At 45.3% G+C, this 49,514-nt stretch carries 53 protein-coding genes; 28 read left to right on the plus strand and 25 right to left on the minus strand.

What is annotated here, in order from left to right; genetic code table 11:
* Positions 1 to 315: tetratricopeptide repeat protein (locus tag QUA43_RS23690; protein WP_333376949.1), on the plus strand; the 315-nt coding region annotated here is incomplete at its 5' end.
* A 141-nt stretch (positions 316 to 456) separates the two neighbouring features.
* Here the strand turns inward: QUA43_RS23690 and QUA43_RS23695 are convergent.
* Together QUA43_RS23695 and QUA43_RS23700 are read right to left on the minus strand one after the other, a co-directional pair.
* Positions 457 to 804, minus strand: coding sequence for a DUF5615 family PIN-like protein (locus QUA43_RS23695; RefSeq protein WP_333376950.1), 348 nt, complete (start codon positions 802 to 804; stop codon positions 457 to 459).
* Positions 801 to 1,118, minus strand: a complete 318-nt coding sequence (locus tag QUA43_RS23700) for a DUF433 domain-containing protein (RefSeq protein WP_333376952.1) — start codon at positions 1,116 to 1,118, stop codon at positions 801 to 803. Before QUA43_RS23700 ends, QUA43_RS23695 begins: the two co-directional genes overlap by 4 nt.
* Before the next feature lie 393 nt (positions 1,119 to 1,511).
* Between QUA43_RS23700 and QUA43_RS23705 the strand changes: the two genes are divergently transcribed.
* The 5 genes from QUA43_RS23705 to QUA43_RS23725 all read left to right on the plus strand — a co-directional run bounded on the left by QUA43_RS23705 (position 1,512) and on the right by QUA43_RS23725 (position 6,840).
* Positions 1,512 to 2,816: a metallopeptidase TldD-related protein gene (locus QUA43_RS23705; protein ID WP_333376954.1), complete on the plus strand. Its 1,305-nt coding sequence runs from the start codon at positions 1,512 to 1,514 to the stop codon at positions 2,814 to 2,816.
* A 224-nt stretch (positions 2,817 to 3,040) separates the two neighbouring features.
* Entirely contained in the window at positions 3,041 to 3,865 is an 825-nt protein-coding gene (locus QUA43_RS23710) for a DUF3153 domain-containing protein (protein ID WP_333376956.1), read from the plus strand.
* 201 nt (positions 3,866 to 4,066) lie between these two features.
* Positions 4,067 to 4,456, plus strand: a complete 390-nt coding sequence (locus QUA43_RS23715) for a lipopolysaccharide assembly protein LapA domain-containing protein (RefSeq protein ID WP_333376958.1) — start codon at positions 4,067 to 4,069, stop codon at positions 4,454 to 4,456.
* 87 nt (positions 4,457 to 4,543) lie between these two features.
* Positions 4,544 to 5,362: a ScpA family protein gene (locus QUA43_RS23720; RefSeq protein WP_333376960.1), complete on the plus strand. Its 819-nt coding sequence runs from the start codon at positions 4,544 to 4,546 to the stop codon at positions 5,360 to 5,362.
* Positions 5,363 to 5,676: 314 nt separating this feature from the next.
* Positions 5,677 to 6,840, plus strand: coding sequence for an NDP-sugar synthase (locus QUA43_RS23725; protein WP_333376961.1), 1,164 nt, complete (start codon positions 5,677 to 5,679; stop codon positions 6,838 to 6,840).
* A 115-nt stretch (positions 6,841 to 6,955) separates the two neighbouring features.
* Here QUA43_RS23725 and speA read toward each other — a convergent pair whose 3' ends face one another.
* Complete coding sequence (gene speA / locus QUA43_RS23730; RefSeq protein WP_333376963.1) at positions 6,956 to 8,965, minus strand: biosynthetic arginine decarboxylase; 2,010 nt, start codon at positions 8,963 to 8,965, stop codon at positions 6,956 to 6,958.
* A 309-nt stretch (positions 8,966 to 9,274) separates the two neighbouring features.
* On the minus strand, positions 9,275 to 10,423 hold the full coding sequence (locus QUA43_RS23735) for a helix-turn-helix domain-containing protein (RefSeq protein WP_333376965.1): 1,149 nt from the start codon (positions 10,421 to 10,423) through the stop codon (positions 9,275 to 9,277).
* Positions 10,424 to 10,489: 66 nt separating this feature from the next.
* Between QUA43_RS23735 and QUA43_RS23740 the strand changes: the two genes are divergently transcribed.
* Positions 10,490 to 10,630 carry a hypothetical protein gene (locus QUA43_RS23740; RefSeq protein ID WP_333376967.1) on the plus strand — a complete coding sequence of 47 codons (141 nt, stop codon included), beginning with the start codon at positions 10,490 to 10,492 and terminating at the stop codon, positions 10,628 to 10,630.
* A gap of 142 nt (positions 10,631 to 10,772) precedes the next feature.
* Here the strand turns inward: QUA43_RS23740 and QUA43_RS23745 are convergent, their stop codons facing one another.
* Positions 10,773 to 11,363 carry a DUF3611 family protein gene (locus tag QUA43_RS23745; RefSeq protein ID WP_333156527.1) on the minus strand — a complete coding sequence of 197 codons (591 nt, stop codon included), beginning with the start codon at positions 11,361 to 11,363 and terminating at the stop codon, positions 10,773 to 10,775.
* Positions 11,364 to 11,530: 167 nt separating this feature from the next.
* Between QUA43_RS23745 and QUA43_RS23750 the strand changes: the two genes are divergently transcribed.
* From QUA43_RS23750 to QUA43_RS23765, 5 genes are all read left to right on the plus strand, one after another.
* On the plus strand, positions 11,531 to 11,701 hold the full coding sequence (locus tag QUA43_RS23750) for a hypothetical protein (protein WP_172186391.1): 171 nt from the start codon (positions 11,531 to 11,533) through the stop codon (positions 11,699 to 11,701).
* A gap of 354 nt (positions 11,702 to 12,055) precedes the next feature.
* Positions 12,056 to 12,349: a hypothetical protein gene (locus tag QUA43_RS23755; protein WP_190663686.1), complete on the plus strand. Its 294-nt coding sequence runs from the start codon at positions 12,056 to 12,058 to the stop codon at positions 12,347 to 12,349.
* A 103-nt stretch (positions 12,350 to 12,452) separates the two neighbouring features.
* Complete coding sequence (locus QUA43_RS23760; RefSeq protein WP_333376969.1) at positions 12,453 to 12,881, plus strand: heavy metal-responsive transcriptional regulator; 429 nt, start codon at positions 12,453 to 12,455, stop codon at positions 12,879 to 12,881.
* Between the two features lie 517 nt (positions 12,882 to 13,398).
* Positions 13,399 to 13,665 carry a DUF6972 family protein gene (locus QUA43_RS30955; protein ID WP_445301998.1) on the plus strand — a complete coding sequence of 89 codons (267 nt, stop codon included), beginning with the start codon at positions 13,399 to 13,401 and terminating at the stop codon, positions 13,663 to 13,665.
* The gene (locus QUA43_RS23765) at positions 13,613 to 13,882 is read left to right on the plus strand and encodes a hypothetical protein (protein WP_333376971.1); all 270 of its coding nucleotides are present in this window, start codon (positions 13,613 to 13,615) and stop codon (positions 13,880 to 13,882) included. Before QUA43_RS30955 ends, QUA43_RS23765 begins: the two co-directional genes overlap by 53 nt.
* A gap of 156 nt (positions 13,883 to 14,038) precedes the next feature.
* Here QUA43_RS23765 and QUA43_RS23770 read toward each other — a convergent pair whose 3' ends face one another.
* The 4 genes from QUA43_RS23770 to QUA43_RS23785 form a co-directional block, all read right to left on the minus strand.
* A complete protein-coding gene (locus tag QUA43_RS23770; protein WP_015174173.1) occupies positions 14,039 to 14,266 on the minus strand; it encodes a type II toxin-antitoxin system HicA family toxin in 228 nt (75 codons plus the stop codon).
* On the minus strand, positions 14,259 to 14,471 hold the full coding sequence (locus QUA43_RS23775) for a type II toxin-antitoxin system HicB family antitoxin (RefSeq protein WP_333376973.1): 213 nt from the start codon (positions 14,469 to 14,471) through the stop codon (positions 14,259 to 14,261). The genes QUA43_RS23770 and QUA43_RS23775 overlap by 8 nt, the downstream gene beginning before the upstream one ends.
* Before the next feature lie 231 nt (positions 14,472 to 14,702).
* Positions 14,703 to 15,314: a hypothetical protein gene (locus tag QUA43_RS23780; protein ID WP_333376975.1), complete on the minus strand. Its 612-nt coding sequence runs from the start codon at positions 15,312 to 15,314 to the stop codon at positions 14,703 to 14,705.
* A gap of 192 nt (positions 15,315 to 15,506) precedes the next feature.
* The gene (locus QUA43_RS23785; RefSeq protein WP_333376976.1) at positions 15,507 to 16,052 is read right to left on the minus strand and encodes a hypothetical protein; all 546 of its coding nucleotides are present in this window, start codon (positions 16,050 to 16,052) and stop codon (positions 15,507 to 15,509) included.
* 193 nt (positions 16,053 to 16,245) lie between these two features.
* On the opposite strand from QUA43_RS23785, the gene QUA43_RS23790 reads away from it, so the two are divergent.
* From QUA43_RS23790 to QUA43_RS23800, 3 genes are all read left to right on the plus strand, one after another.
* Entirely contained in the window at positions 16,246 to 17,649 is a 1,404-nt protein-coding gene (locus QUA43_RS23790; RefSeq protein WP_333376978.1) for an NB-ARC domain-containing protein, read from the plus strand.
* A complete protein-coding gene (gene xth / locus QUA43_RS23795; RefSeq protein WP_333376980.1) occupies positions 17,646 to 18,431 on the plus strand; it encodes an exodeoxyribonuclease III in 786 nt (261 codons plus the stop codon). Before QUA43_RS23790 ends, xth begins: the two co-directional genes overlap by 4 nt.
* Positions 18,432 to 18,602: 171 nt before the next feature.
* Complete coding sequence (locus QUA43_RS23800) at positions 18,603 to 19,478, plus strand: SDR family oxidoreductase (protein ID WP_333376982.1); 876 nt, start codon at positions 18,603 to 18,605, stop codon at positions 19,476 to 19,478.
* 165 nt (positions 19,479 to 19,643) lie between these two features.
* Here the strand turns inward: QUA43_RS23800 and QUA43_RS23805 are convergent, their stop codons facing one another.
* Positions 19,644 to 20,765: an EAL domain-containing protein gene (locus tag QUA43_RS23805; protein ID WP_333376984.1), complete on the minus strand. Its 1,122-nt coding sequence runs from the start codon at positions 20,763 to 20,765 to the stop codon at positions 19,644 to 19,646.
* Between the two features lie 897 nt (positions 20,766 to 21,662).
* On the opposite strand from QUA43_RS23805, the gene QUA43_RS23810 reads away from it, so the two are divergent.
* Entirely contained in the window at positions 21,663 to 21,815 is a 153-nt protein-coding gene (locus QUA43_RS23810) for a hypothetical protein (RefSeq protein ID WP_333376986.1), read from the plus strand.
* Between the two features lie 386 nt (positions 21,816 to 22,201).
* Here QUA43_RS23810 and QUA43_RS23815 read toward each other — a convergent pair whose 3' ends face one another.
* A complete protein-coding gene (locus QUA43_RS23815) occupies positions 22,202 to 22,372 on the minus strand; it encodes a hypothetical protein (RefSeq protein WP_333376988.1) in 171 nt (56 codons plus the stop codon).
* A gap of 4 nt (positions 22,373 to 22,376) precedes the next feature.
* Here QUA43_RS23815 and QUA43_RS23820 point away from each other — a divergent pair, with 4 nt between their 5' ends.
* On the plus strand, positions 22,377 to 24,164 hold the full coding sequence (locus QUA43_RS23820; protein ID WP_333376990.1) for a cellulose-binding protein: 1,788 nt from the start codon (positions 22,377 to 22,379) through the stop codon (positions 24,162 to 24,164).
* A gap of 17 nt (positions 24,165 to 24,181) precedes the next feature.
* Here QUA43_RS23820 and QUA43_RS23825 read toward each other — a convergent pair whose 3' ends face one another.
* The 4 genes from QUA43_RS23825 to msrA form a co-directional block, all read right to left on the minus strand.
* Entirely contained in the window at positions 24,182 to 24,763 is a 582-nt protein-coding gene (locus QUA43_RS23825; protein WP_333376992.1) for a DUF948 domain-containing protein, read from the minus strand.
* Between the two features lie 37 nt (positions 24,764 to 24,800).
* Positions 24,801 to 25,142, minus strand: coding sequence for a YtxH domain-containing protein (locus QUA43_RS23830; protein ID WP_333376993.1), 342 nt, complete (start codon positions 25,140 to 25,142; stop codon positions 24,801 to 24,803).
* Between the two features lie 121 nt (positions 25,143 to 25,263).
* Positions 25,264 to 25,569 (minus strand): hypothetical protein, encoded by a 306-nt coding sequence (locus tag QUA43_RS23835; RefSeq protein ID WP_333376995.1) that lies wholly within the window; start codon positions 25,567 to 25,569, stop codon positions 25,264 to 25,266.
* 391 nt (positions 25,570 to 25,960) lie between these two features.
* Entirely contained in the window at positions 25,961 to 26,614 is a 654-nt protein-coding gene (gene msrA / locus QUA43_RS23840; protein WP_333376997.1) for a peptide-methionine (S)-S-oxide reductase MsrA, read from the minus strand.
* 318 nt (positions 26,615 to 26,932) lie between these two features.
* Here msrA and QUA43_RS23845 point away from each other — a divergent pair, with 318 nt between their 5' ends.
* Positions 26,933 to 27,070, plus strand: coding sequence for a hypothetical protein (locus QUA43_RS23845; RefSeq protein ID WP_333376998.1), 138 nt, complete (start codon positions 26,933 to 26,935; stop codon positions 27,068 to 27,070).
* Between the two features lie 122 nt (positions 27,071 to 27,192).
* Here the strand turns inward: QUA43_RS23845 and QUA43_RS23850 are convergent, their stop codons facing one another.
* Both QUA43_RS23850 and QUA43_RS23855 read right to left on the minus strand, forming a co-directional pair.
* The gene (locus QUA43_RS23850; protein ID WP_333376999.1) at positions 27,193 to 28,119 is read right to left on the minus strand and encodes a DUF6999 family protein; all 927 of its coding nucleotides are present in this window, start codon (positions 28,117 to 28,119) and stop codon (positions 27,193 to 27,195) included.
* A complete protein-coding gene (locus QUA43_RS23855) occupies positions 28,119 to 29,987 on the minus strand; it encodes a 3-oxoacyl-[acyl-carrier-protein] synthase III C-terminal domain-containing protein (protein ID WP_333377001.1) in 1,869 nt (622 codons plus the stop codon). Before QUA43_RS23855 ends, QUA43_RS23850 begins: the two co-directional genes overlap by 1 nt.
* Before the next feature lie 246 nt (positions 29,988 to 30,233).
* Here QUA43_RS23855 and QUA43_RS23860 point away from each other — a divergent pair, with 246 nt between their 5' ends.
* On the plus strand, positions 30,234 to 31,250 hold the full coding sequence (locus QUA43_RS23860) for a hypothetical protein (RefSeq protein WP_333377003.1): 1,017 nt from the start codon (positions 30,234 to 30,236) through the stop codon (positions 31,248 to 31,250).
* A 199-nt stretch (positions 31,251 to 31,449) separates the two neighbouring features.
* Here the strand turns inward: QUA43_RS23860 and serS are convergent, their stop codons facing one another.
* The 5 genes from serS to QUA43_RS23885 all read right to left on the minus strand — a co-directional run bounded on the left by serS (position 31,450) and on the right by QUA43_RS23885 (position 38,637).
* Positions 31,450 to 32,730 carry a serine--tRNA ligase gene (gene serS, locus QUA43_RS23865; protein ID WP_333377005.1) on the minus strand — a complete coding sequence of 427 codons (1,281 nt, stop codon included), beginning with the start codon at positions 32,728 to 32,730 and terminating at the stop codon, positions 31,450 to 31,452.
* 369 nt (positions 32,731 to 33,099) lie between these two features.
* Entirely contained in the window at positions 33,100 to 34,731 is a 1,632-nt protein-coding gene (locus QUA43_RS23870; protein WP_333377007.1) for an iron uptake porin, read from the minus strand.
* A 48-nt stretch (positions 34,732 to 34,779) separates the two neighbouring features.
* Complete coding sequence (locus QUA43_RS23875) at positions 34,780 to 35,784, minus strand: ABC transporter permease subunit (protein ID WP_333377009.1); 1,005 nt, start codon at positions 35,782 to 35,784, stop codon at positions 34,780 to 34,782.
* On the minus strand, positions 35,781 to 37,403 hold the full coding sequence (locus tag QUA43_RS23880; protein ID WP_333377010.1) for a sugar ABC transporter ATP-binding protein: 1,623 nt from the start codon (positions 37,401 to 37,403) through the stop codon (positions 35,781 to 35,783). Before QUA43_RS23880 ends, QUA43_RS23875 begins: the two co-directional genes overlap by 4 nt.
* 187 nt (positions 37,404 to 37,590) lie before the next feature.
* Positions 37,591 to 38,637 (minus strand): ABC transporter substrate-binding protein, encoded by a 1,047-nt coding sequence (locus tag QUA43_RS23885; RefSeq protein ID WP_333377011.1) that lies wholly within the window; start codon positions 38,635 to 38,637, stop codon positions 37,591 to 37,593.
* A gap of 601 nt (positions 38,638 to 39,238) precedes the next feature.
* Here QUA43_RS23885 and QUA43_RS23890 point away from each other — a divergent pair.
* Positions 39,239 to 40,393, plus strand: a complete 1,155-nt coding sequence (locus QUA43_RS23890) for a glycosyltransferase family 4 protein (RefSeq protein ID WP_333377013.1) — start codon at positions 39,239 to 39,241, stop codon at positions 40,391 to 40,393.
* A gap of 118 nt (positions 40,394 to 40,511) precedes the next feature.
* Positions 40,512 to 40,892, plus strand: coding sequence for a hypothetical protein (locus QUA43_RS23895; RefSeq protein WP_333377015.1), 381 nt, complete (start codon positions 40,512 to 40,514; stop codon positions 40,890 to 40,892).
* Positions 40,893 to 41,020: 128 nt separating this feature from the next.
* Here the strand turns inward: QUA43_RS23895 and QUA43_RS23900 are convergent, their stop codons facing one another.
* A complete protein-coding gene (locus QUA43_RS23900) occupies positions 41,021 to 41,269 on the minus strand; it encodes a chlororespiratory reduction protein 7 (RefSeq protein WP_333377017.1) in 249 nt (82 codons plus the stop codon).
* A gap of 298 nt (positions 41,270 to 41,567) precedes the next feature.
* Between QUA43_RS23900 and sir the strand changes: the two genes are divergently transcribed.
* The 4 genes from sir (at position 41,568) to QUA43_RS23920 (ending at position 45,847) form a co-directional block, all read left to right on the plus strand.
* Positions 41,568 to 43,559: a sulfite reductase, ferredoxin dependent gene (gene sir, locus QUA43_RS23905; RefSeq protein ID WP_333377019.1), complete on the plus strand. Its 1,992-nt coding sequence runs from the start codon at positions 41,568 to 41,570 to the stop codon at positions 43,557 to 43,559.
* A 241-nt stretch (positions 43,560 to 43,800) separates the two neighbouring features.
* Positions 43,801 to 44,577 (plus strand): 16S rRNA (uracil(1498)-N(3))-methyltransferase, encoded by a 777-nt coding sequence (locus QUA43_RS23910; protein WP_333377021.1) that lies wholly within the window; start codon positions 43,801 to 43,803, stop codon positions 44,575 to 44,577.
* Between the two features lie 47 nt (positions 44,578 to 44,624).
* Positions 44,625 to 45,041, plus strand: coding sequence for a lysozyme inhibitor LprI family protein (locus QUA43_RS23915; RefSeq protein WP_333377023.1), 417 nt, complete (start codon positions 44,625 to 44,627; stop codon positions 45,039 to 45,041).
* 53 nt (positions 45,042 to 45,094) lie between these two features.
* Positions 45,095 to 45,847: a PPC domain-containing protein gene (locus QUA43_RS23920; RefSeq protein ID WP_333377025.1), complete on the plus strand. Its 753-nt coding sequence runs from the start codon at positions 45,095 to 45,097 to the stop codon at positions 45,845 to 45,847.
* Positions 45,848 to 45,865: 18 nt separating this feature from the next.
* Here the strand turns inward: QUA43_RS23920 and QUA43_RS23925 are convergent, their stop codons facing one another.
* On the minus strand, positions 45,866 to 46,084 hold the full coding sequence (locus QUA43_RS23925) for a YgiT-type zinc finger protein (protein WP_333377027.1): 219 nt from the start codon (positions 46,082 to 46,084) through the stop codon (positions 45,866 to 45,868).
* 95 nt (positions 46,085 to 46,179) lie between these two features.
* Between QUA43_RS23925 and QUA43_RS23930 the strand changes: the two genes are divergently transcribed.
* Positions 46,180 to 47,337 (plus strand): tetratricopeptide repeat protein, encoded by a 1,158-nt coding sequence (locus QUA43_RS23930; protein WP_333377029.1) that lies wholly within the window; start codon positions 46,180 to 46,182, stop codon positions 47,335 to 47,337.
* Positions 47,338 to 47,441: 104 nt separating this feature from the next.
* Here the strand turns inward: QUA43_RS23930 and QUA43_RS23935 are convergent, their stop codons facing one another.
* Entirely contained in the window at positions 47,442 to 47,894 is a 453-nt protein-coding gene (locus tag QUA43_RS23935) for a hypothetical protein (RefSeq protein WP_333377030.1), read from the minus strand.
* A 317-nt stretch (positions 47,895 to 48,211) separates the two neighbouring features.
* Between QUA43_RS23935 and QUA43_RS23940 the strand changes: the two genes are divergently transcribed.
* Both QUA43_RS23940 and QUA43_RS23945 read left to right on the plus strand, forming a co-directional pair.
* Positions 48,212 to 48,829, plus strand: coding sequence for an alpha/beta fold hydrolase (locus QUA43_RS23940; protein WP_333377032.1), 618 nt, complete (start codon positions 48,212 to 48,214; stop codon positions 48,827 to 48,829).
* Between the two features lie 2 nt (positions 48,830 to 48,831).
* Positions 48,832 to 49,443, plus strand: coding sequence for an alpha/beta fold hydrolase (locus QUA43_RS23945; protein ID WP_333377034.1), 612 nt, complete (start codon positions 48,832 to 48,834; stop codon positions 49,441 to 49,443).
* Positions 49,444 to 49,514 lie beyond the last annotated feature (71 nt).

The raw sequence follows: 49,514 nt of genomic DNA on the forward strand, positions 1-49,514 counted from the left end.
GAAAAAATTGGCGATGTTCAAGGGAAAGCTGCTACTTTGCACCAACTAGCAATAATCTATGCAAATCAAGGGGATGTAGAAAAGGCGATCGCATTTTATCAACAATCTCTCGAACTTGAGGAAAAAATTGGCGATGTTCAAGGGAAAGCTGCTACTTTCGCAATGCTAGGACAGTTGTTAGCAGCGCAGGGAGATTTTGACCAAGCTTTGAATTATTTACAGCAATCTTTGGAGATTTTACAGCATTTGCGATCGCCCGACGCGGAGACAGTGAGAGAAATTATTGCTACGGTTCAGCAGATGGCTGGGGATTGATGGAGGCACTTCGACTAAAGAAACCGGGTTTTTCGCAGTTTTTGGGTGGTGTATCGATGTTTTTGGAAAAAACCCGGTTTCTGGCCTGGAAATTACAAATAGTAGCGACGCACCTTACCATTTTCTATTGGTCAGGATTCACTACAAAGGTAGATACTGGACGCAGTTAACTAAATCTTCAGGTTCGTTAACCTTAGCAATAATTTCCAAGTCACGAATGCAATCACCCACAGTTACTTTTTGTTGATGGGCATAGATGACGCCAGCAAAATTGACTTCCTCCTGCTGGCGGTGGTTGGCTATGGCCAGAAAATCCTCGTCTTGTGTAAAAACAACGCGCTGAAGATCCATTGCGCGATCGAGTATAACCGTGTCTGGCACACCTTTTCTACCGTCGTCTTGAACTGTCAAAACATCTACGTCCCGAAACTGCAATCCCACCGTAATTGCCAAGTGGATATGTTCGTCCATATATAGCGCTATGCTCATTTAATTAGTCCTTGGGCGCGGAGTTTTTTAGCCGCTTGAGATTCGCCCGCTTCTAATCGCAACTTTTCAGCATACTCGAATCGGCGCTGCATATCGGCATCAAGCTCTTGTTTGTGATCCCAATAATAAGCGAAAGCAGAATGAATTTGGCTCATTGTCAAATAACGATGATTTAGGTGCAACTCGGCGGGACTCCACCCGTAAGCGATATGAGCTTGTACTAATTCAATCACTTTCATTGTGGTTCCGGCGATGATAGGCACATTCTTCTCATCTAATTCCACATATTTATATTCGGTTGCAGTTAGTGGCATAGTTTACCTCGTTCATGGATCTAGTTTAATTATATCGATCGCCTTCTACAGTTGACAGTTGACAGTTGACAGTTGACAGTTGACAGTTGACAGTTGACAGTTGACAGTTGACAGTTGACAGTTGACAGTTAACAGTTGACAGAGGTCGCGCGAGGTTTTACCCAGTTTCTGGCCACACCCAAAATCAAAGAAACCGGGTTTTTCGCAGTTTTTCCTTGGTGTATCGATGTTTTTGGAAAAAACCCGGTTTCTTGCCACGCATACAACCGAAGAAACCGGGTTTTTCGCAGCTTTTCGGTGGTGTATCGATATTCTGGGAAAAAACCCGGTTTCTGGCCACACCCTAAATCGCTAAAATAAAAAAAAGACCCAACCTGAAAGGCTATTATTATTGTGAGCGATTCAACCGTAGAGCAGATTTTGAAATTGGCCTCTCAGCGCGCCGATGCGGCTGAAGTATACTACCTGTCGAGTCAAGACACGCCGATCGAATTTGAAAACAATCGTCTCAAATCCCTACAAACCAAAGCACTGCAAGGCGTAGCACTCCGGCTGATTTACCAAGGCAAAATCGGTTTTGCTAGTTCCACAGACTTAACGCGGATAGACGATTTAGTAGATGCAGCGATTCAAACAGCCGAAATCGGCGACCCCGCAGAATTTGAACTCGCCTCCAGCTTCCACCTAAAAGGCCCGGAAACCACCTACACTCCGCCCACAACTCAAGAATTAGTCGAAAACGGCAAAAACCTGATCGAGCAAGTTCACGCCTACAATCCCGATATTATGGTAGATGTCGGCTTCCACGTCCGCAGCGGCCGCGTGAAAATTGCCACCACGCGAGATGTATATGCCGAAAGAAGCAGCCAAATAGTCAGCGGGACGATCGCGGGAAATTTGGTAAAGGGAGAAGACTTTATGCAAGCATACAGTTACGACGTGGCGCGCGATCGTCCCCTCGACACCAACAGCATCCTCCAATCACTCCTCGAAAAATACCGCCTCGCAGAACATTCAGCCACCATCACCAGCGGTTCCTACCCAGTATTATTTACCCCCAGAGCCGCCGCTAGCACCCTCGGTGGCTTGTTTGATACCATCCTTTCAGGCCAAGCAGTAGTTCAAAAAGCCTCTCCCCTAGCCGACAAAATCGGCGAAACTTTATTTGACGAACGCTTTACCTTTTTTGAAGACCCCGCTTTAGGCCCTTCTGCTTGTCCCTTTGACGACGAAGGTACGCCCACCACCCGCAAAGTCTTGATAGACAAAGGTACTGTCACGGGATTTTATTGGGATCGCAGGTGGGCCGCTCGCGCCGGTGTACAATCAACCGGCAACGGTTTTCGTGGCGGATTGTCTCGCCCAGGCCCTGATTTGACTAACTTTTGCATTTCCCCAGGAAATACCGCCACTCAAGACTTGATTGCTAGCATGGATGAAGGTCTAATAGTAGAGCAGGTTTTAGGTGCCGGTCAGTCCAATCAGTTAGCTGGCGAATTTTCTGTCAATTTGGACTTAGGCTATAAAGTAGAAAAAGGCAAAATTGTGGGTCGCGTCAAGAATACAATGGTGGCAGGCAGCATTTTTGAAGCGTTTAAAAATTTGGCAGATTTGAGTAGCGAAGCCGAATGGGTAGGCGGTGCAGCCTATTTGCCGAGTATGCTGTTTCAACATTTGGGTGTAGCTTCCAGGGAATAAGTTCAGTGCGGTTAATTTACTCGTTACCAGGCTCTGCCTGGTAATACAAATCATGAGGCTCTGCCTCGAATTTGGATGAAAGCTTGCGAGGCAAAGCCTCTGGACATGGGTTCCCAGGCAGAGCCTAGGAACCAGTTAACGTGCAAAACAAACATAGAAACAGTGTCGGCAATTCAACGCTTTGCTAATTCATGCAAATAGGTAAAAACAGGGAAAAATTTATAATGAAAGAGCAAAATGTCAAGGATGGAACTGGGAAGAAGAAAAAGAATTTTTTCTTTCTTTTACCTTTGGTTTTTTGCCTTTTAACTCTAGTGACTGGATGCGTTCAGTACGATGTCGGGGTTAACTTTGAGAGTCAAACTCGTGGCGAAATCGTGCAGCACATTAAACTGGGGGAAAGGTTGACGAGCTTCAGCAGCGAAACTGTTGCAGAATGGTTGAAAAGCGTAGAACGCCGGGTGAAGTTGCTGGACGGAAAAACTAAACGGGTTTCCCCCACAGAAGTTCTAGTGAGGATTCCTTTCAATAATGGAGCCGAGTTGCAAGACAAGTTCAACCAATTTTACAATCCGATCGCACCAACCACAAAATATCGGGTCGCAAGTCCGCTAGAAACAGATTTGCCGAAGTTTGAATCTCACCTTAGTGTCAAGCAGAATAATTTATTATTGGTGCTGCGAAATCGGTTGAGTTTGGAATTGGATTTGCGCTCTCTTTCACTGCTTTCTTCTAATGGCAGTCTGCTGCTGAGCCCAGGGGGACTTTTGGAGCTAGACTTTAGCTTGAACACGCCTTGGGGCGCCGAAAGTATTGAAACTGTCGCCGGTGCACTGGTTCCCGAAAGCTATCAGCAAGGAAAACAGTTAGTTTGGAAGCTGAAACCCGGAGAAGTTAACTATTTGGAGGCGATATTCTGGATTCCCAGTCCCGTAGGAATTGGGGCGCTGATTATTGCCTTATTTGTAGCCGCGGGCATTGCTTTGAAATATCAAATATTGCCCGCACTGGGAATCGGCAAGAAACCACAAAACATCGGGCAAACCTAAACAGGATATGTCCTGGAGGGGCGGGTTAACCAATATCTTCAATCAACTCTCAGAACTCCAATAAACCCGCCTCTCCCCGGATATTATGGTTAATTGACCCGATTTAATCTTATCAAAAAAAACTGAGAATATCTGTCAAAAAACAGTTGACAAATAGGAAATAATTTGCTTAACCTGAATTGAGAATTAGGAACAGAGAAAATGCGATCGCTAAATTTCTTCTTCATCTTTCTGATTTGCTTGGCTCTAGTATTATTCAGCATCGAAAATACACAGCCAGTCGCGATTCAAGTTATCGAAGGCGTCCAACTTAAAGCTCCGCTGTGCGTAGAACTAATTGTAGCGACCGGATTAGGGGCAACACTAGCGTGGCTGTTCAGTCTGTGGTCGAGAATGCAGCGAACCCTCGCGTTGCGCCAAGAGATGCGCCAAGTTCGCGAAAAAGAGCAGCGGATTCAGGAATTAGAACAAAATCTTGAACGCTATAAAGCCGAAGTAGAAGGCAAACAACCTTTGTTAGAAAGTGCAGAACCGATAAGTTTAGAAATAGCAACCATTGAGGACACAACTGCTGAAATAACCGCCAATTAACTTGATATGCTCTCTCGTTTTCCCAGAGGCAAAATCTAAAATCTAAAATCTAAAATCTAAAATCTAAAATCTAAAATCTAAAATCGAATGGCCGTTTCCCGAGACCAAGATGGCTTAGAAACGATTTCCGAGGGGATCGCAATTTTAATTGATCTAGCTGAACGGGGAGAAATTGATCCTTGGGACGTTAAGGTAATTGAAGTGTTCGATCGATGTCTGAGCAAGCTTACTAACGCCTGCGATGCTGATCAGAGTAAGGATTTCTCCGATTTGTCCCACTCCGGCCAAGCGTTTTTGTACGCTTCAATGCTGGTGTTGCTCAAAGCAGAAAGTATCGTCCTCTCCGAACCCCCCGCGAATCCCGACTCGGCCGACGAGCCGGCACTAGAAGACGCAGAGCACTCAGGCGGGCGACACTTGCCGCAGCATTTAGAGCGACAATTGCGCCGTCGCGGTGTAGCTCAACTACCGCAAAAACGCCCGGTGACTCTCCCAGAACTGATTGAGCAGTTGCAGCTAATGAAAGCAGCAATGGAGCAGCAGACAGTTACCCCCCGGCGCCGCCCTACCTCAAAAATGCGATCGCAAGCGGCCCAGGCTATCTTTGAGCTAGCTCACCAAGAAAATCTCGTAGAAACTGCTAGTGAACTCGAACAGTTTCTGGCTCAGCGGGGCGCGGAAATTGACGAGGGTTGGCTGGACTTGGACAAATTGCTAGAGCTCTGGCATCATAACGATTTGCACTCTCCTGTCAACCCAGAACACCCGGTATCGACTGGGGAAGTTCACTTGCCAAATCATGACCGCGTGGGTATTTTTTGGGCCTTGTTGCTGCTATCGGCTCAGTCTAAAGTAGAGTTGCTTCAAGAGGAGTTTTACCAAGACCTCAAAATCCGGGCGCTTTGAGCTGGCACGGTATTAGGTTATCCGGCGAAACTAATAACTATGCCACTGCGTCGGTTAAGATTCTAGGCAGAATATCGCTCTATGGCATTCTGTTGCTGAGCCCCGGATGCGGAGAGCGGGAGTGTGAAGTTATTGCTGGTTCCCGATACCTGGTTTCTTAAATCCAGGTTAATTCCGAATAAATGATTGATAGCCTGGTACGATGTCGCCTATAAACAGGTCAGGATTTTGCCGCGCTCGATCGATTCGATCGCAACCGCTAGCATCTAATTGTTGAGTTTATATCAATTAACAGAGGGTTGAGGAAGTTAAGAATGAAAGCGATGATTCTGGCGGCCGGTAAAGGCACTCGCGTCCGTCCTATTACTCAGACAATACCCAAACCGATGATTCCGATCCTGCAAAAGCCAGTGATGGAGTTTTTGGTTGAATTGCTCCGACAGCACGGATTTGACCAGATTATGGTCAATGTTTCCCACTTGGCAGATGTGATTGAAAACTACTTCCGCGACGGTCAAAAGTTTGGCGTACAAATTGCCTATTCTTTTGAAGGGCGAATTGAGGACGGAGAAATGATTGGAGAGGCTCTCGGTTCGGCTGGTGGCATGAAACGAATTCAGGACTTCTCGCCGTTTTTTGACGATACTTTTGTGGTGCTGTGCGGCGACGCTTTGATTGACTTGGACTTGACTGCTGCTGTGAAGTGGCACCGGGAAAAAGGGGCGATCGCTACTATTGTTATGAAATCGGTTCCCCGCGAGGAAGTTCCTAGTTATGGAGTGGTGGTAACAGACGAGTCTGGCAAAGTTAAAGCTTTCCAAGAAAAACCTTCTGTAGAGGAAGCTCTGAGTACCGACATTAACACTGGTATTTATATTTTTGAACCGGAAATATTCAAATACATCCCTTCGGGTCAGGAATACGATATCGGTTCGCAGTTATTCCCCGCGTTAGTAGCAGAAGGCGCGCCTTTTTACGGGATTAGCATGGACTTTGAGTGGGTGGATATCGGCAAAGTTCCTGACTATTGGCGGGCAATTCAGAGCGTGCTGCTGGGGCAAGTTAAAAATGTTTCGATTCCGGGAATTGAAGTACGCCCGGGCATTTACGCTGGTTTGAATGTAGCTGTCAACTGGGATAAGGTTGATATTACGGGGCCTGTTTACATTGGCGGGATGACGATCATTGAGGATGGAGCAAAAATTGTCGGCCCGACAATGATTGGCCCCAATTGTTGGCTTTGCAGTGGCGCCACTGTGGAAAACAGCGTGATTTTTGAGTATTCCCGTTTGGGCCCGGAGGTGCGGTTGGTTGACAAACTGGTGTTCGGGCGCTACTGCGTTGATAAAACCGGGGCTGCGATCGATTTGCAAGCGGCGGCTCTCGATTGGCTGATTACTGACGCTCGCCAAGTTTTACCGACTCAACACGGAGAAGAGCGGCGGGCGATATCTGAAATTCTCGGTAATGGTGGATAATTGGTAATTGCTAATTGGTAATTACTCAAGGTAAGGTGCGCTAGGCGCACCCTACTTTTACATTTATGATCTCAGCTTTTAATTCTGGTAATGTGCTTAGCTTGCACCCTACACTTCACGACTGAAGATAAGTATATTGGCTGAGACTCCGCTCGTAATTTTGCAGCAAAAGTTGGGCCTCGGAAAGAGTAATTTTATTTTGCTGCAAAGCTGCTTCTGTCTGACGGCGGATGCTTTCAACCAAATTTTCTGAATCGTACTGTACGTAGCTGAGGACTTCTTTCATAGTGTCTCCTTTCACAACGTGTTCGATATGATAGCCAGAAGGTGTTAGTTGAATATGAACTGCATTAGCATCGCCGAATAAGTTGTGAAGGTTGCCCATAATTTCTTGATAAGCACCTCCCAAAAATAGCGCCAAATAGTAAGGTTCTCCAGGTTTAAGAGTATGCAGTTCCAAAACCGACTTCACATCTCGCAAATCAATAAATTGGTCGATTTTGCCGTCGCTGTCGCAGGTTAGATCGGCTAAAATACCGCGTTGAGTTGGTTCTTCGTCGAGTCGGTTAATTGGCATAATTGGGAACAATTGGTTAATTGCCCAACTGTCCGGTACTGACTGGAAAACAGATAAGTTGATGTAATAAATGGACGCCATCACCTTTTCTAAGTCTTCCAAATCATCCGATACATATTCTTTTTGCCGCGCGATCGCCTGTATTTTATCGCAGCAAGCCCAGTACAACTGTTCGGTTTTCGCCCGTTCCGCAATTCCCAAATAGCCTAAGTTAAATAAACTGACTGCTTCTTCCTTAAATTGGATAGCATCGTGATAAACTTCTTGGTAATTTTCGGGACTGATAGATTGGTAAATTTCGTAGAGATTGCGCGGAATTTGGTGCGCGTTTTCATCTACTGGTTCTGGTACTTCTCTGGGGACATCGCTAGTACCGAGTACGTCAAAAACTAACACTGATTGGTGAGAAGCGATCGCCCGCCCGCTTTCGCTAATGATAATTGGGACCGGGATTTTGCGCTCGTCGCAGGCATCTTTCACTCCCGCTACTACGTCGTTAGCGTAGTTTTGCATATTGTAGTTTTTGGAAGCGTGGAAGTTTGTCTTAGACCCGTCGTAGTCAACGCCGAGTCCACCTCCTACGTCCAAGTAGTTCATATTAGCTCCCAATTTAGCTAATTCTACATAAATGTGGCTGGCTTCTCGAATGGCGTCTTTGATGACACTAATTGAGGAAATTTGAGAGCCGATGTGGAAGTGCAGTAACTGCAAACAATTGAGCATTCCAGCTTTTTCTAGTTCGCCGACTGCACGGATAATTTCAGGAATTGTCAAGCCAAATTTTGCCCGATCGCCCGTGGAACCTCCCCAGCGGCCAACGCCTGTGGTAGTGAGTTTTGCTCGCACTCCCAAAATCGGTTTAATTCCTAATGCTTTGCTGGCGGCGATTGCGAGTTCTACTTCCTCTATTTGCTCCAGCACAATTACGGAAGTTTGCCCTAGTCGCTGCGCCAAAATAGCAGTTTCGATGTATTCGCGGTCTTTGTAACCGTTGCAAATTAACAAAGCGCCTGGGTTTTTTAAGGTGGCCAAAGCTATCATTAATTCCGGTTTCGAGCCGGCTTCGAGCCCGAAGTGATGGGGTTGACCGAAACGCACCAAATCTTCTATTAATTGTCGGTGCTGGTTGCATTTTACTGGAAAGACACCGCGATAGACATTTTTGTAATTGTACCGAGCGATCGCTCTGGCAAAACAAGAATTTAAGCGCTCGATCCGGTCTTCCAAAATATCAGAAAATCGAATCAACAGTGGCAAAGCCAAATTTCGCTGTTTCAGGGATTCTACCAGTTCGCACAAGTCGAGGGAACCGCCGCGATCGCCCTTGGGAGAGACTGTAACGTGACCGGCGGCATTGATCGAAAAATACGGTTCGCCCCAACCTTGAATTCGGTAGAGTTTCTCACTATCTTCTATTGTCCAAGATGCTTGTGGCAGTTGAGCCGCCGTTACCAAAGCACTGTCTGGGGCTGCCAAACTCGTGGCTGTTGGCGAGTGAGTCGATAGCGGATCGAGATCGGAGAAAGCAGCGGTGGCTGGGGAACTCATCTTATTGGCAACCTCTTTTAGGAGTGGTCAAATAGATAGTTTATCGCACATATCGGGTTTCCTGATGCAGTTGAAAAATCACTTTGGGTACACAGGCGGGCGATTTTAGATTTTAGATTTAGATTTTAGATTTTAGATTTGACTCTATAGATGGATGAAAAGCAGGGATTGAACTAAAATCTCAACCGTAATTGCTCTGCTGGACTTATTTCTTCAAGCAAGTATCCGTATGCAGGTGAACTCGGAAACCGGGTTCCCGAGTTCACCTGCACCAAGAGAGTTGTCGGACGATCGATCGCCCGACACACACTAACCAAAAATCACCTCCGGCGGCGCCATGTCAGCCCCCATAATCATTCCCCCGTTATTAGACTTCTTCAAGCCCGGTTGAGGTGCTTTTTCTGGGGTCTTCTGAGCCGGTGCAACTGAGGCTGGCGGTGTCACCTGGGTGGGAGGTACTGCCTGTGCTCCTGGCACCACGGGTTGCTGTGACAGCCAACCCAAACCCCCTACAGCCCCAGCCATCAAAGCGGTGTAGCCGATGTACAAATGCACCGGACGCATTTGAAAACCTTCGCCTGAGTCGGAATCGGAAACAGACACATACATACTGGGAATTGGAGTCGGAGCCGGTTTGGGCAAAGCATTCGCCATAGCGCTGCCGTCTAGTCCCAAGGCGTCGCCAAGTCTGCGGATAAAACCTCTAACGTAAATATCTTGGGGCAGTTTGTCGATTTCCCCATTTTCGATCGATTCGATGTGGTGCAGCGGCACGAGAGTTTGACTGTGGAGTTGCTGCAGGGATAGGGAGCGAATTTGCCGTCCCTTACGCAATTCTCTACCCAACTCCTGCAGGCACTCTTCTCGCTGTTGAACGGCTAAAGCTGCTTCTTCTTCCTTTGTGAGTTTTTTCGGCTTTTTGGAAAAACCGAACCCTGGGAAGGATTTTCCGGGGACGGTGACAGTTGCAGGTGGAGCCGACTCGACTTTAATTTCGTCTTGGGGCGCTTGTTTGCTGTCTTCAGAAGTGTTAGTGTCTCGATCGGAAGTTTCAGTGTCGGACTCGGTTTGGGGCGGCGCTTCCACACTAGCGCTGCGCCAATAGAAGACAGGAACACCTACTGGTGGCTCCAATTCTTGAATTTCTGTCACCGTCTCAATGACGGGACTTACAGCAGTAACACTCTCTTGGGGTACTGGCGGTTCAATTTTGTTTTGTTTGGGAAATCGATCAAATGCGAGCTTGACGGCTTCTCTGCTAACTGCTCTAATTAAAATTTCGGCAGCGGAGGCTGCTTCGCCCAACATTGTTTGCAGGCTAGCTAGAGCGTGGCTATAGGTGTCGCTACAGAGGAGTTCAGTTTCTATTTGACCTAGGACAGAACGAAAACTTTCTTGAGAAATTTCAATAGTTGGGTGATCTGTCACCCCAAAATAAGCCTCGGGTTTCAGTGCCATGATATTCATGTTGTCTTGGTAGAAGGTATCTGAGTACGTTCTTCGACAGGTTGGCAGTGATTCCGGATGTCGGTTGGGGGAGAGTGGGAGAGTGGGGCATCGGGCATCGGGCATCGGGCATCGGGCATCGGGCATCGGGCATCGGGCATCGGGCATCGGGCATCGGGCATCGGGCTTTCCAGGGCATTAGTAGGCCGTCACAAATAACCAATAACGCATAACCAATAACGCATAACCAATAACCAATAACTAATAACCAATTCCCACTCATGCCCCATGCCCTGCACAGGCCAATTCCCTGGGAAGGCTCATGCCCCATGCCCCATGCCCCATGCCCAATTCCCCAGGACTACTGTTTGTGGATGCGATCGAGCAACCAAAGAGCCCCGAAAATCCCGACAAAATGGGCAACAGTGGCGTGAGTATTGGCGAGTACCACAAATATATCTAGGGGCTGAATAAATCGACCCACATCAACTGCGGCACCGAACAAGGCTTGCGGCTGAGCTAGAGATTTGGCTAAAAGCGTGCCGCTGATGGCTTCTGCGCCGATCAGCGTCAGCACCATTCCTGACAAGTTGCTCATCAGTGACAGGCGCACCTCTTTGATGGTGTCTGCTTTTTTGGGGCGGACAGCGTTACCGGGCGATCGCAGTTCTCTCGACAAGCGGGTGAAGCGGAAAGAGCGATATATGCTGTAAGCGAGGACGGCTAGCCCGCAAATGGCAAAAAATACGCCCCCGCCGGTGCCGGCACTGGTTGAACCCGCACCGGCGGTAGCCCTGGGGAGGGCGAAGGGGATGGCAAAGAGCAAAATGATCGCCGCTACCACCCCTAGCACTAACTGTACCCAGAAGCAAACCCAGCCTGTTGTACGAAGGGCAAAGGCTACTCGCTGTACGGCGACAGGAAGCTTATCGTTATCTAACTGATTAGTCATATTTTGAGCGGGTATAATTAATTGGCATTAGTTGGCAGCAGTTTTTTCTCTTCGGGGACGGTTGACGGCGGTTAACCCTCTTTATAATAGAAGTAGCAATGTTTAAGATTTGTAACTAACATTGGATTTCACATTTGAATAGCGTCGATCGCCAGGTACCCAAAGCAATGACACAACTACAACCCACCGTCACTCCCAAACTGGAACAGCCAAAGTTTGGCTTCAACAGCTACGCGGAACGCCTTAACGGTCGAGCCGCGATGATCGGTTTTTCTCTAACTTTAATTATCGAGTATGTCACAGGCCAGGGCTTGCTGTCCTGGTTGGGTCTCAACTAATTTTAGCAATGGCGCGGTCAGCCTTACACTTTGTCTTGACTCTTCCGGCAGCGGGTGTGACTTCTGCTGACCGCGACAAATTCGGGAATTGATTAAAATATTAATTAGAAACAAGCCCAGCGACTTCTCTGCCGAGAGAGTTCTGTTCCCGAATGCAATAGCTGGCTTTTGGAGGTATATATGGGGTGGAATTTTGATTTGACAAGCTTGGCAATTTTGCCTCGCTCCCGTACAATTCCCCACAGGCGAGAAGATTAATTTAGGTGAAGCTAGTCTTTGAGCTAGAAATCCCGATCGTTCCGCCAACTCTAAGTTTTAGAGCTTGTAAATAAATATAGAACAGAGTAAAACCAAATGAATGCTTCGTGGACGCGACTTTTGAGGTCAGCTTACCGTAAAGAGCCAATTACCAGCTTTGTTGTGACAGTGGGCGTTGTCGATGCAGCCATCGGCAGCATCGGTGCGAGTGGCTCTTTATTGGCTTTTGGGCTTGGCACCGCTGGGGTGGCGATGGCTCTCCGCTGGTGGCAATTTTACCGATCTGGAGCCGAACAACCCGCACCTGCTCCCGAATACTATCTTCCTCCTCAGTCTTCTAGACCTCAGTTACCGGTGCTTAATGTGTCTAAAAAAAATCCTCCTTATTAAGATTACTGGGCAATGGTGACTGGGCGATGTGCCGATCGACTCCCTGGATCTGAGGCACTAAAAGATAGGGCAACAAAGTCTTTCGATCTTGGATGCTTGGTTTATGAATATTTCTGTTGCCGAGAAACTGTACAAAATTGGCTCTGTAGCTGCCTGTAGTGGTTTGTCGGTGAAAACTGTTCGTTACTATGAGGAGATGGGCTTGCTGTCTCCTGCGGTAAAGCGATCGCCCGCTGGTTATCGCTTGTTTGGCGAAACGGTATTTAATAGGTTGGCGTTTATTAAACGCTCTCAGGCTCTGGGTTTGAGCCTTCAGGAGATTAAGGATATTTTACAGGTTCGCGATCGGGGAGAGTTGCCTTGCTCGGAAGCGAAGCAGCATCTAACGGCTAAAGTAGAGGAAATTTCGGTGCAAATTGCAGCCTTAGAAACTTTGAAGGGGGAGTTGCTAGGCATTCTCAACTGCTGGCAAGAGCAACCCTCCGAGGCGAGCATTACTAGCACGATTTGTCCGAACATTCAGCGGGATTGAGCAGCGGAAAGATACAAAAAAAGGGAAGGAATTATGGGTTTCCTTCCCTTGATGGTTTTGTGGGTGGTTTTGTTGATGGTTTTGTCGATCGTGTTGAGCTTTTAACTGTTTTCGCAGAGTTTGCTGTTGCTTTTTGAGTTGCCGAGCCCTGGCTGAGCCGCCTTTACCTTTGGAGTTTCTACCCTCGCTGCGAGGAGACTCCCAACTTTTTAGTCTCATGTTTTTACTTGTTTGCACTACTTCTATAATACACCGTCAGATTTTCACTGTCAAGTATTTTTTAGAGCGATGTTTCGTAGTATCAACTGTTGACTGATGGGGATTTGCTACAGACATAGCGATGGTGCGCCCATTGCCTACGGCTGGTTACGCCTACAGGCTTTTTGACAATTTGGGACGTAAGGGCGATCGCATGATTTAATCATACTTGTATGCTCAGTAATTAATGAGTGGAATTAATCGCCAAATCACCCTTGACAGCAGGCACATTGCTTAACACTTGCCAGACACACCACAAATGAGAAGACTGCTTAATAAAGGACGTGCTGCTCATATTTTTAACGATGAGGCTACTATGAATCAGGTAGCTCAAGCCATAATAGAAGATGGAGAATTTACAGGTACGATTCGGGGCTACGATCGTTATGGTATGTTTTTTGCTGAATCAATAGGTTATAGAGTTGACCGGGATGGTAGCCGTCTTTTACTTTATTACAAAGAGATAAAAGTTGATGCAGAAAACCGATACCACGTTACGCCTCGAAGCCGATTTAGTGAAGAATAACTGGGAATTTACAGAGGTATGGATCGATCCAAATCTTTCACCGCCTTATCTGCTTTTGTTACTAAGTGACGCTGAGGGAAATTGTCGGATATACGATCCGGCTGAGGGTTATAAGGTTGTGTTTTCTAGTCAGAGTTATGATGAGGCGCAGTATTGGCTTTTAGATGATGAATATGAACCCGTAGAAGGGCGGCTGAGAGTGTCGGAGTTAGTTTGAATAATTCATTTAGGGGCGATTCCCTACGGGATAGCTGCGCTTCACGGGTTTTTTGACAATTTGGGACGTAAGGGCGATCTCGCTATTTCATTACGATCGCGATCTACCCCTACAAGCTACAAAAACTCATCTACTGGGAAACCCGGTTATTCTCACTTATAAATTAGCTATAAACTCATCAGGTGTGACCTTTGCTTGCTTTAGAACACCGCTGAGAGTACCAATTTTTAACTCGCGGTGGAGTGGCACAACGCAAACAATTTCTCCGTCTGGAAGAGGCTTTTTAAGGACAACGTGGCTACCCGTTTGTCTGGCTTGATAAAAGTCTAAACGCTCTAGTACGCGAATTACTTCTAGGCTTGATATTCTGGGCAACCTAGGCATAGCTAACCTCTATGCTAGTTACAAACCTGGGAGTGATTTCGTCGGGTAAAGGACACTCTTCGAGATAGAGCTTTGTAGCTTCTTTGAGATTGGCGATCGCTTGTTCTATGGTTTCGCCTTGGTCAATTGTGCCGACTTCTGGACATTCGGCAATGTACATATCTTCTTCTTTGTAAATGATGACTGTGAAGCTTTTAGTTTTCATTATATTTTTGCTTTCAGCATCAGAGGTTGCTTAGTTTCTATTTCCTAGTTTATCTTGGATGTAATTTTTTTGCAAGTACAGGGGAAGAGGCACGATCGCACTTTGTGACAAATTGGGATGTAAGGGCGATCGCCTTTCCATAAAAACAGTTTTTTGATTAGATAATCATCAGGTTAGCTTTAACAGTGAGAAATTTATCTATATAGCTTTGAGAGGAAATTTTGATTTTTTTTAGCTCCAATATTTTAATGCTTTATCGTATGCTTTCATTACTATTTCAGAATTGCTATGTAGCGAAAGATGCCGGGTCCGGGTATAGCACTCACATGAAAAAATATAATTGATTGAGTAGCCTTCTCGTAGGTCTTTCGCAATCCCTAATTTCCCACATTCAGGGCAGGTAGCCCAATAATGGTTCTCTGAGTGATATATAAAATCTCCTTCAACATGACCCGTGATATAGTAAAAAAGAACTGAGTATACCTCGGCACCCCCTGCAACAAAGGCATTTGAGTATGCCCAGTCTTCAGAAATAGGCCAAGCGAATCCACCCTGGTCTAAGTATACTCGGTCGCCAGTTTTATAAGCTAATTGTTCACATTTCCACTTTGCATCCTCTTCGCGTGCAATTTTTGCATTAGGCTTAATCTCGACCCATAAAGCTAAATCAACTATCCAAAAATCAGGTATATATTGCTTTCCATCTGGAAGCTCAAACATCTGTGGTTCGTACTCCCATTTCACTCCTAGCTCATCCCAGAAGACGGCCCATTGAGCCTCTAACTTAGATCTGAATGTCTCCCCGTTGTATCTAGTTCGTCTTGCTTCTATATCTCTAGCCATCTTGTATTCCCCTTCGTATTCTATAGGACTGCTATTTTCTATCCTGTCTCTATTGAACTAATTTCCCTAAAGAGAGGGTAGTTTTCCATACTACAATTAGTTTATAATTACCCAAGTTAGTTCAGTTAGCTTTACTCTATTGAGATGATAACATCTAAAATGACAATAATCGCAATCAGGTTTACCAGTACCTTATCGATCACAAATTAGACTATCACCACCTTTTGCATAGCACTCTTGTATCATTTTTTGCCTTTGGTTCTCAAATTGTTCAACCCTTTGCATTTCATCTTCAAATGTCCCAACTTGTGAATTTTCCAAGGAAATAATTCCCGAATCAATAGCCCCCCATCCAATAATTCCCATCAATATTATTCCCAATATAAAAACCAAACCAGCTCCTGAATCTTTGGGATCGTTTGAAATCATCCATAACATTAAGACTAAATGACCTAAAATACCTGATGATAAACTTCCATAAGGGACAAAAAGTAGGAAGAAGTTTAGAGCTATATAAGCTATGCAAACCTTTACTAGAACCTTATATTTTTTAGGCTGTTGAGATAATGGATCTGAATATTTTAAGGGATCTTTATTACTCATTAGGCAGTTGAGCAAGTAAAAAAATAAAAAAAATCCCAGTATTCCTACTATCATTCCGACTAAAATATACCCAGCCATTACATATTCTAAACCAGGAAAGCCTGAAAATATCCACTTACCAAGCGCTCTTTCCATAAGTATTTTTAATTGATGATTAGCATAAATTATTTCCTAAATGCTAAACTTTGTCAAGCCATATAAAGTCATATTTAGTAGGAACTTTCTCTTAATAACCAAGCCATAAAAAGTCACATTTAGGTGGTCAACTTTGAAAAAGTTATGCCTACTTAGGTTATAATTAGCTCAAACACTCGCATCTGACTAACCGATGGACGTTGAAGAAGCTTTAGAATTTGTAGACCATCTAGCTGTGACTACTACGGGAAAACATTTAGATAGTCTGCAAAAAGCTATATTACGTGGCACTTGGGAGAATCAGAAATATAAAGAAATTGCACAGGATCACAACCGTTCAGAGAAATACGTTAAAGAGGTTGGCTTTAAATTATGGAAACTTATGTCAGTTGCATTAGGCCAGGAACAAGTATCTAAAGCAAATTTTAGAGCAAAGCTCGAAAATTTACAAGTTTCCAATGTCTCACTCGTCGGGAATGGCTGTATTCATATTCGTAACATCTCCGCAGATACTTTTTACTCCCCAAAAGCCTCACAATCTGAACCGCAAGACAAGAATAAATTTAACAAAAAAACAAGCAATTCCGAACGGAAAATACATTTAGATTTAGCTGATGCACCAGAACCCAACCTATTCTATAACCGCACCCCCCAACTCTCCATCCTCGAAAACTGGATTTTAGGCCGCACCCGCCTCATCACCATTTTAGGCTTATCCGGTATTGGCAAAACCGCGCTTACTCTCCAACTAATCCCACAAATTCAACACGAATTCGATTACATCATCTGGCGAAGTCTCCGCAACTCTCCACCCCTGGCATCACTCCAAACCGACTTAATTAAATCCTGTAGGGGCGCTGTCCCCGTGCCCGCCCCCTATCCCGAAGAAAGGGCAACCACGGGGGGATTGCCCCTACTAGAATATTTACGATCGCACCGCTGTCTCATCATCCTCGATGATATCCAAACCATCTTCAGCAGCCAACAACTCGCAGGAAATTACCAACCTGGATATGAAAATTACGGCGCATTCTTTAAACAAATAGCAGAATCATCCCACAACAGTTGCTTAATCCTCCTGAGTTGGGAAAAACCCAGAGAAATCGCCACCTTAGAAAGCGAAAACCGCCCCTGCAAATCTCTGCAACTCAACGGTTTAGGGGCGGAAGCACAAGAAATATTCAAAGAAAAAGGTTTAGCAGAACCGGACAAATGGTCAGAACTAATCGATATTTACCGAGGCAATCCCCTATGGTTAAATATAGTTGCAACTATGATTCAAGACTTATTCAGCGGTAGCGTTTCCGAATTCCTCTCCTATGATACCCTATTCTTAGGTGACTTAGAATCTCTTCTGCACCAGCAGTGCGATCGCCTAACCGCATCCGAACAACAGGCTATGGGTTGGCTAGCAAGTACCCCCGAACCTGCCGACATCTCAAAAATACCAGAAAACCTGCAATTATCACCGCCCGAACTCTTGAAAGTTATGCAATCTTTAGGACGACGGTCATTAGTTGAAACAGTACAACAAAATGGGCGATCGCACTTTACGATCGCGCCAGTAATCAGAGAGTATATAACAAACAAAAAATGAAAATCGTCACCTGGAACGTCAACTCAATCCGCACCCGCATAGAACACGTTACTAGCTGGCTGCAAACAAACTCCCCAGACGTTCTCTGCCTCCAAGAAACCAAAGTCACAGACAAAGACTTCCCCCTAGAACCCTTCACCAACCTCGGCTATAACTGCTACATTTCCGGTCAAAAATCCTACAACGGTGTCGCCATTTTTAGCCGATCGCCCCTAACGCAAATCAGCAGCGGATTTGCCCCCCTTCTCGGCGACGAAACCACAGGTATTTTTGACGAACAAAAACGCCTAATAGCCGGGGTTATAGACGATATTTGCATTATTTGCGTATACGTTCCCAACGGTTCCGAAGTTGGCAGCGAGAAATATGAATACAAGCTAAAGTGGCTCAAACTGCTGCAAGAATACCTCAAAATAGCACTAGATAAATCCCCCAACTTGTGCATTTGTGGCGACTTCAACATCGTCCCGGACGATCGAGATATCCACAATCCCAAAGCCAATGCTAACTCCGTCGGCTTGTCTGTCGCCGAGCGCCTCGCACTAACAGAAATAATAGAATTAGGATTAAACGACCCCTTTCGCAAATTCACATCAGAAGGCGGCCATTATAGCTGGTGGGACTACCGCGCCGCCGCATTTCCCCGCAACAACGGCTGGAGAATCGACCACCATTATCTCAGCCCTCCCCTGTACGAACAAGCAAAAAACTGTACAATAGACATTGCTCCCAGAAAATTAATCAAACCCAGCGACCACGCCCCCGTAATTGTCGAAATTTGATTTATAAGTTATAAGGTTAATAACAATTGACATCTTGCCCCATTCTCCATAAGCCTTGGATGGGCGGGCAGGATGCCCACCCCACAGGAAAATTCAATCTTTGTGGAATAGGCATCTTGCCTGTTCTTGAGAAAAGTGCAATATGTAAGTAACAACCAACAACTAAAAATCATGTTCTTAGTAACCGGAGCAACAGGCGCACTAGGCCGCCGAATTGTACGAGAAATCCGACAGCAAGAAAAGCCTGTCCGCGCATTCGTTCGCCTCGCATCTCGCTACTCAGAACTAGAAAACCGAGGCGCCGAGATTTTTATCGGCGACTTAAAACAAGACAAAGATATTAAAAAAGCCTGCCAAGGAGTGCAGTACATCATCAGCAGCCACGGCACCGGCGGCGACGTTCAAGCAGTACACTACCGCGCTAACATAGAATTAATCGACTGCGCCAAAGAAGCCGGAGTGCAGCACTTTGTCTTTATTTCGGTACTGGGAGTCGATCGCGGATACGAAGATTCCGCAGTATTCAAAGCCAAGCGAGAAGTTGAAAAATACCTGCAAAACAGTGGCTTGAATTATACAATCTTGCGGCCTGCTGGTTTTGCTTCCAGCTTGTTACCACTAGCAGAAAGATTTCGAGAAACCGGACTTTACCTGCTGATTGGCGACGGCAAAAACCGCACCTCTGTTGTCAGTACCGACGACTTAGCAAAGATTGCCGCAGACTCGCCAACAGTCGAAGGTGCCCGCAACCAAATTCTGCGAGTCGGTGGCCCGGATGTGCTGACAAGAGACGACATTCCCCGCATTTTTGCACGCTTATTTAAGCGCGAACCGATAGTAATCAACCCGCCGCTGATGGTGTTTGACGGTTTGAGAAATGCCTTGGGTTTATTGAATCCTCAAGCTCAAAAAGACTTAGGAACTTTGCGGGTATTGCTGGGTAACGAGTATTTCTGCACTCCCGAAGAAGTGCAAAATTTGGAATCAATCTACGGGATGAGAATGGAATCCTTAGAAATGTTTCTGCGACGCAATTTGAGCGTTTAAAGTGCTAGTAATTCTCGTTACCAGGCTCTGCCTGGTAATGAAAATTCGGAGGCTCTGCCTCCAAATTGTTGTCTCATTTTAATGGAGGCAGAGCCTCCCGATATGCGTTCCCAGGCAGAGCCTGGGAACGAGCAAATGTAGCCCCAAATCGCAACGGGAAACCCGTTAAGCAGAAATATGTACGGGTTGAGCACCAATATAGCTCGTAACTGCGATCGGCGGAGAAGTCGGCTTAGCAATCAAATAACCTTGAACAAAAGTTGCTCCCCGTTCTCGTACCCACTCAAACTCCTCCAAAGTTTCCACACCTTCAGCAACAGTTTTAATTTCTAATTGAGCAGCAATTTCTAACATCTTTTCGGTAATGAGTGCCTTATAATAATCTTGATGGACGTTGCGAATCAATTGCATATCCAACTTAATAAAATCTGGACGCAGTTGGTGCATCAAATTTAAATTAGAAGAACCGCTGCCGAAATCGTCCAGGGCAATTAAAAATCCCGCCTCTCGGTAAAACCTCAGAATATTAATCAAGTGATCGACATCAGGAGGGTGCTGAGATTCTGCTACTTCAAAAACAATATTACTGTGAGGAATTCCCGCTTCATCAATAGCCTGTACAGTTCTTCGCAGACACGTAGCGGGATCGTAAACCGAAGTGGGAGAAAAATTAATAAAAAGTAGTTCTTTGATATCGTAAACATGGGCTTCGCGGATAGCGCGAGTCCGGGCTAAAACATCTAGTTGAAAAATCAGGCCTGCTGATTCTGCTTGGGCAAAAATCCGACCCGGATAAATTAAGTTTCCTTGCTCGTCAATTCCTCGGAGCAGGGCTTCGTGGGCAAAAATTTTAGAAGTATCTGAGGTATAAACAATGGGCTGAAAATGTGTAGTAATGCGTTCTTCGGACAATAAATCTAACAGCCAATCAGAGTTACTCAAATTAATAAAATAGTCTAAGGAAGTGCTGCGATAAAAATCGCTAAGTTTGGGCTGTTCAACTTCGCGCATCCACAAAACTTTTGTCTCTTTCAACTCTTGAGTTGTCAGCACCGATGATGCGAGGGCGTTAAACTTTTCTTTTGCTATTCCCTCAAGCATAATGTACAAACACTTGCTCTCTTCTAACAGCCGGAATTCAAATTCAGCCTTGGTTAGTGCAGAAATAACCTTGGTCAGCGTGTGCGATACTGGAAACCACAGGTATAAGCCTCCGCTGTTCTCTATTTTTGCGGTTACTGTTTCGCAGCGAGAGCAGGAGCCGAAGGCTTTGCCACTTCTTTGCATTGGAATCTCCTCCGGTTTCTGGGTGACTTTAGAACAATTAGCAATAAATTATTATTATAAGCTCATTCAGCTATTGATACATCTATCTCAAGATGTAAATCTTAAGGAACTTGTATTTAAGAATTATTGCAGTATTTATACTGACCTCCGGTTTCAAACCTTGGTCAAAGTTCTCAGTATTGAGCAAGTACCTGTGATCAAACACTGTCCTAAATAATCACAGAGGGAGAAGGCAAAGACTTGTTCACTACTCTCTACTGCTGCTCTGATTGTTTACGTTTTATTCTATAATTCCCTCTGCCAAAACAGTCGCTACAGTAGATTTTTTAGCAAAGGTAAATTAACAGGACAAGGAGCTAGACTAATTTACGGCCACCACAAATATAGACAGGCGGACGATCGCCCAAAACAAACTCACTTGCTGCGGAATATCCAATTTAATTTTATAATCGGGATGACAGGATTTGAATTAGGCTTTCTCGCTTATTTTACCACTTTCCGCCATCCTAGCTCATATCCTCGCTCAATCTAGGGAACCCGTTCTGCGTCTGAGCGAAAACTGAGTGACCTGCTGTATGGTGTACAGGATAAGCAGACTCAGTAAGATGGACAATTGAGCGAAAGATGAGCAAAAAATCTAACTCAGTCACGACAATCACCACCGCGGACTACCCTTCAAATGGACTTATTCGGGCAAAGCATTGAAGCAATAATCAATGGTAGGTTAACTCCCGCCTACCTCTACTATAGCAATCCTTGCAGGAGTCGTAAACTTTTTACCTCACCCCAACCCTCCTCTTATCAAGGGGAGGGAGTAAGAAATTCACAAATGATGCGAGGATTGCTATAGACTACTTATTGTTAGCAAACAACTAACAAACGCTAACAACTTCGGTTATGCTATCGTTAGCCACATCTCACCACACCCGACAATGGCATCAAAAGAAGATTTATTTGCCGAAGCCGCCAAACAGTGGGATTGAGAAAGGCTGTACCAAGCTTTTGCAGAAGCTAAACGGCAAATCTCTCCCCGATCGCGAAGGGGACTAACAGAAACAGAAAAACTCTACCTCAGAGGATGGCTTTCCGGTTGCAGTCCCGCCGAAATCGCTCGCCAACTGTTTCAGAGTTCCAAAAGTGCAGAGGTTTATTTATGTAAAACTTTATACCAATATGTTAAAAAACTCGCAGATCTACCTAACGAACCTGTAGGAAATTGGCGCAATATTTGCGATCGGCTACAGGAAGCCGGATAGAAAACTCAGTCTTCTCCTGAATTTAAAATAAATAATTCTGTACCGACAGAAGCATTAATTAATAAAGATAGTTAATATAGGTTGGCTTGAACAAAGTACCATATCGATGGATATCAACATTCAGTTAACATTCCCCTCAACTTCAGAAACTGCAAAAACAGAAGATTTGGATAAAAACGGTTAGATGGGCGATCGCACTTGGGGACAGAAAGGGCGATCGCCCCTCCACTGAGAGACAAAAATGTTAATAATCTTATAGCTGATAGTTTGAGAAGGAACTTTTTGATAAAATATCAAAATTAAAACTGCCTCACCCGCTTCGATTTTACCAAAAACAATCAAATTAGTCAAATTTATGTCTCGATTAAGTATCAGATCGAACAACAAAGCTCTGGGCTTTGTGCTGGGTTTATTAATTTTTGTCATTTTCATTCCCGGATGTTGGGCTTTAACAACTAATATTGCTCCCACAGCAGCACGGCAAGTAGATAACAAAGTAGCTGTGCGTGCAGATGTAAAAAATACGTCAAATTCTCGATCTTCTTTAGGAGTTGGGCTTAGTGGTATTGCTGACTACTCAACACAGTTACCCTTTTTAGATGCTTTCAAATCTTCTAGACAATGGATAACTCAATGTGTCAGCGGACAACCAAACTGTAAAGGTGAATGGGATACAGACGAGTATAATCTTTTAAACCTTGATGAAAATGGGTGGGTGAAGTCTCTCCCATCCCCCGAAGATGCTCCTAAATATACTAGGGTAAGTACGCTATTACTTAGGGAAATCCCCAATCGCTATCCTTCAGGGCAATATATTGTTACTTATGAGGGTGAAGGTGCGATCGAATATAGCTTTGATGCCAAAAAAGATGAGGCTGCGTCGAAACCCGGAAGGGATATCATTAATGTAGATGCCACACAAGGCGGAGGCATAATGATTATAATTACCGCTACCGATCCCAAGAAAACAGGGAACTATATCCGCAATATTAAAGTTGTCCGTTCCCAAGATGAACAGCTTTATCAAAGCGGTGAAATATTTAATCCGCTGTTTATAGACAAGATTAAAAAATTTAGAGTCTTGCGTTTTATGGACTGGATGGCGACAAATGGTTCTGAACAAAAAGACTGGTCAAACCGACCTAAACCCGAGAGTGTATCTTATGCTTACAGAGGAAATGTTCCCATAGAAGTTATGGTGAATTTATCTAATAAAGTCCAAGAAGAACCTTGGTTTAATATGCCGCATCAGGCTACGGATGAATATATGACTAACTTTGCTAAAATGGTAAAAGATAGTTTAGATCCAAAGCTGAAAGTTTATGTAGAGTATTCTAATGAGGTTTGGAATTGGTCATTTTCACAGTCGCATTATGCTTTAAAACAAGGTAAAGCCAGGTGGGGAGATAAAGGCGATGCTTTTATGCAATGGCACGGAATGCGTACTGCTCAAATGTGCGATATCTGGAAAAGCGTCTTTGGGGATCAAAAGAATCGAGTTGTATGCGTGTTAGGAACTCAAAGAGCTTGGAGAGAGTTAGGAAATTATGCTTTAGATTGTCCCTATTGGGTAGCTGAGGGCAATAAACCTTGTTATCAACACGGTATTGATGCCTATGCTATAGCTGGATATTTTAGTGGCAACTTGGGCGGGAAAGAAAGTGTCAGCACAGTCGAATCTTGGTTGAATGACGCAGATGGCGGATTTGGTAAAGCTTTTAAGCAATTAAAAGAGGGCGGGTTACTGCCGGGGTTCAAAGATAGTTTGCCCGATGTGGATAATGACTTTAAGTATTTCTTAGATGTGGCTCAAAAAAAAGGTCTCAAGTTATTTGTTTACGAGGGGGGTCAACATATTGTAGGTATTCAAGGAGTTGAGAATAACGAAAAACTGAGCAAGTTTTTTATGGAATTAAATAGGCGTCCAGAAATGTATGATATGTACACCCAATTACTGAATAGTTGGAAACAAGCTGGAGGCAGTCTTTTTATGCACTTTGTGGATGTGAGTTCATTTAGTAAGTGGGGAAGTTGGGGGGCTTTGGAGTATGTGGAACAAAAGGGTTCGCCTAAGTATGATGCTTTGATGGATTTTATTGATAAGAATCCTTGCTGGTGGGATGGCTGTGCTGTGGAGGGATGATGAGGAATTGGGTGCAATCAAGAATCGTTCGATCGCACTTCCTCAAACTCTTCAGCATCCCCCGGCAAACCCGAACCCTCGCTACTCCTCAACCGGGGCGATTCCCCATTACTCACACCGGCACCGTAACCCCCAGAATATCTGTCCTCCAAACCCGAATCCCTCAGCGAAAGCGCACTTCTTTGACTCGGTGACAATCTATCTGTTGAACGGCGATTTGTCCCAGAATTCGGCGGCTTCCGAGTTAAAGTTTTCCAAGCAGCCTTCATCCCACTCACCACGCTGCGAGTAGTTACCTGCACGTTTTGCGCCTGCTTTTTGGCGCTACCAATACTTCGATCGACCTGTTTGACAACCTCGCCCGCACTTTGTACTCCCTCGCTGACATCATCCGTCAACTCGCTAATTTCCAGCCCCGTCAACCGAATCGCCTCCAAAGTGGGCGGAAATTCGCGAGAAAGCGTGTCAGCGAGCTTTTCCACGCTGCGGGCCGCCCTGGCCAGCGCTTGCACAGCAGGTATTAAAGTCACTAAAACAGCAGTCAGGCTAACTGCCACTAGCAAAATCGAAAGTCCTAGCCAAAATATGGGATCACTCACTTGAATCTGGGATTTGGGGTTTGGGATTTCATGCCATTTAGCGGATGGGAGGGCGCGACGGGGGACTCACTTCAGCTTCAGATTCAGACAGGGTTTGGCGTTCCCGCTGAGTCGCTTCCAAACCGGCCGCGATCGCCTCTTTGAGTCTAATCAAAGTTTCGTCCCAATTTCGGATGGCAGTTTCAGAAAGTCGATCGGCCTGCAACTGCACGCTAGTCGATAAATCCTCCGCCAACTCCGGCAAAGCATCGGCCGATTTTTTCAATATCTGCCGCGTCTCCTTGCCCGGTCGCGGTGCCATCAGCAACCCAGTCACGGCCCCGATCGCAGAACCCACAAGCAAACCGCCAATAAATAATCCTGAACGTTTAGTTGACATTTTTATAACTTCTCTCCATACACCAATTTTAGGGGCGTTTGCCCGATCGCAGCCCTTTACAAAGGTAGAAATATTGTTGAAAACCCTAGGGAGTCAGCACAGGCGGCAATTTTAGGATAGCTTACCTCAAACGTCGATCGCGCCTGGACCAAAGCATCCGTCCCAAACCCAGCAATCCCAAAAGTTGCTGAACCTGTTGCAGTTGCAACTCTAGTTGTTGATAACGTAGTCGCAGTTGGTGGGTACCTTGCTGCCTTTTACCAAGGAAATCCGGCGACATACTGAGGACATTGCTGCTACAGCGTTCGATTGCTGCGATCCGAATTTCCAAACGTGCGATCGTCCGCCTGATTTTCCACACTTTCGCAGCGATATAAAAACAGACCACAGATATTAGTAGATTGATAATTACAACAGCATTCAGCATTTATTACCTATTTTCAACTACTAACATATTCCGCTTTTTGTGGCGAGCTAGAAGCAACTGCCCACCAGATATATTGTAGGGAGACAACATTGTTGTGTCCGGATCTATGTTTTAAGGACACAACAATGTTTTTTCCTGAACTATAGCAATCCTAAATCATTTGTGAATTTCTTACTCCCTCCCCTTAGTAAGGGGAGGGTTGGGGTGGGGTAAAAAATTTACAACTCATTTAAGATTGCTATAGCGGTTCTCAAAAAAGTGAGGTATGCCCTATGCCCTATGCCCTATGCCCTATGCCCTATGCCCTATGCCCTATGCCCTATGCCCAGTCGTACCTCATCTTTCTGAGAAAGGCTATATATGTGTCCCTATCCCTAAGCTGGATCTATTTTTAAGCCTGAGACATAGCAGGCAAACAAACCTTAGTACCGCCCAAACCGCAATAACCGTTCGGGTTTTTAGCAAGATACTGCTGATGATAGCTTTCTGCGTAATAAAACTCAGGAGCCTCAATAATTTCAGTAGTAATCTTGCCGTAACCGGCCGCCGTCAAAGCCTGCTGGTAAGCATCTCGCGAAGCTTCCGCTAGCTGCATTTGGGTAGCTGAATACGTGTAAATGCCCGATCGATACTGAGTACCAGAATCATTGCCCTGACGCATTCCTTGAGTAGGATTGTGACTTTCCCAAAAAACTTTTAGCAGCGTTTCGTAACTAATTACTTTCGGATCGAACACAACCAGAACTACTTCATTGTGTCCCGTCATCCCGCTGCAAACTTCGTTGTAAGTAGGATTCGGAGTAATCCCGGCCGCGTAGCCAACAGCAGTCGAAAAAACTCCATTTTGCTGCCAAAATTTGCGTTCCGCTCCCCAAAAACAGCCCAGGCCAAACAAGGCAGTCTCCATACCGTTTGGAAAGGGAGGTTTGAGCGGATTGCCGTTAACAAAGTGAGTTGCCGGTACCGACATCGACTCGGCCCGTCCCGGTAATGCCTCTTGGGGAGAGGGCAGGCTCGACTTTTTGCCAAATCCAAATAGCACCATAAGTTTGTAAGGGGATCTCTGATAAACGTCTTTACCTTACTTAATAATATCAGATCTACACTAAAAATAGTCGCCCTCTTGAAAGTAGAAGGTAAAAACCAGAAGGCCGATTTTTTTTACGGAGGCTTTTTGGTGATACTGCTCACTGCAAACGCAGTTTTAAATCACATTAGGCCGCTGCTCGCTGTCACCAAACCATACCTAAAATATCACCTATTGTTGAGGTGTAAATCACGCGGATTTTAGGCAAAACAGCCGATTATTAAAAGTATGGTGTTGTAGTAGTTATTCAATACCAGTTATTGGGAGTGTGTAGAAATGGCTGCTAAACCTTGCAGTGAACCCTTAAAATCCAATCCGTTTATTACTTACCGCGACCCGATTACAGGTAAATGGATTGTTGTGAATCAGAATTTGCCAAAAACAGCAGAACAAGCACAGCTAGCAGCAGCTTGAGTTATCCTATTAATTTTACCTGAATAATTAACCCTTCTTTCCAACCTCATGACTTACGCAAAAAGTTATTTGACGCGCTAATTATATTCGTAAGGTGCTTAGGCTTCACCTACCTAAGCACCTTACTTTGAAACATTTTTCATCTCTTTTTGCAGTTCCAAATACCGATAGAGATATTCCGAAACTATCCCGTGCAAAAACAAGTCGCGTGCCGCATTAAACGGACTGTTTGGCGCTAGCGGATGGCGGTTAACAATTACATGATTCCAGTCGCAATTTCCGGTAATCTCGCTGACATACAGTCCGAAGTTTTCATCTAACTGAAGCGACATCACTGCTCGCGCAAATTCGTCGCTAGTCAAACACAGAGAATAAAATACTTTAAACAATTCGATCGCAGATTCTAAATCCAGAATTTTTAACCATCTGCGTTTTTCAAAATCTATGGCAACTTCTACTGGTTGAATGCTATCATAGTTTATTCCCCGTTTTTTGACGACTTGCAACCAGTTAGGATTTGTCAGCATTGCCTGGTTGTAATCCCAGACAAAGTTATAGAGAATTAAGTCATGTTCGAGAAACGCATTGTCAGCTAAATCGCTAACAGTGCGCGGATAAAGCTTTGACTTTTCTATCTGGGTGTCGGGGCCGTTGTCTATCAAGAAGTTGATAATGTTGGAGCCGATGCAGATGTGTCTCACAATTAAATAACAAGCTTCTGGCGAGACAAAGTTATTTAGGAAAAATGCAGCCGATTTGTGCATTAAAGTGTAAGCGCGAAATTGAAAGGGCAATAAGCGCTTTGTTGTCATAATTACCGCCAGCAATACGTTAGCAATTACTTTGATCGGGATGAGTAAATAATTGCGAGTCCAGTTTTGCAAATCCCGTATCATGTATGCTTTTGCCACTAAATCGACGGGAATAGATCGATCGCAAAACAGCACATCCCAAACATTCGGATCTCGGCGGTTATAGGGTTTGGTAGCGTAAGGGATTTTTCGCTCATCTGGGAGATTTTCGGTATCTTGTTTTTGCAGCTTTTGCATTAGCGAATTTCCTCCAATTGCAGCAAATATAAACGAGCAGTAACGCGAGCGGTTTTGACAATGCGGCGGGCAATATCATCTGTCATCCATTCGGCATTAATCAAATTTTCCAGTTTGGCTAAATGCGACTCGTCATTAGCTCCGTGATAAGCTAAAAACGATACTTGTTCTGATTGCAAACCGAGAGTTTCTTGAATTTGTTTTGCCCACTTTCCCGCCAACCGATTGCCCAATCCTTCGATAATAAACATACTACCAATTAAATCAACCGGATTGTCCCGCGATGCTTGGTGGAAGATAAAAGCTGATAGCGCTTCGCTGCCAATATTCTTATCATATTCCACAATTTTTGCCAATTCACCGCCCACAGAAACATAATTTTGTTCTAGCATTTGATAGTCGCGGTGTTCGTCTTGAGCGTGGCCGATAAAAGTCGATCGCAGGCGAAAGTCACTCATGTTAGAAGCAGCGCGAGCAATCCAGCGAGCTCCCTCTACAACTTGCGGCCGGAGATTGCACAGCAAAGCTTGATAATCTTCTATTGTAAACTCTCCTCGGTACAATTTGCGGACAATCGGAACAGAACGAATTTCGCGATCGAACTTCAGCCAAATCCATGCTAACTCCCGCAACAAATAAGCTTGTGGAGAGTTGGGGTGTGCCGGTTTAACGTTTTCTAGAGGCGAAGTTTCGGGAACATCCCGAAAGTTAGAAATTTGAGAAATCATAGGCTTATGGGTATTTGTCACAGCAGTTAACATCATGTAGGCGGTTGTAAATCGCCCGCTTTCAGGCACAAAGCAAAAGATTTTTTGCCCGGGCTGCAACTTACCAGAATTGAACAATTCCTCTAACATTAAATAAATCGAGGCGCAGCCTGTATTTCCCCGTGTGTATAAGTTGGTAAACCATTTTTCTTCAGGAATCATGCAGCCTGCTTGTTCCAGAAGTTCTACAATTTGCCCCCGGAAAAAGTGAGACGAATAGTGGCACAGCAGCCAGTCGATTTCTTGCGGACAAACTCTCCCGGCTTTAATCAACCGCAGCCAACCTTCAACGCCTAATTTCATTACATTTTCCAGCAATCGAATATTTTGCCGCAAGTCAAAAGCTCCTGCTGTGGCTGCATCGAGGTAGGAGGAATAATCCAACCAGCTTTTAGTTGATGTTTCGTTGGCTAATCCTGAATACATACAAACAGGATAGGCGTTGGCGTGGGAAACGAGTTCAATCCATTCTATTTTTAAACTAATTCCTGTTGCGCTGGGATGGTTTTGGAGCAACAATGATCCTGCACCGTCGGAGAGCATCCAGCGCAGAAATTCTGTATCGAAAGGCAGGGGTTTTCCCGCTTGCACCGAAGTCTCTGCTTCAAATTTGGTGTTTTTGAACAGGCGCGAGGGAAATTCGGAAGCGACGGCAATTGCTGTTTGTTTTTTGCCGAGTTCGATTTGAGATGCGGCGTAATTTAAAGCACTAACTCCGGCACAGCAAACTCCTTGAGTTGACACTATTTCTAGGGGAGATAATTCGGAAAGTTCCCCATGTACTGTGCTGGCAAATCCCGGTACTAATAAATCTGGTAAAGTGGTAGCGCAGGCTAATAAGTCGATCGCCCCTGGTTCCAGATTTGACTGAGAAATCGCGTCACGGACGGCAAACGCTGCCATTTGGCTGTTAGAATATAGTGTTTGCTGCTGTTTGTCGATCGCGTAGTAGCGCTGTTGAATGCCGTTGCTGTTGAGAATCCGCTGCCTGACTCTCGAAGGGCGCGAGGCAACTTTGCCGAGATATTCTTCCATCTCATCATTATTAATTGGTTCTCCCGGCAAAAATTTTCCCATCCGATTGATATAAGCACTGTACATGGCGTAAACCTCCAAAGTTGCTAATTTAGTCGGGTTCGTTGGTTTGTTAAATCAAGCCAGAAAATATCTAAAATTGATTGTGGTTTGTGAAGCAGTGAACTTGCAAGGAGCAAGCAACTATCTTGTAGAGTCGCCGGAAATCAGGCAAGTTGAGCAACAGCGGCAACAAGTAACCTGAAGCGGGGTGAAGTTTTATGTAATTGAGCCAATATGTAACTAGAGTTCCTTCGCAGCTTCCCGACTGAAATGGATATTGCAAAACTAGATACTTGGTATTCTCCTTCTCAACGCCGCACGGCTGTTTCGCTGTTGATGAAACGAGTAGGCGTAACTCGCACTAGGGCTGAATGCTTTATCAGGCTTTGGGTTTACTTATCGGTGAAACAGCTTCAGGAAAGCCAGCCCCGTCTCAAACCACCGCTGGCGAAACTGGAAGTGCCAGCAACAGAAGTGCAGTGTACTCACCGGGAAGCCGCCGAACTATTTTACTGCGATTCCGATCGCGGGAGCGATCGCGCCGCCGGAATGATGTTAGATAAATTAGCAGCACTCGGATTAATCGCAAAACACTTTGATGGTAACGCTACGGCAATTCAAATTCAACCAGTTTCAGAAATTTTAGAAACCGCCGAACCTCAAAAGCCCGTACAACTTCAATTAGATGATTTCAACCCTCGGTGCGACGCGATTCCCGTTGCCAATTTATTAGCCACCAATTACAACTGGATGAACCGCAACACTAACGCCGTTCCCCACAAAATTGCTAAAATTCTCCGGCTTTTTGCCAGTCAATACTCAAAGGGAATGCGAGTTTTGCGCCGCTCAGATAATCTCAATCCAGTCGGATTTTACTTACTTTACCCCACAGCTAGCGAATCAGAAGTTAATTTTTTTAATGCTGCTAGTAAAGGGCTTCATTTAAGTTCTATTTCCGATATCGATCCTTTCAATATGGCCCTACCAGGAGATATAAATTGCCAGTCAGTATTTGTCCGCAGTTGGATGATCGATCCGCAGTATTTGTCAGAATACCGCATTGCTTTTCTCGAAGACGCACAAAAAGTTTTAGGCGAAATGCAAACAGATTTTCCCAATCTTTGCGACTTGTACACCCTGATGATTCACCCCATGTACGAAAAACAGTCCCTGGCTTTGGGATTTCAGAAGACTAGCAGCGATAGTCAATTATCTGTTTATTGGATGTATCTAGCATTGGATAGATTTTTAGCATTAAATATCAAAGAAGCGTTGCTCAAACTGTAATAGACATCTGGTAAATAGCCAGCCAAGGGCACGCAGGATGCCTACACCACAAGAGTTTTACTCGTTACTCGTTACCAGGCTCTGCCTGATAACGGAGATCCACAGGCTCTGCCTCCAATTTTCGCAAGCGAGGCAGAGCCTCTGTACATCGGTTCCCAGGCAGAGCCTGGGCAACCAGTTAATCGCCGAATCATCTTGTCTATAAAACTTCTCGTCCCAAATAGGTTTGTAAGGCTTCCGGCACTTTTACAGTTCCGTCGGGCTGCTGGTAATTCTCCAAAATAGCTGCCATTGTGCGGCCCACAGCTAAACCGGAACCGTTGAGGGCATGAACGAATTGAGTGCCTTTTTTACCCGCTTCTTTAAAGCGAATATTTGCCCGCCGTGCCTGAAAATCTGCGACGTTGGAACAACTGGAAATCTCGCGGTATTTGCCCGCAGATGGCAGCCACACCTCTAAATCGTAGGTTTTGGCGGCCGCGAAACCTAAGTCGCCGGTACACAGTGCGATCGCCCGATAAGGCAATTTCAGCGCCTGTAAAACTCCCTCAGCATCCTGCACTAACTTTTCGTGCTCTGCCTCGGAGGTACTCGGATGCACGAGTTTTACCAATTCAACTTTATTAAATTGGTGCAATCGAATTAATCCCCGCGTATCTTTGCCGTAACTGCCAGCTTCGCGCCGAAAGCAAGGAGTATAAGAACAGTGATAAATTGGCAACTGTTCTGCTGTCAAAATTTCACCTCTGTACAAATTGACAACCGGAACTTCGGAAGTAGGAATTAACCACAAATCATCTTGGTCGCACTTGAAACTTTCTTCAGCAAATTTGGGTAATTGACCCGTAGCGGTGAGGGATTCAGTGTTAACTAAAAATGGGGGAATTACTTCTACATAACCGGCTTTTGTGTGGCGGTCGAGCATGAATTGAATAATCGCTCTTTCCAGGGCTGCACCAGCTCCAATTAAGCTCACAAAGCGGGGCTGAGCAATTTTTACTGCCCGCTCAAAGTTGATAATTCCTAATTTTTCGCCGATTTCCCAGTGCGGTAAAATACCGGAATTGTGGGGAATGTATTCGTCTCCCCAGCGCCGGATTTCGACGTTTTCTTCTTCATTTTTGCCGATCGGCGTTGAGGAAGCGGGCAAGTTTGGCAGCGGTAGCAATAAAGCTTCTATTTGAGCTTTTAGCTCTTTTTCCTGTGCTTGCAGTTCGTTCGACTCGGTGCCGACTGCGTTGCCTTCTGCTTGCAATTCTTGAATTTCGGGAGATTCGAGGGGTAAACCCGATTTTCTTTTTTGACCGATGAGTTTGGCAATTTCGTTGCTGCGGGCTTGTAGTTGCGATCGCTTGCCTTCCAACTCCCGCTGCTGTTTGTCTAAGAGCAAAATCGGCTCGATTTCATAGTTACCTCCGCGCAGGTTGAGGCTTTCTTGCACGGCTTGCGGGTTTTCTCGGATTAATTTGAGGTCTAGCACAGATTTATTCTAAATCTTAAATTTTAGAGCGGCTGGGACACAAGGAGATGATATAAAAGCTTTGTTAATCATTGGCATATTAAATCATAATTTATTCTGACTTAAAATCCTCGTTGGGTGTCACCCCTGGAGGGTGACACCCCACAAAGGTATGTTATAGTTGCAAATATTAGTAGATGCACCCTGATAATTTTCTACCCCAGCCAGCGATGGTAGGGGTTTTTTGTTGTGTGGCATGGAATTCAAGCCCTGGATGCACTATTAGTCTAAAAAAACCCGGTTTCTCGCGATTATCGTCTCAAATGAGGCAATTACGTCAAGAAACTGGGTTTTTGCGTCGAGGACTAGGTTACTCAAATATCTTTCCGGTTAAAAGTTAAAGCCAGTGCGAAGCAACCAAACCCATTGAGTGTCGTTGCGGCTGTCATTCTCAGGATTAACAACGACCCAAACACCAGGGGTGATGGAAATGTTGTCGTTGACCTGAAAGCGATAGAAGGCTTCAATGTGATAGGAAGTATCTCGCTCGCGGCGCACATTACTGCTCGTCACGCGACCTGGCAAACCCACCAAAATCCCCGGTAGGTTGCCTTCACCTCCCACATCTGGGAAACTTACTCCGATCGCTGCATACACAATATCGGCGCGATCGTCCCCGTCAACATTTAGCAAAACCACGCCACCTCTACCATCAGAAACGCTGCTAACACCGGAATTTTCGGCATTGGCGCGAGTATAAACGCCCCAACCGTGAACTTGCAACCGGGGAGCAAGGCGGTAGAATCCTTGTACGCCAACAGAATCGCTGGATGTAGCAATATTGTCCCCAAACGGTCGCGCAGCCAGAAAACTGCCCGTACCGCCTGTGAGATCAGCTTTACCGCTTGGTGCAAAGGTACGAGAATAGGCTACGCCAATTGCTCCGCGATCGCCCCGGTAGGCAAGCTGAACCAGAGCATTGTAGGAACCGTTGAATAAACCGTTACTTTGCTGCGAGAGATTGGGATTTCCGGCGACATAGCCCACAGTCAGGGTGAGGTTTTTGACGATCGTCCAGTTGACAGCAGCACCGCCACCTCCCCGGCGGTAGAGGGGATTGTATTGTCCGAACTTTGAGGGAATTCCCTCACTATCGCTGGCGATGGTTGGAGGAGTCAGCAAATCCGTAATATCGGGATACCCGACACCTGTCGGGCCGACGGTCAGCGCCAGATTAGAGGTCAGCGGGGTGACATACAATACGTGAGGGACGGTGATTGTGTTATCGACATTGCCATCAAAGTTCAAGGCCGTCATATTTGTACCCGTCTCATCGGCAATCCTGCCCAAGTTGCCGAATTCCAAACGGGTTCTCAGCATATCGCGACCGGTGAAACTGGTTTCAAAATTTAATCGCCCCCGGTTGGCAACAATAGTGTTGGTGCGATCGCGCGAATCCCCCACACTGTTACCCGAGGTATCTGTTACCACCACGATAATTTCCGCATTCAGCTTCGTCGTAGTCGAGAACTGATTCGCTTCGAGTTCTGCTGTGCGTGCATCGAGAGTATCGACTCGACCCCGCAACACCGATAATTCAGTGGCAAATTCTGCTTGCAGCTTTTGGACGATCGCTAAATCTTCCCGAGTAATCTGGTTGGTTGTTCCTGCGGCAATTAGTTCGCTGACTCGATCGAGACAGCTATTCAATCCTGCTGCAAATTCGTACCGCGTCAGCGCCCGGTTTCCTCTGTAAGTTCCGTCGGGATAACCGGCAATGCAGCCGTAGCGTTCTACTAGAGATTGCAGCGCCTGAAACGCCCAGTCAGTTGGTTTTACATCCGAGAGTTGAGAGACAGAATTTACCTGCGCGAAGGGGTCTTCTGCCAAGGTATTTAACGGTTCAGGAGCAACTAATCTATCAATTGGTGCAGCAAAAGTTGGGAACGATGTTAGTAGAAATAGAGCAGGTGAACCCAGGATAAAAGCAGTAATCAGGTGAGAAAAATGCTGGATGTGCATAGGATAAAGCTCCGCATAAGGAACCGATACACCGAATTAGCAAGACCTTTACGCTGCACTTGAACCGGTGCGAACTTTGTCAATCGTCACTGCGATAATTATCACCAGACCTTTGACAACTAACTGCCAGAAGAAAGACACGTTCATGAGAGTTAGTCCATTATTGAGCAGGGCAATAATTAAAGCCCCCAGCAAAGTACCCCAAATAGTGCCAATTCCACCTGTGAAACTGGTTCCTCCCAAAATTACAGCAGCGATCGCATCTAATTCGTAGCCTTGCCCCAACATCCCCGTCGCACTGTAGAGGCGCGAGGCGCTCATAATTCCACCTAAACCAGAAAGCATCCCGCTAACACCGTAAACAAACAACAGCACCCGACTCACCTTAATACCTGTCAATCGTGCTGCCCGAATGTTGCCTCCCACGGCATAAATATGCCTCCCTAGAACAGTCCGCCGCAAGACAAACCAACTCGCTAAAACTGCGAGAAAAGCGATAATAACTAACCAGGGAATTGGGCCAACATAGCTGTTACCTATCCAAGCGAAATTCAGATTTCTATTGATAACTGTAGTGCCGTTAGCTACTAAATAAGCAACTCCCCGCAAAGCAGTGTAAGAACCGAGGGTTACGATGAACGGAGGCAAACCCAAATAGGCAATTAGCGAGCCGTTAAGCAATCCCAAAAAGATTCCCGCTATTAACGCAGCCGGTACGGCAAACCAACCGAGACCTGGAACTAAGGAAACCAGCACCCCGACAACTGCAGTCACGCCCAAAATTGACCCGACAGAAAGGTCAATTCCGCCTGTCAAAATCACAAAAGTCATGCCGGTAGCTAGGACAATATTGATCGATGCTTGCCGGATGACATTGATCAAATTTCCAACTGAAAGAAAGTTGGGCGTTACCAAGGAAAAAATTATACAGATCCCAACCAAAATCGGCAGGATGCCGGCTACTTGGATAAAATTTCTCCAAGCTTGAGCTTTACTGGCTTTTTGGCGATCGCTTGATTGATTTCTAGTGCTTTTTACTTCTGTTTGACTCATGATTTTTTTACCTCTGTTGCCCCGGTGGCATAAGCCATAATGTTCTCTTGCGTAATTGCTTCCCCAGTCGATCCGCCTACTTCACCGACGAGGCTTCCTGCTCGCATCACTAAGACGCGATCGCTCATTCCCACAATTTCCGGCAACTCGCTGGAAATCATTAAAATACCTACACCCTTGGCTGCCAAATCGCTAATAATTCGATAAATTTCGCTTTTGGCGCCAATGTCCACACCTCGCGTTGGCTCATCTAGCAAAAGTACCTTTGGATTAATGGCTAACCAACGTGCTAGTAATAACTTCTGCTGATTTCCCCCAGATAAATCCATTGCCCTGATGCTGGGACTGGCAAGACGAATGCCTAAGTCTTTAATGGCATCAGTCACAACTCTGGCCAGGTTTTTGGAATTGATTATGCCAGCTTTTGTCTCTCGATCCAAAATATTTAGCGTGATATTTTCACCCGAACTCATGTCTAGAAATAAACCTAGATTTTTGCGGTCTTCGGGTACATAGGCAATTCCTGCTTCAATGGCATCATCTGGGCTCAAGATGTTTAATGAAGGTCGCTCTTTGATATCTTCGGGTACATAGGCAATTCCTGATTCAATTGCATTGGTTGGTTCAGAAATATTGAGATTACGGCCTTCCAGTTTGATTTCACCGCTTGTCTTTCGATCGGCACCAAAAATCAGGCGAGCAAGTTCTGTTCTGCCCGCGCCAACTAAACCCGCTAAACCCACAATTTCGCCTGCATGAAGTTGAAAAGTGGCCGGCTTTACTTTGCGGCCGTCGCTTAAATTTGTTACCTCTAGAACAACTGAACCCAGAGTTGTTTGACGCTTGTGTTCGTATAAATCCTGTAAAGAACGACCCACCATCATTTCCACCAGGCGATCGGCAGAAATTTCGTGCTTTTCCAGAGAGCCAATATACCCGCCATCTCGGATGACGCTCACGCGATCGGCAAGAGCATAAATCTCTTCCATCCGGTGGCTGATGTAAATAATAGCAATGCCTTCATTCCGCAAGCGGCGAACCACTTCAAAAAGCTTCTCTGTTTCGCGGTCTGAAAGCGCCGCTGTCGGCTCGTCCATCACTAAAATTCGGCTCTGATCTTTGAGGGCCCTAGCTATTTCCACTTGTTGCTGTTCGGCAATGGAAAGTGTGGAAACTAGGTCTCCAGCATCAAAACTTGCGTCGAGGTTTGTTAATACCTCAGCGGCCCTACGTCGCATTCCATCTTGATCAATGAGAGTACCTCCTTTGGTAAGCTCACTACCCATAAAAATGTTTTCAGCAACTGTTAGATTCGGGGCGAGATTCAGCTCTTGATAAATAATGGCTATGCCCAAATCTCTAGCTTGACGGGGGTCTGTCATTTTCACAGCTTGACCGTCTATTTTGATTTCGCCTGCATCGGCTATGTAGGCTCCCGCCAGAATTTTCATCAGCGTACTTTTTCCCGCACCGTTTTCCCCCATGAGGGCGTGGACTTCGCCCGGGTAAACGGTGATATTTACATCGTGCAAGGCTGTAAAACCGTGAAAGGTTTTTGTAATACCTTGCATTTCGAGTACGGGCTTGGTTTTAATTGAATTTTGAGTGCTATTTACCATCGCAAATACCGTAGGAAAATCTGCTTGACTATTAAACTTAGATCCCCCCTAGCCCCCCTTAAGAAGGGGGGACAAGATTCTTCTCAAAGTCAACCCCTACTCCCCTTCTTAAGGGGGATTTAGGGGGATCTAGACTCGGGTAAAAACGTGATTTCTCAAGGGTTTAGTCTTAAGTTGACCTCTCTGGTCACTCACTTGTCCAGCCTTTATGTTGATTGACGTTTTCGCGAGTAATCAGCGCGACTGGAATCAGAATGTTTGGATTGGCTGGCTTTTTTCCTTTCAGAATGTCGTTCCCGACTTCAACGGCTTTGGCTGCCATGCGAAATGGATCTTGAGCTGCTGTAGCCACAAATAAACTGTTGTTCTGCTTGAGCGCATCTAAAGCTTCAGGTGCACCATCGACTCCCACAATGAAGAACTCGCTCCTTTGTGCTTGCTTGGCTGCTAATTCTGCACCAATGGCACAGGGGTCATTAATTGCAAAAACAGCATCAATTTTTGGGAAGGAAGTAAGCAAATCGCTCATCACTCTTAACCCGCCATCGCGACTACCTTCTGCGTTCTGATCTTTGGAAAGAACTTTGAGATCGGGATATTTGGAGAAGACACTCTGGCAACCCTGAACTCGCTCGACCACTGAAGCGACGGGAGGCCCATTGATAATCACAACGCTGCCTTTTCCTTTCAAGCGATCGGCTATATATTGACAGCTTACTTCGCCAGCTTGCACGTTATTTGAAGTAACTGTGGCATCAACGCCTCCCTCGGCGGCGGTATCAACTGCAATTATCGGAATTCCGGCTTGCTTGGCTTTTTCGACAGCGGGTGCAATGCCTTTGGTGTCAGCAGCATTGAGTACAATCATGCTGACATTAGAGGCAATAAAGTTTTCGATTTGATTAAATTGCTGATTTAAATCGTCGCCGCTGGAAACGAGAGTTGTCCTCACGTTTGCACCGCCGATTTTCTTGGCTTCGGCCTCAGCGCCTTTGCCAACTTGTACGAAGAATGGATTACCGAGGTCGCGGACTGCTACAGCAACTGATGAAAGTTCGGAGTTGCTTGGCTGTGTGCTGTTTTGAGCGTTCTGGGAAGCTGCGGTGCAACTTGCCAGAGTGCTGCTGAGTAGACTAAAAAGACTGAGTGCGATGGTTACTCGTTTCACCTCAAACTCCAATGAATGGTCGTTTGGAGAGAGTTGCTTGCAAATATGACGTTGCCAACCTAACATTAGCTTTTGTCAGGTTTCAGCTCGAATACCTAATGTTTTAGGTTACAGGATTTTCCCCGTACATGATTGTACGATACCTTGTTTCTTTTCGCCTCGTAAAATTTTCTCTATCGGCTCGCTAGACTGCTTGTGCGAACAGAAGAAATACGAATATAAATCTCTGTCATCGCTGCAAATAAAATCAACGATGCTTGAATGTATTAAATGCTTGATGAGCATTCCTTTTTTCAATCTTCAAGAAAACTTTTAAGAGACTATTTTAGACAAAATATTTCACAAGTTGCTTTTAAAATCCGAGCGAGTCATATTTAATTTAGCTCTCTATCTTGGTTTATCCTAACAGTTAAACAGGCGCTTAATATCTATCTTTGGATAGACAATACTTCTACCAAAAACTAAATATCCGATCGCCTATATCGGCACTGATAATAATAACCCGCATTCTGGTCTGATTCCGCCAACTCAATAATTCTTAAAGTTTGCTCGGTGCAGGAGATTGTAAAAATTCATTAAGTTTAGAGTCCATTAGGGTCGATTATAGTAAACTGTAATTGCCCTTTTCCGCAAAGTCATTTTACTGCAATAATTGTCCGCGCTATCTATGCGTAAATCTGAGATGCGATCGACAAATTGCCTATTCTGCTTCTTAGAAATATTTTCCAGTGAAGGCGGGATTCAGTCCTACGTTCGAGACATCCTGAAAGCTTACGTGTCAATAACCGCAGCGGCAAACTCTCCGCTGCCAGCTCAAGTTTTGCTGTTGCGAGATTCTCCAGACTGCAAGAATCCTTACGAGTCAAACAATATTAAATTTTATTACCTCAAAACCGATCGTCCTTGGTTGGGTCGTCTTAAGTTTGCTACAATATTGCTAAGTTGCTTGGTGCAAAAACGACCGCAGCGAGTTTTTTGCGGTCACATCAACCTCGCACCGCTTATTCAAACTTTGTGCCGGCCGCTGGGAATTCCCTATACAATTTTAACTTACGGCAAGGAAGTGTGGGAACCGCTGGCTCCGAAATATCAAACAGCAATGAGACAAGCGGACAGCATTTGGACGATTAGCAGGTACACGCGCGATCGCACTTGCCAAATTAACAACTTAAATCCCGAAAAATTCCAAATAGTGCCTTGTACGGTAGATGGGAATATATTTACGATCGGCCCAAAATCGCAACATTTATTAAAACAATATAATCTCATTAATGCTAAAATATTGATAACAGTGGCAAGATTGCGATCGACTGATATTTACAAAGGCGTCGATGTCACAATTCAAGCTTTGCCGCAAATCGCAAAAACGTTTCCCAATGTGAAATACTTAGTTATTGGCAGAGGAGACGATCGATCGAGGTTAGCCCAAATCGCGGCAGATTTGGGAGTTGCTGAAAGAGTAATATTTGCCGGTTTTGTACCGACAGAAAATTTAGCAGCACATTATCGGCTTGCGGATGCTTGCGTGATGCCTTCCCAGGAAGGATTTGGCATAGTTTATTTAGAAGCGCTGGCTTGCGGAGTACCAGCGATCGCAGGAGATGCGGACGGATCGGCAGATCCGCTGCAAGATGGTAAACTGGGATGGCGAGTTCCTCACCGAGATTCCGCAGCAGTAGCGGTTGCTTGTATCGAAATGCTGAAGGGAAAGGATAAAAGGTGCGATCGCCACTGGTTGAGGGAACACACTCTCGCAAGATTTAGTTTTGAATCCCTTTGTCAATCCTTAGAAGGAATTTTTCAACCCTCTGAGTCAGATTAACTTATGCCGTAGAGAGCGGTCTCTCCGTGTACAATGGGAAAATTAACTCGATCGACCGCCTGAATTTCTGAGTAGGATAGAGTTAGGCCTACCTGCAAAGACACCCAAGGAGACCACCGTGAACCAAGGCACCCCCAAAATATCTTTCAAGCTACCCCGTATTAGTAATTGGCTGATACTGCTGGGCATCGCGTATTTGTTGGTGTCTATTGGTTTGGGTTGGATAGTTAAATCAGTGTTGATTTTAGTAGCTTTTTTGTTGCTGACGCCTGTGGTCGCATTTGTCGCGCTTCAGTGGTGGCTGAAACGCAATTTAATTGAGGACAATTGTCCAGTTTGTCAATACGAATTTACAGCTTTAAATCAAACTCAGTTTCAGTGTGCCAACTGCGGCGAACCTCTGAAAATAGAGGAAGGTCATTTTAGTCGCTTGACACCGCCCGGTACGATCGATGTTACCGCAGTAGAAGTATCATCGGTTCAACAGTTGGAAGAATAGTTAGTTGTTATTGGTTATTGGTTATTTGTTACTTGTCAGTAGTTTTTGGTTGTTAGTTGTTAAGTTCTTAGTTGTTGGCTCTAATAACCAATAACCAATAACCAATAACTAACAACCAATTCCCAAAATTACTTTTCTAGACGTACTGCATACCACTGCAAAAATTTTCCAGGCCCGACATCTAATTCACAATAAGTATCAATCAAATACTTGGCTTGAGCTTCCACGCCAGATATTTTATCCACGTCCTGCGGCAAATCTTCGTGTTCCTCAGTTAACACGGCTTTCAGCTTTTCTAACAGTTCCGCCGCAGTCAAAAACTGCTCTGACTGGTTTGTTTCTAACACCACAAAGGTGTCTTCGTCATACAGTGACATAGTTTCAAAGATTGAGGTTAATTATTTCTAAAGTTTCGTACACTTAAGCGATCGAAAGTATAAACTCTTAATTACAATTTTTCAGCCCCGGCTCGATCGTGTTACAATTGAACAACATCAGAATTCCTAGCGGATTACCGTTATTAACTTACTTGTTAACTTATTTGTTAACCGAGTTGTCAACAGATCCGACACAGCATTTCTGAGGAGATTTGTCAAGTGCAAATTTGTCAAGTGTCAAATTGTCAAGAAATCTTCGATCGGCTGTATCTAATTATAACTGGCACTATACATTCCCATGATCACATCTTCCACTTCAACCCCTGCCGCGCGCAAGCCCTCTAAATCAGAAGGTCTGAAAGAACGCAGCAACTATTTACGAGAACCAGTTGCGACTGAACTGTTACAAGAAACTACCCACTTCACCGAAGAGGGGATTCAGATTCTCAAATTTCACGGCTCGTACCAGCAAGACAACCGCGACAATCGAGTTAAAGGACAAGAAAAAGACTATCAGTTCATGCTCCGCACCCGCAATCCCGGCGGGTTCACTCCGCCGCAATTATATCTAGCCTTAGACAAGCTATCTGAAGAATACGGCAACCACACGCTCCGCGTCACAACGCGCCAAGGTTTCCAACTTCACGGGGTGTTGAAAAAAAATCTTAAAGCAGTGTTTTCCTCAATTATTAAAAATATGGGGTCAACCTTGGGAGCTTGCGGCGACTTGAACCGCAACGTCATGGCGCCTCCAGCACCGTACAAAAATCGCCCAGAATACCAGTATGCGCTGCAATACGCCAACAATGTCGCCGATTTGCTGACACCGCAAACCGGTGCTTATTACGAAATTTGGCTGGACGGAGAAAAAGCTGTTTCGGCTGAGGAAGACCCCGCAGTGAAGGCGGCGAGACAGAAAAACGGCAACGGCACAATTTTTAGCGAGGACAAGGAAGAACCGATTTACGGCAGCCATTATATGCCGCGCAAGTTCAAGTGTTCCGTCACGGTGCCGGGAGACAATTCAATTGACTTGTACTCTCAGGATTTGAGCTTGGTGGTAATTACCAATGAAGCTGGCGAGTTGCAAGGTTTTGACGTGTTTGCAGGCGGCGGTTTGGGCCGCACTCACAACAAAGAAGAGACTTTTGCGCGGGTTGCGGATGAGATTTGCTATGTTGCCAAGGATGATGTTTACGATTTGGTCAAGGCAATTGTAGCAACCCAAAGAGATTTTGGCGATCGCACAGACAGACGGCACGCGCGACTGAAGTACCTGATCAACGACAAAGGCGTACAGTGGTTCCGCGAAAAAGTAGCCGAATATTTTGGCAAGCCCCTAGAAGCCTTTAAACCCCTGCCTGAGTGGAAGTATTTGGATTTCTTGGGCTGGCACGAACAGGGAGACGGTAAACTGTTTGTCGGCATTTCCGTGGATAATGGCCGGATCAAGGATGAAGGTTCATTTCAGCTAAAAACAGCTTTGCGGGAAATTGTGCAGAAGTACAACTTGCCGATACTGGCGACGCCACACCAAAACGTGCTGATTTACGATGTTTCGCCGGATTTCAAACAGGAAATTCAGGGAATACTCGATCGATGCGGCATTCAGCGAGAAACTGCGATCGACCCATTGGTGCGCTATGGGATGGCTTGTCCGGCAATGCCGACTTGCGGGCTGGCGATTACCGAGTCTGAGCGCGTGATTCCGAGCATTTTAGAGCGAATTCGGGCACTTTTGACTAAAGTTGGCTTGGCAGACGAGCATTTTGTGGTGCGGATGACTGGTTGCCCAAATGGATGCGCCCGTCCTTATATGGCAGAATTGGGGTTTGTCGGGAGTTCGCCGGAATCCTACCAGATTTGGCTGGGCGGTTCTCCCGACCAAACGCGGCTGGCAAAACCCATTGAGGAAAAGCTGCACGTCAAGGATTTTGAAGCTTTTCTGGAGCCGATTTTTGTTTATTTCAAGCAAAAACGGCAACTGAGCGAGAGTTTTGGCAATTTTTGCGATCGCGTCGGGTTAGAATCTATCCGTCAATTTGTAACCAACTACCAATCTGCTGACTCGATGACAACTGAGATTAATGAATTAGAAGTTACGTCTAGTAACGGCGATGAAAACGAGACTGCCACTGCTGGCGGTGGCAAAGTCCGCCGTCGAATTAGCGTCCGCGATGAAATCTACAACGAGCTCAAGGAAGAAGCAGCCCGTCAGGGCAAGCCAATCACGCAGCTAGCTACAGAAGCGATTTCCACTTATTTAAAGAAGATTAAGGAGGAAGGATAAGCCGATTTTCGATTGTATTCAATAGACTTCTGGCAAAAGTAATATAAAGGCAGAGCATTTGCAGAAAAAAACTTGAATTTGTAAAATAATTCCGGTTGTAGATGCTTTGCCTTTATTGTTTTTTAAACTGTTGAAACCCCGCCTGCCTATCTCCTCTCATTCTCTCTTCCTCTGCGTTCTCTGCGTTCTCTGCGGTTAAATAAAAAAAATCTCTAATAGAAAACGAACAATCCCAAATTAAATGCCTCAACTACAAAGATTAGCAATTACTGCCCCTCAAATTTGCGATCGCAAAATCGACCTAACTAGAGAACAGCAACATTATTTAAATCGAGTGCTACGTTTGCAAGCAGGCGATCGATTTATTGCAATGGACGGACGGGGACATTGGTGGTTAGCAGTCCTAGAAGTACGGGAAACCGGGTTATTTGCCTCGATAGCAGAGGAGATTGCTGTGAACAGGGAGCTACCCGTGGAAGTAACTTTGATGGCGGCTTTGCCCAAGGGAAACGGCTTTGACGAGGTTGTGAGGCAGGCGACGGAGTTGGGTGTGGCAAGTATTGTGCCGGTGACGAGCGATCGAACTTTGCTCAAACCAAGTGATCAAAAAGTCGATCGGTGGAGAAGAATTGCTGCGGAGGCGGCGGAACAGTCGGAACGTCAATTTGTGCCGACGATTTTAGAGCCTATTTCGTTTGATGTTGCTGTGAAAGATTGCGGTCAAAAATATCGATATATTTGTGTTGCTCGCGGGGACAATCGGCATTTGTACGATTGTTTGTTGGGTAATTTAGAACCCTCCTTTGTAGGGGCGGTGCCCCCGTGCCCGCCCCCGGCTGGGGGAGAATTATCGATTGTCATAGCTATTGGCCCGGAGGGTGGATGGACTGAGGGCGAGGTGCAAAGAGCGATCGAATTTGGTTTTGAAGCTGTTTCTTTGGGGAGTAGAATTCTGAGAGCGGTGACAGCACCGATTGTGGCTTTATCTTTAGTTGGCGCGGCATTTGAGAAGTGCTAATATCAACAAATAACAAAGAATTTATCAGAGAGGTGGGTTGACGGGCCATGAAAATAGAGTTTAGGAAAGGTCGATCACTCTTTTGGTCGAGCGCGCTTTTGGCAATTTTCGGTACCACATCAGTTTCTGCACAATCTCCGAGTTTTCCCATTGCTCAACAGATTAATTGCGATCGCCCCCAAGGAGATGCACAAGTCAGAACTTGTATTCGGTTGAGGTATGAAGCCTCGGATCAACGACTGAACGAGGTTTACAAACAACTGATTTCCCAATTGAGTGGCGAAGAGCGATCGCTACTTTCCGAAGCACAATTAGGGTGGATTCAGTTAAGAGATAAAACCTGTGAATTTGAAGTTTATAAAAGTCGTGGCGGTACGGGTTATGGAGGTTTCCTCAATGAATGTTTGGATCGCATGACTAAACAGCGCACTGCGGAACTAGAACAGTATTTAAAACAGAGATAAAATAGGAAGTACAGCGTACAAAACCTGACAAGAATAAAGAGAAACAAGTATTTATGAAAAGCCGATCGCCCTTCACCCTCACTCTCAGCGTCATCTCAGCAATTTTAACCACTACCGTACCAGCAGTTTTTGCCCAGCAACAGCCATCAGCCAACCAAATCTACATCGATAAAAATTGCCAGCGCAATCAGCAACTACCGCAACTTGAAAGATTCACTATCTTTAGCAGAAACGAATTTACAACTAACGGTCAAAACTATTGGTTCTACGCCGCCCGCTATCAAGATGGAGGCGTACTTCTCTGTATATCGAAACCAAATTTTAATCAACCAAAACCTATAAATGAACAAAAAATACAAGCCAATTTTATTGACAAAATAGTCCGAGATATCAACAACAAAACAGCTTTTATCATCGTAGTCAGAGAAGGAAATGGCCTCGATGTACCCATGACCAATTACGGCTTAGAATTGAGCAATGTCGATCGCCCAAAACTCACCTCCCTTTCCATCCTACAGCAGCGGGGAACCCTCAAAGACGGCGGCCCCAGCGAACACACCTTTCAAGGACGGGCAGGTCAATCTATTACGATCGACCTCAAAAGCAGAGCATTTGACCACAACATAACACTATTCGACACCAGCGGCAAAAATATTGCCGAAAAAACAGGCAACTCCCAGAATCGCCGAGAGTCTCAACTCACTGTAAAATTGCCTAGTAACGGCACTTATAAAATAGTTGTTAAAGGAGGCGATCGCACAAGCAAAGGTACTTACACATTAAGCGTTAATTCCAATCAGCTTTAACTCAATTTAAACTAAGTGCTAAGCAAACTCAAAAACAGGTGTTTCAATCACCCTAATAGGCTTTCTATCTTCCCAAATCATCTTCTGCAACTGTTCCACAGTTTCAGGTGAAAAAAAACGCTCTCCCGTTTCCACACACACTCTAGCAGGAACGTTTTCAATGATAATAAACTTACCATTGACTTCAAGCGTGTAAGTTAATTTTTGTTCCACCATTGTTTCTTTCCGGCATATCATATCTATAAGTTAACACAACAGCAAAAATTGTTAACCAGTGGCGGAACCACCCAAACATCAGCCAAGATAGAAACAACGCCATTCCCCCAATCGCCATGACAGACATCAACCAAATAGTCGCCGCCTTAGAGGGTAAAGAATACAAACAAGCTGCCCAACTCATCAAAAAACTGCAAAAAGAATCCCCCGAAAATCCGTGGGTGCAATACTATATCGCCCGCTACTACGAACTCACCAATAACCTCGAAAAAGCCCAAACAACCTATAAACAAATACTCCGCGACATCACCAACCCCAAAATCGCCTCCCAGACCCGCCAAGCTATTCAACGGATTGAAACCGCACAACAAAACCTTCGCCAACAAGCCATAGAAACCGCCAAAAACGACCCCAGCAACCTCGAACCCGGACTCCTCATCCTCGAACCCGTGAGTCCCGAAAACAAACCTGCAGCCATTCAAAATATCAGCAGAATCTTTAAAATCGACGCCTACACAACCCGGATGCAAATCCAAAGCCGCGGCTGGAGACTCTACAAAACTGGCCCCATTGCCGAACTCCGAATTTATGGTCAAGAACTCCTCAACGCCGGCATTCCCGTATTTTGGGCAACCCTAAGCGATATTCAAAAAATCCAAATCTTCCGAGTGCAACACTTCCAGTCTCTCTCTTCCCCAGCCGTGGTTTGCAAATATCAACTCTCACGACTCGGTGCGATCGAATTTAGCTGGTCAGAAGTTACCCAAAGAGTAGAAGGCTTGTTGCCGATGTTCATCGAAGTCATGGACTACTCCCCCAACCGAAGAAAGGAGCAATTTCGCCACAGAGAAATCAGGCAAGATTACGCTCAAATCTGTGACTTGCACATTCCCAGCAGAAACTGCATTCTGCGAATTTGCGACCAAAGTTACGAATTTCAACAAGGAGTTGACTTCACCAAAGCTTCAGCCGAACTTCCCACTTCACTGAACCAGAAAAACAAAACATCGAGAGTCAAAAACTCTCAACAAATTCCTCAAAGTACCACCAGAATTAACTGGAATAACTTACTGGAAATATTCGATCGCCAGCTTGACGTTACAGTTTGGTCAGAATTTACGCCCTTTGCCGAGACAGTGCTCGATTACACTAATATGTTGAGCAAGATCGAATCTCATATCGAAGTCGATCGCAAATCCGAAACTCCTTGGGATTCAGCTTTTCAGCTATACAGCGGATTAGCCTTCCTCAGAAACCCAGAAAATAGGGAATAGAACCAAGAGTTAAAATTAAAAATGAGTAATACCATTTTTAATTTGTTAACGTCAGCATTGGGAATTATCCAATGCCCAATTCCCTATTATCAATTCCCAATTTCCTACTTCGTTTTCACCTGACGGGCCATTTCTCGGAAATTGTTCATGCTGGGGCCGGGGCCACGACGAGTTGCATTTGATGTCGGCATTAAATTATTAGGAGCAAAAGTCCGATTCGGTTCAGCTTGACTCGGCACTTTGCCGTTAGTTGCTGCCGAGGCAGGTACCTTCACGGGTTCCGCATTATTAGCAGGAACGCTAGTAACTGGTTCCTTTTCTTTCTTAGACTTTTTCTCTACCTTAGCCTTCTTAGCAGGTTCGGAATTCTCAGACTTAACAGGCTCAACTTTTGCCGGTGCGATCGCAACAGGCTCAGCCTTCGCAGGCGCAACTTTTGCTGGTTCCTTCGCTCCCGATTCGCCCAAATCTAGGAAATATTCAGACTTTTTCAAGCCCAACAGTCTGCCGAAAAAGCCGAAAATACCGCCGAAGAAATTTTTGATAAAACCAAACATTAGACTTACTCCTTTTGTTCTTTTAGAGAAATTTGTACAAGCTTGTCAACAAAGTTAGATTACGAGCTAGGGCAACCTTTGTCTACATTTATTCATCAAAATTTACATTTGGCTATATCTAAGCTAGCTCATCAAAGCAAATTTTAGGTATAAATACTCGCACTGCTTTGCACTTATTTACAAGTATCTCAGAATTTGTTAGCGATTCCCACTAATTGTCGATCGTACCTCGATCCGATTCGCTAGCTGTCCTAGTAGGGGTCAAACTCTCTAGGGGAGTAATCTATGCTGTAATCAGCAAGCAATTATCTTTTCAAATGAACAGTTCGCTCGATCGCAATCCCGTCATTCTCATACACGGCATCTGGGACACAAAGATTATTTTCAGCAAAATGTCCGCCCGCCTCACCCAACTTGGATGGTCAGTCCACAGCCTCAACCTCACCCCCAACGACGGCAGCCTTGGGCTCGACTTACTCGCCAAGCAACTCGCAGACTACATCTCTGAAACCTTCGATCCAGAACAGCCTTTAGACATAGTAGGCTACAGCATGGGCGGCATCGTCAGTCGCTACTACGTCCAGCGACTCGGGGGAATCAACCGCGTACAGCGTTTCATCACCCTATCTTCCCCCCACCAAGGCACCCTTACCGCCTATTCCCTACGCCTACCAGGATACCTGGATATGCGCCCCGATAGTCGCTTGCTGCGCGATTTGAATCAAGATGTGACAATGCTCAAACGCATAAACTTTACATCAATGTGGACGCCATTTGACATAATGATTGTACCGGCGAACAGCTCCCAAATGCCAGTAGGTAAAGAAGTTAAAGTCAACGTTTTGCTGCACCGCCAAATGGTGACAGAACCCCTAAGTATTAACGTATTAGTTGAAGAACTCAAAGCACCTATAGAAAATAAAATTTCCACTTAAAAATGAATAGCAATTTCAGCCGCAACCCAGTCTTGCTAATTCACGGAATCTTCCGAAAATCGGGAATTTTTTACAAAATGTCTGCCTACCTGACCCAACTGGGATGGTCAGTCTATACCCTCAATCTCTCGCCCCATTGGGGCAACGCCAGCATAGACGAATTAGCTCAACAAATAGCCGATTATATAGACAAAACCTTTGCGCCCGAACAGCATCTAGATATAGTAGGATTGAGCATGGGCGGTTTAATAACTCGCTACTACCTGCAAAGGTTAGGTGGCATTAACCGAGTGCAGCGCTTTATTGCGATATCTTCTCCTCACAGCGGTACTTGGATGGCTTACACTCTCTGGGGAAAAGGCTGCGTTCAAATGCGTCCTGGCAGTGCTTTTCTCGAAGATTTAAATCGAGATGCAGCCTTGTTGGAAAAGCTCAATTTTACTTCGATTTGGACAGATTGGGATTTTATCATCGTACCGGCTTCGAGTTCCCAAATATCTGCTGCCAAAGAAGTAAAATTGTCTGTTTTCGCCCATGCCATGATGGCGAGGCATTCCAGCAGTTTAAAAGCGGTCTCTGAAGCGCTGTCAGAACCATTGAAAGTTCATGATTAACCGTTTCATTCATTCTTGTATAGCAATCCTTGCAGGAGTCGTAAACTTTTTACCCCACCCCAACCCTCCCC

This window comes from Microcoleus sp. N9_B4 (genome assembly GCF_036701635.1).
In the GTDB taxonomy this organism is placed as follows: domain Bacteria; phylum Cyanobacteriota; class Cyanobacteriia; order Cyanobacteriales; family Microcoleaceae; genus Microcoleus.

Coding starts and splice junctions, on each gene's coding strand:
- QUA43_RS23745 (WP_333156527.1), bottom strand. CDS start 11,363: ATGACTAATCAGTTAGATAACGATAAGCTTCCTGTCGCCGTACAGCGA.
- QUA43_RS23930 (WP_333377029.1), top strand. CDS start 46,180: ATGACAGACATCAACCAAATAGTCGCCGCCTTAGAGGGTAAAGAATAC.
- QUA43_RS23850 (WP_333376999.1), bottom strand. CDS start 28,119: ATGCAAAAGCTGCAAAAACAAGATACCGAAAATCTCCCAGATGAGCGA.
- QUA43_RS23695 (WP_333376950.1), bottom strand. CDS start 804: ATGAGCATAGCGCTATATATGGACGAACATATCCACTTGGCAATTACG.
- QUA43_RS23845 (WP_333376998.1), top strand. CDS start 26,933: ATGGCTGCTAAACCTTGCAGTGAACCCTTAAAATCCAATCCGTTTATT.
- QUA43_RS23830 (WP_333376993.1), bottom strand. CDS start 25,142: ATGTCAACTAAACGTTCAGGATTATTTATTGGCGGTTTGCTTGTGGGT.
- QUA43_RS23735 (WP_333376965.1), bottom strand. CDS start 10,423: ATGGCACTGAAACCCGAGGCTTATTTTGGGGTGACAGATCACCCAACT.
- QUA43_RS23740 (WP_333376967.1), top strand. CDS start 10,490: ATGTCGGTTGGGGGAGAGTGGGAGAGTGGGGCATCGGGCATCGGGCAT.
- QUA43_RS23870 (WP_333377007.1), bottom strand. CDS start 34,731: ATGCACATCCAGCATTTTTCTCACCTGATTACTGCTTTTATCCTGGGT.
- sir (WP_333377019.1), top strand. CDS start 41,568: ATGATCACATCTTCCACTTCAACCCCTGCCGCGCGCAAGCCCTCTAAA.
- QUA43_RS23925 (WP_333377027.1), bottom strand. CDS start 46,084: ATGATATGCCGGAAAGAAACAATGGTGGAACAAAAATTAACTTACACG.
- QUA43_RS23860 (WP_333377003.1), top strand. CDS start 30,234: ATGGATATTGCAAAACTAGATACTTGGTATTCTCCTTCTCAACGCCGC.
- QUA43_RS23945 (WP_333377034.1), top strand. CDS start 48,832: ATGAATAGCAATTTCAGCCGCAACCCAGTCTTGCTAATTCACGGAATC.
- QUA43_RS23820 (WP_333376990.1), top strand. CDS start 22,377: ATGTCTCGATTAAGTATCAGATCGAACAACAAAGCTCTGGGCTTTGTG.
- QUA43_RS23755 (WP_190663686.1), top strand. CDS start 12,056: ATGAATGCTTCGTGGACGCGACTTTTGAGGTCAGCTTACCGTAAAGAG.
- QUA43_RS23725 (WP_333376961.1), top strand. CDS start 5,677: ATGAAAGCGATGATTCTGGCGGCCGGTAAAGGCACTCGCGTCCGTCCT.
- QUA43_RS23720 (WP_333376960.1), top strand. CDS start 4,544: ATGGCCGTTTCCCGAGACCAAGATGGCTTAGAAACGATTTCCGAGGGG.
- xth (WP_333376980.1), top strand. CDS start 17,646: ATGAAAATCGTCACCTGGAACGTCAACTCAATCCGCACCCGCATAGAA.
- QUA43_RS23835 (WP_333376995.1), bottom strand. CDS start 25,569: ATGCTGAATGCTGTTGTAATTATCAATCTACTAATATCTGTGGTCTGT.
- QUA43_RS23765 (WP_333376971.1), top strand. CDS start 13,613: ATGCAGAAAACCGATACCACGTTACGCCTCGAAGCCGATTTAGTGAAG.
- QUA43_RS23890 (WP_333377013.1), top strand. CDS start 39,239: ATGCGTAAATCTGAGATGCGATCGACAAATTGCCTATTCTGCTTCTTA.
- QUA43_RS23875 (WP_333377009.1), bottom strand. CDS start 35,784: ATGAGTCAAACAGAAGTAAAAAGCACTAGAAATCAATCAAGCGATCGC.
- QUA43_RS23900 (WP_333377017.1), bottom strand. CDS start 41,269: ATGTCACTGTATGACGAAGACACCTTTGTGGTGTTAGAAACAAACCAG.
- QUA43_RS23935 (WP_333377030.1), bottom strand. CDS start 47,894: ATGTTTGGTTTTATCAAAAATTTCTTCGGCGGTATTTTCGGCTTTTTC.
- speA (WP_333376963.1), bottom strand. CDS start 8,965: ATGAGTTCCCCAGCCACCGCTGCTTTCTCCGATCTCGATCCGCTATCG.
- QUA43_RS23790 (WP_333376978.1), top strand. CDS start 16,246: ATGGACGTTGAAGAAGCTTTAGAATTTGTAGACCATCTAGCTGTGACT.
- QUA43_RS23920 (WP_333377025.1), top strand. CDS start 45,095: ATGAAAAGCCGATCGCCCTTCACCCTCACTCTCAGCGTCATCTCAGCA.
- QUA43_RS23940 (WP_333377032.1), top strand. CDS start 48,212: ATGAACAGTTCGCTCGATCGCAATCCCGTCATTCTCATACACGGCATC.
- QUA43_RS23785 (WP_333376976.1), bottom strand. CDS start 16,052: ATGGAAAGAGCGCTTGGTAAGTGGATATTTTCAGGCTTTCCTGGTTTA.
- QUA43_RS23775 (WP_333376973.1), bottom strand. CDS start 14,471: ATGAAAACTAAAAGCTTCACAGTCATCATTTACAAAGAAGAAGATATG.
- QUA43_RS23805 (WP_333376984.1), bottom strand. CDS start 20,765: ATGCAAAGAAGTGGCAAAGCCTTCGGCTCCTGCTCTCGCTGCGAAACA.
- QUA43_RS23915 (WP_333377023.1), top strand. CDS start 44,625: ATGAAAATAGAGTTTAGGAAAGGTCGATCACTCTTTTGGTCGAGCGCG.
- msrA (WP_333376997.1), bottom strand. CDS start 26,614: ATGGTGCTATTTGGATTTGGCAAAAAGTCGAGCCTGCCCTCTCCCCAA.
- QUA43_RS23910 (WP_333377021.1), top strand. CDS start 43,801: ATGCCTCAACTACAAAGATTAGCAATTACTGCCCCTCAAATTTGCGAT.
- QUA43_RS23715 (WP_333376958.1), top strand. CDS start 4,067: ATGCGATCGCTAAATTTCTTCTTCATCTTTCTGATTTGCTTGGCTCTA.
- QUA43_RS23700 (WP_333376952.1), bottom strand. CDS start 1,118: ATGCCACTAACTGCAACCGAATATAAATATGTGGAATTAGATGAGAAG.
- QUA43_RS23880 (WP_333377010.1), bottom strand. CDS start 37,403: ATGGTAAATAGCACTCAAAATTCAATTAAAACCAAGCCCGTACTCGAA.
- QUA43_RS23800 (WP_333376982.1), top strand. CDS start 18,603: ATGTTCTTAGTAACCGGAGCAACAGGCGCACTAGGCCGCCGAATTGTA.
- QUA43_RS23770 (WP_015174173.1), bottom strand. CDS start 14,266: ATGCCTAGGTTGCCCAGAATATCAAGCCTAGAAGTAATTCGCGTACTA.
- QUA43_RS23750 (WP_172186391.1), top strand. CDS start 11,531: ATGACACAACTACAACCCACCGTCACTCCCAAACTGGAACAGCCAAAG.
- QUA43_RS23760 (WP_333376969.1), top strand. CDS start 12,453: ATGAATATTTCTGTTGCCGAGAAACTGTACAAAATTGGCTCTGTAGCT.
- QUA43_RS30955 (WP_445301998.1), top strand. CDS start 13,399: ATGAGAAGACTGCTTAATAAAGGACGTGCTGCTCATATTTTTAACGAT.
- QUA43_RS23780 (WP_333376975.1), bottom strand. CDS start 15,314: ATGGCTAGAGATATAGAAGCAAGACGAACTAGATACAACGGGGAGACA.
- QUA43_RS23710 (WP_333376956.1), top strand. CDS start 3,041: ATGAAAGAGCAAAATGTCAAGGATGGAACTGGGAAGAAGAAAAAGAAT.
- QUA43_RS23810 (WP_333376986.1), top strand. CDS start 21,663: ATGCTATCGTTAGCCACATCTCACCACACCCGACAATGGCATCAAAAG.
- QUA43_RS23855 (WP_333377001.1), bottom strand. CDS start 29,987: ATGTACAGTGCTTATATCAATCGGATGGGAAAATTTTTGCCGGGAGAA.
- QUA43_RS23885 (WP_333377011.1), bottom strand. CDS start 38,637: ATGTTAGGTTGGCAACGTCATATTTGCAAGCAACTCTCTCCAAACGAC.